The sequence below is a fragment of the Flavobacterium movens genome, assembly GCF_039581425.1.
Lineage (GTDB): Bacteria > Bacteroidota > Bacteroidia > Flavobacteriales > Flavobacteriaceae > Flavobacterium > Flavobacterium luteolum.
The window spans coordinates 113,087-170,757 of the sequence record NZ_JBCPXY010000011.1; the positions used below are offsets into that span (position 1 = coordinate 113,087).

Sequence of the window (57,671 nt, forward strand, 5' to 3'; positions counted from 1 at the left end):
GGAGAATAATAATTCTACAGTTACACTTTGGGGAGATGGCTCTCCTCTAAGAGAGTTTTTGTTTGTTAATGATATGGCAGAAGCAGTTGTTTTTGCGTTAGAAAATACACTTCCAGATTATCTGTATAATGTCGGTACAGGACAAGATTTGACTATAAAAGACTTAGCTCGAATTATTCAAAAAACTGTTGGTCATCAAGGAGATATTGTTTGGGATTCAACCAAACCTAATGGAACTCCCAGAAAATTAATGAACGTTTCTAAAATGCACGATTTAGGGTGGAAGCACAATGTGAATTTGGAAGAAGGAATTAAAGCAACTTATGATTGGTTTTTGGAAAATGTTAATGAAATTAAAGAAGTAAAAATATAAAAAGTAGAGTTCGTTTTGCTCGAAATTAACAATGATAATTTAAATATGAATACATCTCAAAAAACTGCATTTATCACAGGAGTAACAGGACAAGATGGAGCTTATCTAAGCGAGTTTTTATTAAAAAAAGGATACATAGTACATGGATTAAAAAGACGTTCTTCTTTGTTTAATACAGATAGAATTGATCATTTATATCAAGATCCTCATGTCAATCATCGTAATTTCTTTTTACATTATGGTGATATGACAGATAGTACAAATTTAATTCGATTAATCCAAGAAATTCAGCCAGATGAGATTTATAATTTGGCAGCTATGAGCCATGTTGCAGTTTCTTTTGAAACACCAGAGTATACTGGAAATGCAGATGGCTTAGGAACTTTACGAATTTTAGACGCTGTTCGCTTGCTAGGATTAGAGAAAAAAATTCGAATATACCAGGCGTCCACTTCAGAATTATATGGTAAAGTCCAAGAGGTTCCCCAATCAGAAACAACACCATTCTATCCTCGTTCCCCTTATGCTGTAGCTAAAATGTATGCTTTTTGGATTACTGTAAATTATCGCGAAGCATATGGAATGTATGCTTGTAATGGAATTTTGTTTAATCATGAATCACCAATTCGTGGAGAAACTTTTGTAACTCGTAAAATTACAAGAGCAACTGCAAAAATTGCTTTAGGATTACAAGATAAATTATATTTGGGAAATTTAGATGCAAAACGAGATTGGGGACATGCTAAGGACTATGTAAGGATGATGTGGATGATTTTGCAGGCTGATGAACCTGAAGATTGGGTAATTGCTACAGGAAAAACTACGTCAGTTAGAGATTTTGTTAAAATGAGTTTTGCTGAAGTCGGAATCGAATTGGAATTTGTAGGAGAGGGGATTGATGAAAAAGGGTTTGTTAAATCTTGTTCAAATCCTGAATTTCAAATTGAAAGAGGCAAAGAAGTATTGGCTGTTGATCCAAAATATTTTAGAGCTACAGAGGTTGACTTATTAATTGGGGATCCAACAAAAGCCCAAACTAAATTAGGGTGGGAATGTAAGTATGATTTATTGGCTTTAGTTAAAGATATGATGCAATCTGATTTGAAATTGATGAAAAAAGATCAATATTTAAAAGATGGAGGCTACACTACTTTAAACTATTTTGAATAAGATAGATTAAAAATAAAAACAGAAATACTGATTGTTTTAGATAAATTTTATAATTATATAGAAAAGAATAATTGTGATAAAAAATATAATTGTGTTTGGAACTCGTCCTGAGGCTATAAAGATGGCTCCTTTAGTAAGAGAGTTTAGAAAATATAGTGAATTATTTGATACAAAGGTTTGTGTTACAGCTCAACATCGAGAAATGTTAGATCAAGTATTAGATTTTTTTGAAATTGTTCCAGATTTTGATTTGGATTTAATGAAACCAAATCAAAATTTATATTCTTTGACTACAGATATTATTTTAGGTTTGAAGCCGTTATTTGAAGAATTTAAGCCGGACTATGTATATGTTCACGGAGATACAACTACTACGATGGCCACAAGTATAGCTGCATTTTATTCTGGAGCAAAAGTATGTCACGTGGAAGCAGGTTTAAGGACCCATAATAAACTATCTCCTTTTCCAGAAGAAATAAATAGACAAGTGACAGGTAGAATTGCCGATATTCATTTTGCGCCTACAATAGTTTCTAAGAATAATTTATTACAAGAGAATATTGCCGAACATGATATATTGATAACTGGTAATACAGTTATTGATGCTCTTTTAGATAGTACTGCTAGGGTACAAGAAATAAAAAATGAAGAAATTGATTTTTTAAAAGAGCAAATTGATTTTTCAAAAAGAATTATTTTAGTTACTGGCCATAGAAGAGAAAATCATGGTGATGGATTTATAAATATTTGTGCTGCGTTAAAAGAAATTGCTAAGCAGAACTTAGATGTTCAAATTATCTATCCTGTACATTTAAATCCTAATGTTAAGAAACCGGTATATGAGATTTTGGGCAATATAAGCAATATTAAACTTATTAAGCCTCTAGCATATCCTGCTTTTGTTTGGCTTATGAATCAATCAACACTAATCATTACCGATAGTGGTGGAGTTCAGGAAGAGGCACCTAGTCTTGGAAAACCAGTTTTGGTGATGCGTGATACTACTGAACGTCCTGAAGCTGTAGAAGCAGGGACAGTTATATTAGTTGGGACAGACAAAAATAAAATTATTGATCAATGCAACAATTTATTAAAAAATAAAGAGGAATATGAAAAAATGAGTGCTTTGCATAACCCTTATGGTGATGGAAGAGCATGTGAGCGCATTGTTAACTATATAAAAGAAGTTTCAAAATAAAGAAAATGAATACACAAAAAGTTGTTACAATAGGTTTAGGCTATATTGGATTGCCAACATCGGCTCTTATGGCCAATAATAATATATCTGTCCACGGAGTTGATATTAATCAGAATGTAGTGGACACTATAAATGCTGGAAAAATTCATATTGTGGAGCCCGATCTAGATCAGGCCGTTGCAAATGCTGTTAAAGCAGGATTTTTTAGAGCAGATATAAAACCTGTAATTGCTGATACTTACTTAGTGGTAGTGCCAACTCCTTTTAAAGAAAAAAATGAACCGGACATTTCTTTCGTTCAAGCTGCTACAAAAGAAATTATACCTTTATTAAAAGAGGGAGATTTATACATAATTGAATCTACTTCTCCAATTGGGACTACTGAAAAAATGATGCGATATATTTTTTCAAAAAGGCCAGAATTAAAAGATAAAATATATTTAGCTTATTGCCCTGAAAGAGTACTACCGGGGAATGTAATGTATGAATTAGTGCATAATGACCGTGTAATTGGTGGAATTGATGAAGCTTCTACACAAAAGGCAATTTCTTTCTATAGTCAATTTGTAAAAGGGGAATTACACCCAACTAATGCTCGTACAGCTGAGATGTGTAAGTTAACTGAAAACTCTTCACGAGACGTTCAAATAGCATTTGCAAATGAACTTTCATTGATCTGTGCTAAAGCTGATATCAATGTTTGGGATTTAATCACGTTGGCAAATAAACATCCCAGAGTAAATATTTTACTGCCTGGATGTGGAGTCGGAGGACATTGCATTGCAGTTGATCCATATTTTATAGTAGCAGATTATCCAATGGAATCTAAGATAATAGCTTCTGCTAGAGAAATAAATAATTATAAATCTTTTTGGTGTGCTGAACAAGTAAAAACTGCTAAATTGGAATTTCAAATTAAAAATAACAGAAAACCAAGTGTTGCTTTAATGGGGTTGGCTTTTAAACCAAATATTGATGATTTAAGAGAGTCTCCAGCGAAGTACATCGCTCAGAAAGTATTGCAGGATGCACAGGATGAGGAATATTATATTGTCGAACCAAATATTGAAGATCATAAGGTATTTAAAATTTCGCATTATGAAGAGGCAGCAGAAAAGGCAGATATTATAGTTTTTTTAGTTGCACATGATGAATTTAGAAAGCTTAGCAGTTTGAAAAATAAAATAGTACTTGATTTCTGTGGAGTAACTAATAGTAGTTTGTATTAATAAAAATTATCTTGGGATAATTTTTATTGTTAATCCATCATTATTAGTTTTAGTAGAATGAAAATTTTTAAGAATTTATTATTTATAAATATTGCGAAAGGTTTTGTTTGGCAAGGTTTAGGAATTGTGGCTACATTGATTTCTTTGCCTATTAGTATAAAATTTTTAGGTAAGCATGATTATGGACTATGGATAACTATTTATGGAACTGTATTATGGATGAGTAGCTTCGATTTTGGTATCGGAAATGGATTCAGAAATGAATTAACTATTTCTTTTACAAGAGAAGATAACCTCAAATCAACTAAAATAGTGACAAATGCATTCATTGCAATCTCTATCTTATCATTAGGGCTTGTATTAATAGGCTTAATATTAAATTTTATACTTTACAATCGGTTAATATTTAATTTTGACTATATAGAAAATTCTTTTAGTTTGATAAATATTTTACTTATCCTTTTTGGTTTTGAAATGATTTTAAGATTGACAAGTACTATATATACAGCAGATCAACGTTCATCTATTGCTCCTTTGATTACTGGAATAAATAATATTTTAATTCTTATAGCTGTTTACGTTTTTTATTGTATTAAAGATGTTTTTTCTCATGATAAGTTATTTTATTATGGAATAACTATTGGAAGTATTCCAGTAATATCTAATGGAACACTTACGTTAATTGGGTTTGCAGGGAAATATAAATACCTTTTGCCAAAATTTGATTATTTTGACAAGGAATGGATTAGGGCAATTCTGAAAACAGGAATCAAATTTTTTGGGATACAAATATCAATGATATTTTTATTGCAATTATCTAATATTTTAGTTTCAACTTGGAGTAATCCGGAATTTGTTACTGTAATTAATATTGCAGACAAATATTTTGGGATTATTTCAATCATTGGCACAATTATTCTTTTTCCTTTTTGGTCAGCTTTTACTGCTGCCAACGAAAGAGGAGATACTATTTGGATAAAAAAAACAATTAGAAAATTGGAGTTAATATTTGGAGGGTTAACTTTTGTGAGTTTAATACTGTTACTGTTGTTTCCACTTGCTGTAAAGTTTTGGTTTAAAGAAAGTATTGAAGTACCACAGATTTATGCATTAATAATAATGTTAAAAAATCTTTTTATAATTTTGAATAGTATTTACTCATATTACTTAAATGGTATAGGACGAATTAAGTTACAATTAATTATGTATGTTGTTTTAGCTATTCTTAATGTGCCAATCAGTTGGATTTTATTTATAAATTTTGGAACTGTTGGTATAATTCTTTTTATGCCACTAGCTATGTTGATTATGGCTCTTTCTCAAAAAAAATACATATTAAATATTTTAGGCAAAGAAAATGTTTAAAAAATGGAATGTTAGTTTTTCAATTTGCTTATTTGCTTTTTTCTTTTTTGTAGATCCAACGGTCTTTTTTAGAGTTATAGTCGGCAATGATGTTGTATCAATTATGTTTGTTTTAATCTTTTTGATATTAATTTCTATAAAATGCTATAGCATTGCAAAAAAAAAATTGCTATCAAATCGTTACTTGAAAGAGTGCTATTTAGTATTGGCATATATAATTATTAGTACCTTAGTTCATGTTTTGCTAGGGCAGGACTTCAATTATCTTATTCAACATGAAATAGTATTGATTCAATGTCTATTTCTTTTCATATTACTTATTGAACCAAAATATCAAAAAAGTTTGTTAGATGCTTATTTTTTTGCCAGTTTTATTCATTTATTAACGTTGCTTCCAATCTTTAGTTTCTTGACAGATAGTCTATCTGAGAATACATCATACGGTGACGGCGAATATTCAATAGGAATTTTTAGCAGAAGAGCTACGGGTTTTTTTAATTCTCCAGGTCAATTATCACTATTTGCTATAGGAGCATTTTCATTAGCATTGTTTTATATAAAGAGTAAAAAAAATTTAAGAGGAACATTACTTTTGATTTGTTCAATTGTTTTGGGGATAGCGGCTTTAAGTAGAAGCTTTTTTGTGACAAGTATATTCGTTCTTTTAATATTTATATTTAAAAGTTCATTTAAGATTAAACTAAAGTTTACAGTTTTCGTAGCTGTTTTAATTTTTTTTCTCTTGAGTAATGAAACTTTTTTAAGTTATTATGATTTGATTACTGAAAGATTATCAACTGTTTTTTCTTCTAGTGACAATGATAGATTAACAGGAGAGACAGGTCTTTACGAAGTATTGAAAGTAATTGAGCGAAATCCCTTTTTTGGTAATCCAATTTTAATAGATGGTAAAGCTTTATTCGCTTGGAATGGTGAAATCGCTGTTCGTCCTCATGTTGGATTATTATGTGTTTTATGTTATTATGGATTTATATTGGGATTCCCGATTTATTATTTAGTTTTGAAAGGTACCAAAATTTCATTTAAAGAATTATTCTTAGTACGTTCAAAAAAGATTAAAGGTATTGTAATAAATGAGAATCCATTTTTATATGGTTTTATAGCAGTGTCTGTAGTAACCCTTGTTGAACCTTTGTTAGAGCATCCTATATTTTTTCTTTTTCTATTTGGTATGATGCATCATTATAAACAAAGATCAGATTACAAATTTAATAGTCAAAAAATAGGTTAATTAATAAAAGTTATATTTAAGTTGGAGAAAAAAATAATTTTTGTTGGAAGTTTTGTATCTTCCTCAGATTCATTATCGCATTTTGGTTTTTCACAAGCAGCAAATTTGTATCAAGAAAAGTTTATAAATTTTACGAATCCAGAGCTCATAATATCAGTTTTGCCTATTTTTTTTAATGAAAAAAAGAAATTTACTTATCAGAAGAATGTTCGTTTTATAAATAATCAATCTGGTCTAAAAAATAAATTTAATTACCTCTATAGATTATTGGTAGATACTTTAGAAATTTTCAATACTATTCGTAAAAGCAATGTAAAAGATGTATTTTTTTACAATCTAGACTATCAAAATTTTATAGTAGTTAGTTTAGTTAAATTTATTTTGAATAAAAATGTATTTGTTATAATTGCCGATTATGATAATTATAAAGGGAGATTAATTGATAAAATATATATCAAGATATTTAAAAAAATTAATGGAGTTATTGCTTTGAACTCTAATATTAAATCTAACATCAATTCGAAATTGCTTCTTGGACTCCTCTATAGAAGCGAAATAGAAGTAAATAATTCAAAACTTTTGAATAGAAATGTTATATTGTCAGGCTCGTTAGGAAAAACTACTGGCTTAGAATTTGCTTTGGAATTTTTTAGTAAAAATCAGCAGTATAATTTGTTTATTACAGGAAGACCATTTCGATACGACGAAAAAGATTTTAATTCATTGATTCAGAGATATCAAAGTAATTTTAATAACATTAAATATTTAGGTTTATTGGACTATAAAGAGTATGTTCAGTTATTAAAGGATTGTGATGTAGCCTTAAGTTTTAGAAATCCTTCTGATGATGAGCATAATTATAATTTTCCTTCGAAAATTTTAGAATATTTATCAAAGTCTAAAATTGTTATCTCGACGAAGGAATATCCAGATCTAGAAGATGGACTTTTATTTTATACCGATTACACTATTGATTCATTGTCTCAAATATTTGAACGTATATATTCTTTAGATGGCGACGAAGTTTTAAATGTTAGAAATAATATTTATCAGTATTTAAGAGCTAATTTTACGGAAGAGCATACTGTAGAAATTGTAAATGAATTAATAAAATGATTAGAGGAATTTTAAAGGTTTTTGCGAGATTTCTATTAAGATTTTTACCGCTAATTAAAATGCCAAAATTAAATGTTTATTTATTTAGAACTCTTGGCTATCAAATAGATAAAAGTGCGAGAATATATTCCTCAGTTCAAATTTTAGGAAATATTGAAGTAAAAATTGGAGCAAAAACATTTATTGGTCATGAATCAATAATAACTGGAGGGCTTGCAAAAATTGAAATTGGATCAGATTGTGATATTTCAGATCGAGTCTCTATATTTTGTGGGACTCATGAAATTGATTGTCAAGGAATTCGAGTTGCAGGGAAAGGTATTGGAAAAAATATTAAGATTGGTAATGGTGTTTGGATAGGTTATGGAGCGTTGATACTTCCTGGCGTTACAATTGGTAATAAAGCTATAATTGCAGCTGGATCAGTAGTTCATAAAGATGTAGAAGAAAATACTATTGTAGGAGGTAATCCTGTTAAAATAATTCGAAAAATCCATGATAGATAAAATTAAAATTCTGTACTTGTATTCAGAATTAGTTGGTTATCAAATACCAATTTTAAAAGAATATGTTTCTCAATATAATGCAGAGGTTCATGTAATGAGCTGGGATAAAAAGAAAATTAAACCTTATGTGCCAGAACTAATTGAGGGTGTCACTTATTATAAGAGGTCAGAGTACAATAATGAACAAATTTTGTCTTTAACGCTAGATATTAATCCAGATATTATCTATATATCAGGATGGATGGATAAAGGTTATTTGTATGTTACAAAAAGAATGAAAAAGCAAAATGTTCCTATTGTTACCGCATTTGACGATATTTGGAAAGGAACTTTAAGACAAAAAGTTGGCGCATTTATTTTTCCATTTTATTTTAAAAAGTTTTTTACACATGCTTGGGTTGCTGGAGCATACCAATTTGAATTCGCAAAAAAAATGGGGTTTAAAAATAGGGAAATTGTATTTGATATGCTTTCGGCTGATACTTCTCAATTTAAATATGATGCTAACTCATTGAGAAAAGAAAATACGCAGAAATCTTTTTTATATGTAGGTAATTTTAGAAAAGTTAAAGGTGTAGATATTTTAATAAATGCATTTGAAATTTATAAAAGTAAGTACAATGGAACTTGGAATTTAATTTGTGTTGGAAATGGAGAATTAGAGCCATCTTTAAAGGAATGTTCAAGAGTAAAATTGTTTCCATTTTCAACCAGTAAAGAAATTATTGAAATTTCAAAAAACGCTAATGTTTTCATTTTACCCAGTAGAAATGATCAATGGGGAGTTGTTGTGCACGAATTTGCTTGTCTTGGGATGCCATTATTACTAGCTGAAAATGTTGGAGCAAAAGCATCTTTCTTTATTAATGGTTTTAATGGTTATGGGTTTAATAATGATTCTGCTGAAGAATTAGCTAAACAAATGTACCGTTTTGAAAAATTGGATAATAACGAACTATTAAGTATGGGGGAAAATAGCTACGCTTTATCCAAAAAAATTAATGTTGCTACATCTGCAGCAAATTTCATTTCAATCTTAAAACAATACAATGGCTAAAATATTAATTAATGCTTTGAATTTAAGTATTGGAGGAGGAAAAAACATACTTGATAATTATATAAGAGAATTGAGTAATGCAGATTTAACAGATACTTATTATGTACTTACACCAAATTTTAAAATGTATAGTTCATATAGTAAAGATAAATTGAATGTTATTGATATTGAATCAATTTTTAAAGCTAATGTTTTTTTTATTGGGCTATACTTTTTCAAATTTCCAATACTCTTAAAGAAATATAAAATTGACTTAGTTTTTAATTTTGGCGATATAGTTATTCCAACATCTATCCCTCAAATATATTTTTTTGATTGGCCTTATGCAGTTTATTCTGAGGAATATGTTTGGAGAAAAATGAGTTTAAAAGACTATGTTATTAGAAAGACTAAAATTTTTCTAATAAATAAATATGCCGATAAAGCTGTTTTAACAATAGCTCAAACGAAAAATATTGCTACTCGTTTAATAAAAAAATTCAAAAATCAAAATGTTACTATAATTCCAACACCTGTTGGGATTGATTTATCTTGTAATAAAGAATTTTACGGTTTAGATTTAGATAAAAATAAAAAATACTTTTTTTATCCGGCTAGTTATTCAACACATAAAAACTTTGATGTTGTGTTGGATTTGCTAAAGTTGATCAAGAAAGAAAAGATGCCTTTTGTGTTAATTTTAACTTTAGATTTTGATGTGGCATCAGAATTTTTAGAAAAAATTAAATCAGCCAATTTGAATAATGTAATTAATTTGGGAAAAGTGGACTTAAAATTAATGCCATCATTGTATAAACAAGTGGATGCCTTATTTTTTCCATCACTTTTAGAAACTTATGGATTACCATACATTGAAGCAATGGCTTTTGAAAAGCCGATTCTTGCCTCAAATTTAGATTTTGCCCATGCAATTTGTGATGATATGGCATTTTATTTTGATCCTTTTGATGCAGAGTCAATACTAAATGTTATGATGCATTATGATGACGATAAAGAAGATTTAGAAACACGTATTAGTAAAGGTAAATTAAAGGTAAATACAATTCCTAATTGGGAAGAAGTATTTACTAGGTTTAACAAAGAAATAGAGATTGTATTAAATAAAAAATAGTTATGCAACAGCAATATCAAATATGTACGAATTGTGTTATGGACACGTCAGATTCAAAAATAGTTTTTGATGATAAAGGAATGTGTGATCATTGTAATGATTTTTATACGAATGTACAGCCAAATTGGCATACCGATGAAAAAGGAAGAGCTGAGATGCTGGAAGTAGTGGCTAAAATTAAAAAAGAGGGAGAAGGGAAAGATTTTGATTGCATTTTAGGAATGAGTGGTGGTGTAGATAGTTCTTACCTTTTACATTTAGCTGTAAAGGAACTTGGATTAAGGCCATTAGTTTTTCATGTTGATGGAGGATGGAATTCTGAGTTGGCAGTTAACAATATTCAAGTAATGATTGATAAATTGGGACTTGATTTATATACAGAAGTAATTAATTGGGAAGAAATGAAAGATTTTCAACTAGCTTTCTTCAAATCAGGAGTTCCACATTTAGACATTCCTCAAGATCATGCATTTGTGGCTACGTTGTATAATTTTGCTAATAAATATAATATTAAGTATATTCTAAACGGTGGAAATATCTCTACGGAATGTGTAAGAAATCCTATGGAGTATCTCTACTACGGAACAGACATGGCGCAAATTAGAGATATAAGAAAAAAGTTTGGAAAAAATAAAATGCTTACTTATCCATTTAGTCCCGTGCTGAAACATAAATTTTATTTGAGATATATTAAAGGTGTTCAGGTTGTGAAGCCATTAAATTATATGCCTTATGTTAAAGAAGAGGCTTTGAAATTATTGGCTGATGAATATGGATGGACACCATATCCTCAAAAACATTTCGAATCTAGATTTACTAAATTTTATGAAGGATATTGGTTGCCTGAAAGATTTGGTTTTGATACTCGTCGAGTGCAATATTCAAGTTTGATTTTAACAGGTCAAATGACTAGAGAAAAAGCATTAGAAAACTTACAGAAGACAGCTTATAATCCTGAATTAATAGAAGAAGAGTTTAAATATATTGCTACAAAACTAGGTATTTCTGTAGAAGAGTTGCAAAGCTATTTTACCTCAGAGAAAAAATTCTTTTGGGACTATAAAAATCAGTTGTCTATGTTTAAAACTGGAGCTAAAGTTTTAAAATTTTTAGGAATAGAAAGATCAATTAAGAGATGATAACAATAATTGATTACGGATCAGGAAATATAAAGGCAATTGCTAACATTTATGAAAAATTAAATGTTAAATATTTAATAGCAACTAAGCCTGAAGAAGTAATTGGGGCAAAAAAAATTTTCCTTCCAGGAGTTGGCGCTTTTGATGAGACCATTGCAAAATTAGATAGCACTGGCTTTAGAGAGGTTTTAGATTTAGAGGTATTGCAAAACAAAGTACCTATAATAGGAATTTGTGTTGGAATGCAAATCCTTGCTGAATCTAGTGAAGAAGGAACATTAAAAGGCCTTGGTTATATAAAAGGGAAAGTCAAAAAAATTGATAAAAGTTATTTGGAACATAAACCTAAATTACCTCATTTAGGTTGGAATACTGTTACTTTTAATAAAGAGAATTTTTTACTAAAAGATATTGATCCAGATTTTGGCTTTTACTTTTTGCATTCTTTTTATTTTGAATGTGAGGACAATAACGATATTTTAACAACAACAATTTACGGAAAAGCATTTGCTTCATCTGTTGTTCATGAAAACGTATACGGCATCCAATTTCATCCTGAAAAAAGCCATCAAAACGGAATTACTTTACTTCATAATTTTGCTAAATTATAATGTTACGATCAAGAATTACACCCTGTCTTCTAGTACATAATAAAGGATTAGTTAAGACGACAAATTTTAAGGATCCAAAGTATGTTGGAGACCCATTAAACGCGGTCAAAATTTTTAACGAAAAAGAAGTTGATGAACTTATTGTTCTAGACATTGATGCTACAGTTGAAGGTAGAGGTCCAGATTTTGAATTAATTCAAAATTTGGCAATTGAATGTAGAATGCCGTTTTGTTATGGAGGTGGGGTAACCACTGTTGAACAAGCAAAAAAAATAATCAGTTTGGGAGCTGAGAAAGTAGCTTTAAGCACGGCAGCTATTTATGATACAGAAGTTCTAAGGAAAATAGCCAATGCTGTAGGCTCGCAAAGTGTTGTTGTTGTAATTGACATAAAAAAGAAAAAACTTTTTGGAGGTTATGAAATAGTCACTCATAATGCTACGAAAAATTCAAGTGTTAAACTCACTGATTTTTTAGAGACATTAAATGAAATTGGTATTGGAGAACTAGTGGTTAATTCTGTTGACAACGATGGAAAAATGCAAGGCCTGGATTTTAAATTATTTGATTTTGTTCGAGATAAAACTGAAATGCCAATGACTATCTTGGGTGGAGTTGGAACATTAGAGCATATTAAAGAAGCAATATCAAGATATAAAACTATTGGTGTTTCGGCAGGAAGCTTTTTTGTCTTTAAAGGAAAATATAGAGCTGTATTAATTAGTTATCCAAAATTTGAAGAACGAAAGCTTCTTTATCAATTATAAAAAAAAAAATTAAATGAAACAAATTATACAATCTTTTAAGAGTGGTGAAACTATACTTGAAGAGGTTCCAGCTCCTTTAGTTGCAAAAGGACATATATTAATTCGATCAACACGTTCTTTAGTGTCTTTAGGAACTGAACGTATGCTTGTAGAATTTGGTAAATCAAATTTAATATCTAAGGCTCGGCAACAACCAGATAAAGTAAAACAAGTTTTAGATAAAATTAAAACAGAAGGCCTTTTGCCAACACTTGAGGCTGTATTTAATAAATTAGGAGAACCTTTACCACTAGGATATTGTAACGTAGGTGTTGTCATTGGTGTCGGTGAGGGAGTTAGTGAATTTAAAGTTGGTGATAGAGTTGCTTCCAATGGACAACATGCTGAATATGTTTGCGTTCCTAAAAATTTAGCGGCTAACATACCTGACAATATTAGTGATGAGCAAGCAACTTTTACAGTCATAGGTTCAATTGGATTACAAGGCATTAGATTATTAAATCCAACTTTAGGGGAAACAATTGTTGTTGTTGGCTTAGGATTGATAGGACTGCTAACTGCCCAATTGTTAATAGCAAATGGATGTAAAGTAGTTGGTGTTGATATTGATGAAAGTAAATTAAGTTTAGCGAAAGAATGGGGAATAATTCCATTTAATCCAAAGAATGGAGATGTTGTAAAATTTGTTCAAGAATGTACTGGAGATACTGGAGCAGATGGCGTAATTATTACAGCATCCGCTAAAAATAATGAGATAATTTCTCAAGCAGCAAGAATGTCCAGAAAAAGAGGGCGTATTATTTTGGTTGGCGTTATAGGATTAGATCTTAGTAGAGCTGAATTTTATGAAAAAGAACTTAGTTTTCAGGTTTCATGCTCTTATGGACCAGGTAGATATGATGAGAATTATGAAAATAGAGGAGTAGATTATCCTTTGCCATTTGTAAGATGGACGGAAAAAAGAAATTTTGAAGCAATCTTACAGTCAATTTCTTCAGGAAAATTACAAGTAGATAAAATGATTTCTCAAGTAGTTGCGCTAACAGATTATATGCAAATATACAAAGAGATTGGAGCCAGTAAATCAATAGCCTCTATCTTGAAATATGATGATAATATAAATAATCCTAGAAACACTATTGAGCTAAAATCAGCAAATTATGAAGGTCAGAAAGGAGTAATTGGCGTAATAGGTTCTGGTAATTTTACAAAAATGACAATGCTTCCAGCTTTAAAAGGAAGTGGAGCTATTTATAAATATATTGCAAGCAAAGGAGGGGTAAGTGGAACTGCAATGGCTCAGAAATATCTTTTTTCTCATTCAACTACAAATACAGACGATATCCTTAGGGATAATGAAGTTGATTTAGTATTAATTACAACTAGACATAACCTTCATGCTCCAATGGTTGTTAAATGTTTAGAGGCAAATAAACATGTCTTTGTAGAAAAACCTTTAGCTTTAAATAATGAAGAACTAGTTCAAGTTATTAGCGCACAAAAGAAATCTGGAAAAACTATAATGGTTGGTTTCAATAGACGATTTTCTCCTCATGCCATCAAGATGAAATCTCTTTTAGGAAATTCTCAAATGAATGTGATTGCCACAATGAATGCAGGTGCAATACCAAAAAATGTATGGGTGCACGATATGCAAGTTGGAGGCGGAAGGATTATTGGAGAAGCTTGCCACTTTATAGATTTAATTACCTATTTAACAGGAAGTAAAGTGAAATCTATTTGTATGAATGCAATGGGAGTGAATCCAGAAGAGAACACTGATAACGCAAGCATTTTATTGAAGTATGAAAATGGTTCGACTGGAGTCATAAATTATTTTTCAAATGGTTCAAAAGCGTATTCAAAAGAAAGAATTGAAGTATACTCTCAAGAGAGAACATTAATAATGGATAACTTTATAAAAACAGAAGGATTTGGTTTTAAAGGTTTTTCAAAATTGAAAACGAGATTAGACAAAGGTCATAAAAACCAATTTCATAAGTTAATTGAGCAAACAAAAAATGGAGGTGAATCATTAATACCTTTGGAAGAATTAATAAATACTTCCAAAGCAAGTTTTGCTGCTATTGAAAGTCTAAAAACAAATAGTTGGATCTCTATTTAAAAAAAATGAATATAAAATTAGGAATTCAACTTTTTCGTAATATGGGATTACGGTATACCTCATACCGTATTTTCCATGAATTAGAAAAAAGAAGTGGAATTTTAAAAAAAAGACATCCATTTTCTTTTAAAAATCAAATTTTTTTTTCGTTGGAAAATTGGCGCTTAAATACGCCAGATTTTGTAATAGAAGAAAGAGAAAAGTTAACATTTTTTAAAAGACCTTCAACTTCACTTAAAGAAAAAGTTAATCTTATAAAATCTGGTTCATTATTGTTTTTTAATAGAGAATGGATTGAAATAGGAAAAGACTACGATTGGCTGACAAATCCTATAACAAATTATAAATACGATAGTTCCCTGCATTGGTCTAAAATTGAAGATTTTAGTAAAAAAAATGGAGACATAAAGTATGTGTGGGAAAAATCTCGGTTTTCTTACCTATTGACGATTATTTGTAATGATTACCATAATGATGAAGATAATTCATCTTTTGTGTTTGATGAGATTGAAGATTGGATAAAAGAAAATCCTATAAATAAAGGACCAAACTGGAAATGTAGTCAAGAAATTTCTCTGAGAATTTTTAATTGGTGTTATGCTTTATATTTTTATAAAAATAGTGAATCATTAACGGAAAAACGCTGGGCTAAAATTCAGGAAGTTATCTATGCATCATTACATCACGTATTTAATCATATAGATTTTTCTAGAATAGCAGTCCGTAATAATCATGCTATAACTGAAACATTATTTTTAGCACTTAGTGAATTATTATTTCCTTTTATTTCGGAAACAAAAAAATGGGCGAAAAAAGGTAGGAATTGGTTTGAGCAGGAAATTGAATATCAAATTTATCCTGATGGTACTTTTTTACAATTTTCAATGAATTACCACAGAGTTGTAATTCAATTGTTTTCGTTAGGTCTCTCAATGACCGAAAAGCATAAAAAAAAATTTAGCCCTATTGTCTATAACAGAGCCGAATTGTCTTTAAATTTTTTGTTTCAATGTTTGCAAAGTCAAAATGGATATTTACCTAATTATGGTAATAATGATGGAGCACTTTTTTTCCCATTAACAGAAGCCGATTATCGCGATTATCGTCCACAATTAAATACTTTGCACCATATTCTAAAAGGGACGCCTCTTTTTGAGGATATTGAAGCTTGTCAAGATTTAAATTGGTTATCTAATATTTCAAAAGTACATTCAAGTCCTAAGTTAGAACAAAAAGATGGGATTATTAGCTTCCCTGACGGAGGATATTATTTAATTAGAGACGGTGAGACATTTACTTTTATAAGATGCGGAAAACATAAAGATCGTCCTGCACATGCGGATAACTTACATATAGACATTTGGTATAAAGGCATCAATTATTTGAGAGATTCAGGAACTTATAAATATAATACAACTAATGAAATGTTGCAATATTTTACAGGTACTCAGGCACATAATACTGTAATTGTTGATGATAAGGCTCAAATGCTAAAAGGGAATAGATTTATCTGGTTTTATTGGTCTCAAGCAATAAAAACAAAATTGATAGAAACAGAATCAGCTTATGTATTTGAAGGTAGTATAAGTGCTTTTAAATATCTGAATCCAAAAGCAGTACATTCAAGAACATTGATAAAGAGTAAAAGTAAATTAGGATGGGAAGTTAAAGATAGAGTCGATAGCTTAAAAAATAAAAATAAAAAGCAAATTTGGCACTCTGATGAGAATAACATTACTTTTCAAGCTGCAATTAATGATCTGGAAGTACAATCAAATGATGTAAAATCTTTTAATTCTTTATATTATGGAGAATGTAAAGAAGGAAAGGCGATTTCTTTTTCATTTGAAAAAGAAATAATTACAAAAATTAATATATATTAAATGAATATTTTACTATTACATCAATATTTTCTTGAAGAAGATGATCCTGGGGGGTCTAGATGGAATGAAATGACAAAAACCTGGATCGAAGAAGGACATAGTATTACTGTAATAGCTGGAATGATGCATTATAACGGTAATTCTAAACGTGATGAGTATAAAAAAAAATATTTTGTAAAAAAACAACAAGGGAATGTCACAGTATACAGAACACACGTTTCAGAAGTCTACAATTCAGGTTTTTTAGGACGCTTATGGGGATATTTTTCATTTATGTTTTCCTCTATGTGGGCTGGTTTTTTTAAGGTGAGTGGTAAATTTGATGTTGTTGTTGTTACTTCTCCGCCATTATTTGTGGGATTAAGTGGTTATTTAATTTCAAGAATTAAAAGAATTCCGATGGTATTTGAAATAAGGGATTTGTGGCCGGAGTCGGCAATCGATACTGGAGTATTGACAAACAAATGGATTATTAAAGGTGCATATTGGTTTGAAAAGTTTATATATAAAAAAGCAAAACTAATAAATGTACTTACTCCAGCTTTTTATAATACTTTGCGTGATTTTAAAAATGTTCCTGAAAGCAAGTTGATTATGATTCCGAATGCTGCCGATTTCAGCCTTTCAGAAGAATTACAAGAAATATTTGACAGAGATAGTTTTAGAAAAAAACATAATCTTGAAAATCATTTTGTCATTACATATGTAGGAGCACATGGAGTAGCAAATCATTTGGAACAGCTTCTAGAAACGGGAAAAGTTTTAGAAGATACTAATGTTCTTTTTTTATTAATTGGACAAGGGATGGAGAAGGAGAGATTGATGAAATTAGCCTCTGAGCAAAATGTAATTAATGTAAGATTTATTGATCCTGTTCCTAAAAAAGAAGTTTTTAAATATATTTTGGCTTCTGAGATGGGGGCGTCAGTTTTGAAAAAAGTTGATACATTTAAAACAGTTTATTCCAATAAAACATTTGATTATTTTTCATGTAAAAAACCTATAATTATGGCTATAGATGGAGTTTCGAGAGAACTAGTAGAACAGGCAAGTGCAGGCACATATGTTGAACCTGAGAATATTATAGAATATGAAAGAGTAATTAGACATTATTTAAGTAATCCTTCTCAATTAATTAAGGAAGGGAATAGTGGTTTTCAATATGCTAAATTGAATTTTGATAGAAAAGTCCTGGCTACAAGATATGTTAAGTTAATTGAAGAAATTATTTAAGATGTATAAAAATTTCATTAAAAGAATTCTTGATTTTTCAATTGCATTAATGGGCTTAGTTATTCTTGCCCCTGTTTTTACTGTAATCACTATATTTTTGTTTGCCGCTAATCAGGGTAAACCTTTTTTTGTTCAAGTCCGTCCAGGTAAAGGAGAAAAGGAATTTAAAATTATTAAATTCAAAACAATGAACGATAAGAAAGATTTAGAAGGAAATTTATTGGCAGATGAGTTTCGTTTAACAGCGATAGGAGCTTTTGTTAGAAAGACTTCTCTAGATGAGATTCCTCAGTTATTAAATGTTTTAAAAGGTGACATGAGTTTAATTGGACCAAGACCTCTTCTTCCTGAATATATTAGAATATATAGTGATTTTCAAAAGCAAAGGCATGATGTTAAACCTGGCATAACTGGTTGGGCTCAAATAAACGGAAGAAATGCAATTTCTTGGCAACAAAAGTTTGAATACGACGTATGGTATGTGAAAAATTTATCATTTGCTTTAGATCTTAAAGTAATTTTTAAGACTTTTCAAAAAGTGTTTAAAAGTGAGGGTGTAAATGCAACAGGAGTTGCGACTACAGAAAAATTTAATGGAAAAAATTAAATACTTATATGGCGCAAGCGGGCACGGTAAAGTCGTTGTTGACATATTAAAAAGTAAAAATATAGTCATTAATGGAATTTTAGACGATAACCCTAAAATTGACTTTATATCAAATATTCCTGTCTTAAAAGCTGTCGAAGCAAAAATTTCTTTTGATAATGAAATCATTATTTCAATAGGAGATAATGGAATTAGAAAAAAAATAGCATCAAATTTAAAAACTTCTTTTTTTACAGCTTTACATGCAAATGCGGTAGTTTCTGAATATGCTAGAATCAAAAAAGGTTCGGTAGTTATGGCTGGGGTAATAATAAATTCGAGCGTAAAAATCGGAAAACATTGTATTATTAATTCAGGTGCTATTATTGAACATGATTGCGAAATAGGAGACTTTTGTCATATATCTCCAAATGTTTCTTTAGCAGGAAATATTAATGTTGGAGAAGGGACACATATCGGTATTGGTGCTTGTGTTATTCAAGGAATAAAAATTGGAAAGTGGGCTATTATTGGAGCAGGATCAGTAATAATTAATGATGTGCCAGATTTTGCAGTTATTGTAGGAAATCCAGGTAAAATTATAAAATTTAATAAAACAAATGAATAATTCAAAAATATGGTTATCATCTCCTCACATGGGAGGAAATGAACAAAAGTATGTTCAGGAAGCATTTGATACAAATTGGGTAGCACCACTTGGACCAAATGTAAATGGGTTCGAAAAAGATTTAGAAGATTATCTAAATGGTAATGTTTTTGTAGGTGCTTTAAGTTCGGGGACTGCTGCGATACATTTAGGCCTTATTTTATTAGGGATAAAACCTGGGGACGAAGTTATTTGTCAAAGTATGACATTTTCTGCGTCAGCAAATCCAATATTATATTTAGGCGCCACTCCTGTTTTTATAGATAGTGAATCAGAAACTTGGAATCTTTGCCCCGTAGCCTTAGAAAATGCTATTATTGACAGAATTTCAAATGGTAAAAAGCCAAAAGCAATTATTGCTGTACATCTTTACGGAATGCCTTACAAGAAAGATAGTATTCATGACATTGCAAAAAAATATGAAATTCCTATTTTAGAAGATAGTGCAGAAGCATTAGGAAGTAAATATAAAAATAAGAATTGTGGAACTTTTGGAGACATTGGTGTTCTTTCTTTTAATGGGAATAAAATAATTACGACTTCGGGTGGAGGAGCTATTGTAACTCATGATAAGGAAATAAGGGAAAAAGCCGTTTTTCTCTCAACTCAAGCCAGAGATAATGCTCCCCATTACCAACATAGTCAAGTTGGTTACAATTATAGAATGAGTAATATCTGCGCAGGAATAGGTAGAGGACAAATGGAAGTTTTAGATAAACATATTGGTCTAAGGAGAAAAATGCACGATTTTTATGTTAATTATTTTAATGATATTGATGGGGTGACTGTTTTAACCGAACCAAATGAAGATTATTACTCAAATCATTGGTTGTCGGCTATAATTATTGATCCTGCTAAGACTAATAAGAAAACAAGTGAGGATTTAAGACTAGCACTTGAAGAGGAAAATATTGAAAGTAGGCCACTTTGGAAGCCAATGCATTTACAACCAATATTCAAAAACTATCCTTATTATGGCGAAAGCATATCTGAAAATTTGTTTAAAAAAGGATTATGTCTACCATCAGGATCAAATCTTTTGCAAGAAGACCAGAAAAGAATAAAGAATGTATTGGATATTTTTTTTGAAATAAAATAAGAATTTTAGTTGACATGAAAATCGAACAAACATTTATAAAAGATTTAGTAATTATAGAGCCAACAGTTTATGGAGATGAACGAGGCTATTTTTTTGAATGTTATAGCAAAACTAAATTTGAAGATTTGGGAATTAATATTGATTTTGTTCAGGATAATCAATCCTTTTCTAAAAAAGGAACACTAAGAGGGCTTCATTACCAGAATCCTCCTTTTGCCCAAACAAAGTTAGTTCGTGTTTTAGATGGAGAAATTATTGATGTTGCGGTAGATTTAAGAAAAGACTCTCCTACATATGGAAAATCTTTTAGTATTTTGTTATCAGCAGAAAATAAGAAGCAATTGTTAGTCCCGCAAGGATTTGCTCATGGTTTTTCCGTCATTAGTGACACTGCTTCAGTAATGTATAAGTGTGATCAATTCTATAATAAAACCTCAGAAGGCGGAATTAAATTTAATGATCCGTCTTTAAATATTGATTGGGCAATGGATTTAAATGATGCAATTGTGTCAGAGAAAGATCAAGTTTTGCCATTTATTGAAAATTGTAATAGTTTGTTTTAAGTGAAAAAAGTGCTTGTAACAGGAGCAAAGGGGCAATTAGGTTCAGAACTAAGGGTTTTGTCTGAAAATTATAATAATTATAAATGGATTTTTGCAGATCGAACTAAAATAACTTTAGATGATCTAGATTTGCTTAAAACTCAATTAAATGATATTCAGCCGATGGTGATTTTTAATTGTGGTGCCTACACAGCAGTTGATAAAGCAGAAAATGAGAGAGAATTAGCGTTTATAGTAAATCATTTAGCTGTCGAAATAATTGCAAAATTTGCTTCAGAAAATAAAGCTAAATTAATTCACGTTTCAACTGATTATGTTTTTGATGGTACTTCTTCCGTAGCTTTAAATGAAGAAGCAAATACAAATCCTGTAAATGTTTATGGAGAGAGCAAATTGGCTGGAGAAATTGCGTGTTTAAAAGAAAATCCAGATTCTATTATTATTAGAACTTCATGGGTCTATAGTAAATTTGGGAACAATTTTGTAAAAACCATGCAGCGATTAATGCAGGAAAGAGACACTATCAATGTTGTTAATGACCAAATTGGCTCACCAACTTATGCGGCTGATTTGGCGCAAGTAATGATTGATATTCTTGAATCTTCAAAATGGATTCCAGGGGTATATAATTATTCAAACGAAGGCGAAATAAGTTGGTATGATTTTGCACTGAGTATTAAAGAGTTTGGAGGATACAATTGTAATATTGGAGGTATTCCTTCTGCTTCTTATCCAACTCCTGCAAAACGTCCAGAATTTTCATTATTAGACAAGAAAAAAATTAAAGAGCTTTATAATTTAGATATTCCTCATTACAAGGAAAGTTTAAAAAAAATGATTGCTAAATTTTGATTTTGGCTTGATTTTAAAGAAGTCTAAAATTCAAAATCTAAGATCTAAAATCAAAATATATGAAAGGAATTATACTAGCAGGAGGTTCAGGTACTCGTTTGCATCCTTTAACTCTTGCAATGAGTAAGCAAATGATGCCTGTTTATGATAAACCAATGATTTATTATCCATTATCAACGTTAATGATGTCTGGTATTAATGAAGTATTAATTATTTCTACTCCTCATGATTTGCCAAATTTTAAAAAATTATTAGGTGATGGCTCAAGTTTAGGATGTAAATTCAGTTATGCTGAACAAGTAGTTCCTAATGGCTTAGCACAAGCGTTTGTAATAGGTGAAGAATTTATAGGCAATGATAACGTAGCTTTAATTCTTGGTGATAATATATTTTTTGGTTCTAATATGCAGGAACTTTTAAAATCTAATACAAAACCAAAAGGTGGAGTTGTTTTTGCTTATCATGTGTCAGATCCTGAACGATATGGCGTAGTTGAGTTTGATCTAAATTTTAAAGCCATTTCAATTGAAGAAAAACCATTAGAGCCCAAATCCAATTATGCAGTTCCAGGGTTATATTTTTATGATAATTCGGTGATTGAAATAGCTAAAAACATTCAACCAAGTGCAAGAGGGGAATATGAAATTACTGATGTTAATAAAGTTTATCTCGAAAAAGGTAAGCTTAAAGTCGGTATACTAAGTAGAGGTACAGCTTGGTTGGATACAGGAACTTTTAATAGTTTAATGCAAGCTGGACAGTTTGTTCAGGTTTTAGAAGAAAGACAAGGCTTAAAAGTTGGATGCATTGAAGAAATTGCTTGGAGACAAGGTTTTATTGATGATGCTCAACTTGAACAAATAGCCCAACCATTACTTAAATCAGGATACGGAACATATTTGTTGGAATTTCTAAAACAAAAGAAAAAAGGTGTTAAAGTTTAATTTGTACCTTTAAGTAATTATTTAAAACCTTTAATTTGTATTTTTGTATAAAGTTCAAATTTTACTGACTTAAAAAATGCTAAATTGAATACAGAAAAACCAAATAACATAACCTCTTTGTTGTACAAAACCTTTTCTCCAAGAAATCTTAGGGCAAATATCAATAATTTGAGTTATCTGCCTAGGTGGATTATCATTACCATTGATGTAATGGTTCTGTTTTTTTCTTTTTCATTTACTTATTTGCTTTTTGACGGAACTGCAATAGGATACATCATAACGTCCCATGATTTTTATTTTGTAGCAAGTTTAATAATAGTTAATATATTTTTCTTTTGGCTTTTTAGAACCTATTCAGGAATTATCAGACACTCTTCGTATATAGATGCAATAAAACTGCTTTTTTCACAAATGTCAGTTTTGGTTTTCTTCTTATTTATAAATTTAATTTTTGAATTGTATACAGGTCATAAAGCTTTTTTAAATACTGCGCTTTTTATCAATTTAGTTTTATCATTTTGTGGACTGTTTCTATATCGTGTAGTTGTAAAGCAGACATTTGAAATGTATTTTTCTGAAAAAGCGACGACTAAGCTTGTTAGAACAGTTATTTATGGTACTGATGCAAATGCAATTTCTGTTGCAAATGCTTTAAAATTTGAAACACCTTCACGATTTAAAATTGTTGGATTTGTAGATAAGAATAATCAGAATGCATCTAAGCGTATGCTGGATCTTCCGATTTTAATCTTAAGAAAAAAGCTTCCGGCTTTAATGCGATCCGTTGCAGCGGAAGGAGTGATTATTGCTGATAAAAGCTTGACAAAAGATGAACAGCTTATTATTGTAGATCAATGTTTAGAGTTTAACTATAGAGTATATACGGTTCCTTTGATTTCAGATTGGGAAAATCAAAAAGAGATTTCTCAAAAAGTAAAGAATATTCAGATCGAAGATTTATTAGAAAGAAAACCTATAGTTCTAGATAGTAAATCAATTTCTAAACAATTAAAAGATAAAACAATTTTAATTACTGGAGCTGCTGGTTCAATTGGAAGCGAGATTGTAAGACAGGTCTTGAATTTTGGACCAAAAAATGTTATAGTTCTAGATCATGCTGAGACACCATTGCATAATTTGTGTTTAGAAACTCAAACAATGAGTTTTAACACTAAGATTGTAGCCGTAATTGCAGATGTCAGAAGTAAAAAAGCATTAGAAAAAGTCTTTAAAAATTACAATCCACATGTTGTTTTCCATGCTGCTGCATATAAACATGTGCCTTTGATGGAAGAAAATCCTGCTCAGGCAATTCAAACCAACATAAAAGGAACCAAAAACTTAGCTGATTTAGCTTGTAAATATCAGGTAAAGAAATTTGTAATGGTTTCTACAGATAAAGCTGTTAATCCAAGTAATGTAATGGGGGCTAGTAAACGTATTGCTGAGAAATATGTTCAATCCTTATTCTTGAAAAACCAACAAGAAAATGTTGAAGGGGGTACAAAATTCATTACAACTCGTTTTGGAAATGTTTTAGGTTCAAATGGTTCTGTTGTGCCATTGTTTACCAAGCAAATTGCCGAGGGTGGACCAGTAACTATTACTCATCAAGATATTATTCGTTATTTCATGACAATTCCAGAGGCTTGCCAACTTGTATTAGAGGCAGGAGCTATGGGGAATGGTGGTGAAATATATATTTTTGACATGGGTAAACCAGTTAGAATTATTGATTTAGCCAGAAAAATGATTAAGTTAGCAGGTTTTATACCAGATAAAGAAATTAAAATTAAAATTGTTGGTTTAAGACCGGGGGAAAAGCTTTACGAAGAATTGTTAAACGATACCTCTAAAACTCTCCCAACATATCATAATAAGATTATGATTGCTCAAGAAATTCAAGACGAATATGAAAATCTTCATAATGATGTTGATGAATTAATCGGTATCGCTGATTTTTATGAAAATGATGATATCGTTGCCAAGATGAAAAAAATTGTTCCAGAATTTAAAAGTATGAATTCTACTTTTGAAGTTTTAGATAAATAAGAATAAATAAAATATTAAGTCAGATAATCAAAAGGTGTTTTTTAAAACACCTTTTGACATTTTTAAACAAATTCTAAAATGTTAAAAATCTTGTTAATTTTAAGGCAAGATTTTTTAGTTCTTTTAAATGGATTCTAAAAACACAAATGACTGGCTGTTTGAAATAACACCCAAGAATAAATTTTTCTCTCTGAATTTTAAAGAAATTTGGCAGTATAGAGATTTATTGATGCTTTTTGTAAAAAGAGACATAATTACAGTTTATAAGCAAACGGTTTTGGGGCCACTCTGGTATCTAATTCAACCCTTATTTACTTCTATAACCTTTACAATAATATTTAATAATGTTGCTGGAATTAAGACTGGGACAATTCCACCATTTTTATTTAATTTGGCAGGAATCATGGTTTGGAATTATTTTACAGCTTGTTTAAATGGAACTTCAGATACATTTAAATCTAACGCATCTATATTTGGCAAAGTATATTTCCCAAGAATTATTACACCTCTATCTATAGTAATCTCAAATTTGGTCAAATTCGGAATTCAATTTTGCATATTTATAGTCTTTTATATAATCTTTTTTTTGCAGGGTGCTGATCTAAGCTTAAATATATCATTATTGCTTTTTCCTATTTTAATTGTATTCATGGGAATTTTGGGATTGGGATTGGGAATGATAATTTCCTCAATGGTGACAAAATATAGAGATTTGAATAATTTAGTCGCATTTGGAGTTCAATTACTAATGTATGTGTCGGCGGTAATGTACCCAATGGAATTAATAAAAGAAAAACTTCCGAAATTTGGATGGATAGTGCAGTATAATCCTTTAGCATATATAATAGAAACTTCTCGTTATATGCTTTTAAATATTGGTAGTATTTCAATTTTTGGTCTATTATATACAGTAGTAGTTACATTGGTTGTTTTCTTTGCTGGATTATTGGTTTTTAATAAAACAGAGAAAAGCTTTATAGATACCGTATAGATGAAAGATATAATATTAAAAGCCGAAAATATTTCAAAACAATATCGTTTAGGAGAAGTTGGCACAGGAACTTTAAGTCACGATTTAAATAGATGGTGGCATATAATTAGAGGAAAAGAAGATCCATATTTAAAGATTGGGGACACAAATGATCGTTCAAAAAAAGGAACTTCAGATTATGTTTGGGCCTTACAAGATATTAATTTTGAAGTTGAAAGAGGTGAAGTTTTAGGTATTATCGGGAAAAATGGTGCAGGAAAATCTACACTTTTAAAAATACTTTCTAAAGTAACAGCTCCTACAACAGGAAGTATAAAATCTCGAGGCCGTATTGCTTCATTATTAGAGGTAGGGACAGGCTTTAATGGAGAAATGACTGGACGAGAAAATATATTTCTAAACGGAGCCATTTTAGGAATGACCAAAAAAGAAATTACATCAAAACTAGATGAAATTATTGAATTTTCAGGTTGCGAACGTTATATAGATACTCCTGTAAAAAGATATAGCTCTGGAATGACAGTTCGTTTGGCATTTGCCGTTGCCGCTTTTCTTGAACCTGAAATTTTAGTTATTGATGAAGTTCTTGCTGTTGGTGATGCTGAATTTCAGAAAAAGGCTATTGGTAAAATGCAAGATATTTCTAAAGGTGAGGGAAGAACAGTTCTTTTTGTAAGCCATAATATGGCGGCGGTGAAAAGTTTATGTACAAAAGGAATTGTTTTGGAGCATGGAAAAGTTGTTTTTGAAGGAAGCATTGATAATTGCATGCAAAAGTATCTTGAAAATGAGAATTCAACTGCTCATCGTATTTGGGAGAAATCAAACGGCAATATTCCTAAAGGCGATTTTATAGAATTAATCGAGGTAAAAGTTCTGAATAAAGAAGAAGAAATTAAAGTAAACCATAATATTTTTGAAGATATAACTATTGAGTTTACTTATGAAATTTTGAAAGAAGGAGAGTTATTTACTCACGGATTTAATTTATTCAATGCAGAAAATATTCACATATTAAGTTCACACGATAAAGAGTCACAGACATTAATTATGCCGCATTCGAAAGGAATACATAAAAAATCAGTTGTTATTCCTGGTAATTTTTTGGCAGAGGGGAATTATTTGTGCAGTTTCGCAATAATGAGATATAATCCGTTTTGTGTAGAGTTTCATGAATTAGAAGTAGTTGGTTTTAATGTCGTTGACGAAATTAGTGGTAAAACTGTGAGAGGAAATTATTCAGGTAAATTCCCTGGTGTTGTTCGTCCATTATTAAATTGGAAATAAAGAGATTAAATGAAAAAGTGGACAGGAGAAAGATTAGAAACTTTTATACAAACAAGAGACTCAATCGAGCATTTGCATAGGTATGCTATTGTAAGTGATTACATAACAGGTAAAGTGGTTTTAGATATAGCTTGTGGAGAAGGCTATGGAAGTAATTTAATGGCTAAAAATGCTTCATTTGTTTATGGAGTTGATATAGATGTTGATACAATTGATAAGGCAAAATCAAAATATCAAAAAGAAAATTTAGAATTTAGAATTGGTAGAGCAGATAAGATACCTCTTGAGAGCAATAGCATTGATGTGGTTGTAAGCTTTGAAACCTTGGAACACCATGATAAACATCAGGAAATGATGGTTGAGGTAAAAAGAGTTTTAAGAAAGGATGGATTATTGATTATTTCGACTCCTGACAAATTACATTATTCAGATGGTAGAAATTTTAAAAATGAATTCCATGTAAAGGAGTTGTATAAAGAAGACTTTAAGAAATTGATAATGACGTATTTTGATAAAATGCAAGTGCTAACTCAAGTATACTGCGGAGGAATGTCTATTATTCAAGATGAAACTGATCAAGATGATATGAGAATATTTTCTGGGAATTTCTTAACAATTAAAAACGAATTTATCAATCCTTTATATCTTATTATAATAGCTTCTGATACAAATTTTATAGAATATAAAAGATCTTTTTTTAATGGAGAAAAGATACAGGAAATAGGTGTAGTGGCTAAGGTTAAAAACAGTAACTCATATAAGCTAGGACATTTTATATTAATTCCATTTAAAGCTTTAAAAAGAAGATTAAGATAAATGTCAGCTATATATTCCATTTTAGAAGCTATTTTTTTTGAGGAAATATTTCTTATTAATCCAATTAGCAAATTTCATTTTATCTTTTTTTAGGTTCTTTCTTTTAATTTATCCTTTTTATAATTATTTTAATATGATCAATTACTGTTTTTTGAAAGAGCATTTACAACTATATAAAAAATCAAAGTAATTAGAAATTTAAAGTATACATTATAAATGATGCCTTTCAATACCTATTGATAGATAGAAAAGAATAACCGTTAATTTGCTTTTGTTCAATTGTATTTATGCTGATTCTTAATCTATACTCATTAAAATAGAATTTTCGATGTTAGGAAATTTAATAAGATAAATTTAGACTGAAAATGCAATGAGATGAGATTGTTGTCAAATCATTAGAAGATTTAAAACGATATGCAGATCTGGCATCCGTAGATTAAAATTCAAAAAATAACTTTGATATCTAAACGTCGAATTAATTATAAAACACCGGTCCATATAATGAAAATTCTCTTCATTTCAATGCCTTGCATTTACACTATTCGATGGATAGAAAATTTAAAAGATACATCTTACGATTTATATTGGTTCGATGTTTTGGAACGAGGAAAGCTAGATACTTTGGGTTCCGTTTATCAATTTACCAATTGGGGGTAAAGAAAAGTTGCTCATGTAAGAGGCGAATATTTTTTAAGTAAAAAATGCCTTTTGTTTATGAAAAAATAAGCCCATTTTTGAGAGTAACTGCAAATGAGGCCTTGGATGAGATAATAAAAGAAATTTGTCCTGAAGTTATTCACAGTTTTGAATTGCAAAGCTGTTCTTAGCCTATCTTAAAAACGATGAAAAAATATCCTAATATAAAATGGATAAATTAATGTTGGGGAAATGATATACATTATTACCAAAAATTTCCTCATCATTTAAAAAAAATAAAACAGGTTTTAAATCGTATTGATTTTTTACATACTGATTGTGAGAGAGATTATGTTTTGGCAAAGCAGTTGGGATTTAAGGGTAAATATACAGGATTAATACCTGGAGGTACTGGATATAAATTGGAAGAGTTATGCCTTTATAAACAGCCAATAGCAGAAAGAAAAATAATACTTGTTAAAGGATATGAGCAGGGTTTTGGTCGAGGTTTATATTGTATTAAGGCATTGCATTCGATCGAACATATTACTCAAAACTATGAAGTAATAGTTTTTGGAGCCCACAAAAAAGTTATTGATTATATTAAAAACAACCAGCTTAATTTTAAATTTTTTGAAAGACATGGGCTTTCTCATGAAGAAGTGATGCATCTAATGGGGAAAGCAATAGTATATATTAGAAATAGTATTTCTGATGGGATGCCAAATGCACTTCTTGAAGCCTTAGTAATGGGGGCATTCCCTATACAATCTAACCCTAGCGGTGTAACTGAAGAAATTATTGAAGATGGAGTTAATGGGTTTTTAATTCAAAATCCAGAAAATGTACAAGAGATTAAAAGTCATTTAGAAAGATCCCTGAGTAATATAGCGCGAATCCAAAAAGCAGAGAAGTTAAATGCAATTATTGCTAAAGAACAGCTAGATTATACTTTTAATCAGGCTAAAGTAATTAATATATATAATAATTTATTTTAAAGGTTATCGAGAATTGTACAAATTATAAATTAAGTTTTCTCGTAGAGACATTGTAAACATGATGATGTATGTAAATTGGCGTCACAAGAAATATTTTGATTTATCTAAATCGAGTAATACATTTTGCATCAAAAAAAAGGAAATTTAAATTAACACACTGTACTAATCAATTCATTTTAATGTCAAATAATTTAGTTTCGATAATAGTTCCTACATATAACCGTGCAGATTTAATTGGTGAAACTTTAAATAGTTTAATTCAACAAACTCATTCGAACTGGGAATGTATTATAGTCGATGATGGTTCCTTAGATCAGACAGTAAACGTAGTTAAAGAATTTGTAAAGAAAGATTCTCGATTCTCGCTTTATTGTTTAGAACATAAAGGCGTGAGTTTTGCTCGGAACTATGCTTTAAGTAAAATTTCAGGAGAGTTTATTCAATTTTTGGATTCTGATGATTTATTACATGAAAATAAACTTGCAAAATCATTGGAAATAATAACTACCGATCAAGAATTGAATAATAAAATGGTTATTTCCAATTTTATGATGTTTCGTAGTAATTTACAAAATATTGAGGTTCCTTTTTGCAAACTTTCTTTGTCAAAATTTACTTTTAAAAAAGTTCTTTACGATTGGGATTTTGATTTTAATATACCAATTCATTGCGGTTTTTTTCATAAAAGTATTTTTAAAGATTTCAAATTTTCAGCAGAACTGGGAGCAAAAGAAGATTGGATTATGTGGTTGAAAATTTTCAAAAATAATCCAGAAGTTGTTTTTTTAGATCTCCCTTTGGCATATTACAGATATCACGAAAAAAATATGACCAAAGATTTTATACATATGAAAAGTAATTTCTTTTATTCTTTTCCAATTCTAAAAGCATTATTGACAGAAAATGATTTTGAGAAATTTTTAATTTTTTTAATTGAGAAATATTATCAGCAGTCAAGAGAAAGAGGAATTGAAGTAAAGAAATATAAAAATTCTGGGTCATATAGATTAGGAAATAAGGCTAGAAAAATTCTAATCAATTTACATTTGCTTTCATTTGCAAATTGGATACTTAAAAAGTTTAAAAAGTGATAGCTATAGTAATACCGTATTATAAACTTGAGTTTTTTGATAAGACTTTAGAATCCTTAAAAAAACAAATTGATAAAAGATTTAAGGTTTACATAGGAAATGATTCAAGTCCAGAAAATCCAGTCTTATTATTAGAAAAATATAAAAACGACTTTAGTTTTAAATATCATCATTTTGAGCAGAATTTAGGTGGGATTTCATTGGTAAAACAATGGGAGAGATGTTTAAATTTAGTAGAAAACGAAGAATGGATCATGATTCTCGGAGATGACGATGTTCTTAATGAAAATGTGGTAGCCTCTTTTTATAGAAATTTAGAAGATATAAACAAGAACGAAATAAATGTAGTTCGTTTTGCAACGACAGTTATAAATGAAAAAGAAGAGACTATTTCCCAAAAATATAAGCATCCAGTTTTAGAATCTGGACAGGACTTTTTGACTAGAAAATTTTCAAAAAGAACAAGGAGCTCGTTAAGTGAATATGTTTTTAAAAGAAATAGAATAGAAAATATAAAATTTAAGGAATTGCCATTGGCTTGGCATTCAGATGATTTGGCGGTTTTAGAATTCTCTATTCCAAATTTTATTTATTCAATCAATGAAGCTCAAGTATTAGTCCGAGTTTCAAATTTAAGTATCACTGGCGACTCTAGTTCAAAAAATCAAAAGAACTGGGCAACTTTCGAATTTTGCGAAATTTTGTTCAAGGATCATACTTTACTTTTTACAAAACTTCAAAAGAAAATAATTTTAAAAAAACTCGAAGTTGCTTTTTTAAACATTCCGTCTTTTAATGCATATCAAAAAATAACAAGCTATTATTTTGAACAAATCGGATTTTGGTCTGCGATAAACTTTCAGTTGCTTTTAATAAAATATCGTATAATTTTGATCTTGCGAAAACTTAAGATTTTTAATGGCATTTATGCGATATATGCCAAATTACTAAATAAATGAAAAACTTTTTTTTAGTTATTCCAACAAGAGACAGACTATCCTATTTGTCTAATTTACTTATTGACTTAAATGCATTCGAAAAACATATTTCTCAAGTTGTCATTGTAGATCAAAGTCAACAGGATATCGAGGCAGATGTAAATAAATTACCGCTGAATTATAAATTTACTTTTGTAAAGAACGCACGAGAAAATTCAGTAAATCATTCCAGAAATCAGGCTTTAAAGTTTTATGAAGAAGAGGAATGGTTATTTTTTCTAGATGATGATTTAAGAATCTCAAGTGTTGCATTTGAGCAAATTGTTGAAACATTACAACCTAATATTATTGATGTTCTAATACCTGGAATTCAATTTGAGGGAATGGAAACTACAGAATTTAAATATCATACAATTTTAGATACAATCTCTAAACCTAGTAATTTTTCAAAGCCTCGATTTAGACTTCAAGTCTGTTCAGGTTTAAATGTTGTAAAAAGAGAAGTTTTTAAGGAAGCAGGTTTTTTATTTGATGAAAATTTTACAATTTGGGGGGATGATTGGGATTATGGAATGCGCTTACTGCAAGCGGGGGCAAATATTTATTTTCAGCCTAAAATTTTAGTTGAACATTTGTCAGCTTCAGTTGGAGGGCAAAGAGATAAATGGACATTGTTAAATACGAAATTAGAAAAAGAGACATTATATTTTTATTTTTTAAAAAAACATTTTTCCAAAACTGTAGTCAAACAACAATTTTTTGTAAAGTTTATTCAGGCTATTAAACGTCTTTTTTCTGCAGGAGAATTATCAAACATTAGAATTTTACTGAAAGCTCATAAAGCCGCATTAAAAATGCCAATTTTGTAATCAGATTGATGCTATAAAATAACTAAATTTTGGCGTAAGATAGATTTAAAAGTAGAAATATCCCTGAAGTTCTGGATTATTGTAACGTAGAAAATTCGTTGAGAAATCTAATTTATAGAAAAGTTATGTAATGATATAAAATCATTTTAGAATGTAATGAAACGGATCATGACAAACATTTATATTTGATGAAAAACGAGAGCGATGAAATGAATAGAATGATTGAAAAGCAAAGAAAAAACTTAATTAACTTTATGGACACTTTTTTGAAAACAGCTGATAAAAAAAATGAATCAAATTTGCCATTTATTATTGCCGAAATTGGTCAGGCACATGATGGTAGTCTTGGGGTTTTGTATTCATATATTGATGCTCTAGCCCAAACTGGTGTCGATGCTGTGAAGTTTCAAATGCATATTGCCGAAGCCGAAAGCAGTATACATGAACCTTTTCGTGTAAAATTTTCATTGGAGGACAAAACAAGATTTGATTATTGGAAACGAATGGGATTTTCTTTAGAGCAATGGAAAGCTATAAAAAAGCATTGCGATGAGGTAGGTTTAAGATTTATTTGCTCTCCGTTTAGCAATTTGGCAGTTGATTGGCTAGAAGAATTAGGAGTAGAACAATATAAAATAGGTTCTGGAGAAGTTAATAATTTTTTAATTTTAGAAAAAATAGCTCGAACTGGAAAGCCAGTGATTTTGTCATCAGGAATGAGTTCTTACGAGGAATTAAATAAAACAGTTGAATTTTTAAAAGAAAGAAATGTTGAATTCTCTATTTTGCAATGTACAACAGCTTACCCGACACAGCCAGAGCAGTATGGTTTAAACGTTATTCAAGAATTAAAAGATCGTTATAATGTTAAAGTAGGGTTTTCTGATCATTCTGCAAAGATCGAAACTTGCATAGCAGCAACAGCTTTAGGTGCTGATATTTTAGAATTTCATGTGGTATTTGATAGACAAATGTTTGGGCCAGATTCAAAATCTTCATTGACCATTTTAGAAACCAAAGAGCTTGTAAAAGCGGTTAGAAATATTAAAACTTCATTATCCAGCCCCGTAGATAAAAATAATAATGAAGCGTTTTCTTCACTAAAGCAAATTTTTGAAAAATCGTTGGCAATTAATAAAGATTTATCAAAAAATCATGTTCTGACTTTCGATGACTTAGAATCTAAAAAACCAAAAGGTTTTGGAATTGATGCGTTTCGATTTCATGAGATTATTGGAAAGACTTTAAACAAAGATTTGAAAAAGTGGGATTTTTTAAATGAGACAGATTTGATATAAATCTAGTTTCGACAGTTTAAAAAGAAAGTTAAAATTAATCTTTTTTCAGCATGTTTTTTTTTGACTACTTTTAGCCCAAGTTTAATATAATTAAAATGCCAAAAAGAAAAATAGCTGTAGTAATAACAGCTCGTCCTTCATATAGTCGAGTAAAGACGGTATTATCAGCCATTCAGGAACATCAAGATTTAGAATTGCAATTAATTATTGCTGCTTCTGCTTTATTGGATCGTTATGGTTCAGCTGTAAATTATATTGAAAAAGATGGTTTTCATATTGCAGCAAAGGTTTTTAACGTATTAGAAGGAGAAAATCTAACTGCAGCTGCAAAAACTACTGGAATTGGTATTCTTGAATTATCTACTGTTTTTGATAATTTGAAACCAGATATTGTGGTAACTGTTGCAGATAGGTTCGAGACAATGGCAACCGCTATTGCCGCTTCATATATGAATATTCCTTTGGCGCATATTCAAGGTGGAGAAGTAACTGGTAATATTGATGAAAAGGTTCGTCATGCAATTACAAAGTTGGCAGATTACCATTTTGTTGCTTCAGAAAATGCAAAAGAAAGAGTAATAAAACTAGGAGAAGATTCTAAAATGGTTTTCAATACAGGATGTCCTTCTATCGATTTGGCATTAGAAATATTAGAGACTGAAAAACTTCCTTTTGACCCTTATCAAAAATATGGAGGTGTAGGAACAAAACCAGATTTATCTAAAGGTTATCTGGTTGTAATGCAGCATCCGGTTACAACAGAATATCAAGACTCAAGAAAACATATCGAAGTTACACTTGAAGCAATCTATAAATTAAATAAGCCAACACTTTGGTTTTGGCCAAATGTAGATGCTGGAGCAGATGGAACTTCTACAGGGATACGTGCTTTTAGAGAGCAACATTTATTACCAAATGTTCATTTTTTCAAGAACATGGAAGGCAAAGATTTTCTGCAATTGTTGAAACATAGCGATTGTTTAATTGGGAATTCAAGTGTAGGTATACGTGAATGTGCTTTTCTGGGTGTTCCAGTTGTTAACATTGGTTCCCGCCAGAATAGAAGAGACCGAGGAGGAAATAGCATAGATACAGATTATTCAGAAGAAGAAATTGGTTTGGCAATTAATAAAATGATGAAAAAAGGAAAAGTTGATTCATCTTCTATCTATGGTGATGGAAAAGCGGGAGTAAAAATAGCTAAATTGTTGACAGAACTGCCTTTACAATTTCATAAAACAATTGTTTATTAATATGAAAGTACTGGCTATAGTTCCTGCCCGTGGTGGTTCCAAAGGAGTACCAGGTAAGAATATTAAAGATTTGGGAGGAAAGCCTTTAATATCGCATGCAATAGAATGTGCTTTAGAGTCTAATTTGGTATCTAAAATTGTTGTATCAACGGATGATGATGATATTGCTGCGGTAGCCAATCGATACAATATAGACGTTTTAAAAAGACCAGATTATTTGGCAGATGATAAGAGCAATGTTGTTGATACTGTTGAGCTTGTCATTGAACAATGTCAGGAAGATTTTGATATTGTTATTCTATTGCAACCAACATCGCCATTGCGTACATATCATGACCTAAATAATATTATCAATCTATTAGCTGAGAAAACCGAAATTGATGGCGTGATTAGTGTCGTGCCAATGAACGATATTAATCCGGCAAGAATGTATAATTTAATGGATGATAATAAATTGATTCCGTTAGATCATAGTGGTGAGACTTCAAGAAGACAGGACATAAAACCTGTATATTATAGAAATGGATGTTTTTATGCTGTAAGAGTTAAAGCTTTTTTGGACCAAAAAACGTTTATGGTCCAAAAAAAAATGGCCTATATAATGAACCCCGACTGGTTGGTGAACATTGATACAATGAGAGATTTTAAATTAGCAACACTTTTATATGACGATTGGCAAAAAGAAGTTATTAATAACTGAATCTAATAATTTTAGTGAAAATGCTTTGACGACTTTGAACGATTTTTTTCAGGTAAAACAGGGAAGAATAGAGAGTCGAGATGAGTTGAAGATAGAAATTGCTGATATAGATATAATTTTTGTCAGATTAGGATTTGTAATTGATAAAGAAATTATTGAAAAAGCACCCAATTTAAAATTCATTTTAACAGCTACAACTGGTCTAGACCATATAGATGTAACTTATTTTGAAAGCATTGGCGGGAAAGTTATTTCACTTAGAAACGAAGTAGATTTTCTTAAAAGTATTCCTTCTACTGCAGAGCATACATGGGCATTATTGTTAGCATTGCTAAAAAAAATCCCAAGTTCATTTGATCACGTAAAAAAGGGCGAATGGAATAGGAATTTATACATTAATACGAATCTTAAATGTAAAAAAATCGGTATTTTAGGTTTAGGCAGAGTAGGGATGCAAGTAGCAAATTTTGCAAAAACCTTTGATATGGAGGTTGGTTTTTTTGATGTAAAAGATATTGAAAGTCAGTTTAATAAATTCAAAACTTCGCAAGAATTGTTTGCTTGGGCAGACATAATTAGTATACATATTCCTTACACTGAGACAAATAAAAATTTTGTTAATAAAGAATTGCTTTCATATTTGAAAAGTAATTCGGTACTTATTAATACTTCGAGAGGTGGCATTTGGGATGAGGAAGAAGTCGCTTTTTTAATTGAAAAAGGCATCATTAGTGGTGTTGCGACAGACGTTTTGAAGAATGAATTAAATTTAAAATCTATTTCATCAAATCCATTAGTGCTTCTGGCAAATCAAGATTTTAATGTGATTATTACTCCTCACGTTGCCGGAGCATCTAAAGAATCTATGGAAATGACAGAAGAATTCATTGTGCAAAAATTTTTAGATCAGATCTAAAAGTAGGATATTATATAATTAATTAAAAAAATAAGAATGTGTGGGATTGCAGGGATTGTAGGAGATTATAAAGAGCATCAACTAGATGCAATGCTTATAAGTCAGCATCATCGCGGTCCAGATACTACGAAAAAATATAATGACGATTGCTTTGCAACCTTAGGGCATAACCGTTTGGCAATTATTGATTTATCTTCACAATCCAATCAGCCATTCATAGATAATTCAGGACGATATGTTTTGGTATTTAATGGAGAAATTTATAACTATATTGAAATTAGAGAGACTCTAAAAAATCAGTATAAATTTAAGACAGAGTCTGATACTGAGGTCTTGTTAGCAGCATTTATTATTTACGGAGAATCTTGTTTGGAAAAATTCAACGGGATGTTTGCCTTTGCTATTTGGGATAATCAAGAAAAGAAGCTTTTTGCTGCACGAGATCGATTTGGAGTGAAACCTTTTTATTATAGTGTATTGAATAATTCTTTATTTTTTTCTTCAGAAATAAAAGCACTGCATGCTGCTGAAATTCCCAAAAAACCTAATGAAAAAGTTTGGGCTTCTTATTTTGCTTTTGGCTCTTACGGAATGCCAAATGAAACTTTTTGGGAGGATATCATACAACTACCAGGAGGTCATTTTTTGAAATATGAAAACCAGAATATAACTATAAAAAAATGGTACTTTTTTGAAGAAGAAGTTGCTAAACAGCAAAAAAAAATAACTTTAAAAGAAGCTAAGGAATATTACATATCCCTTTTAAAGGATAGTATTAATTTACGTTTTAGGTCAGATGTTTCGGTTGGTTTTAATGTGAGTGGCGGATTGGACAGTTCTGTTTTATTAGCTTTGGTTAATCTTCAAGAGAATAATTCCAGAATTAATGCCTATACTTTTTACACAAATAATTCTGATTATGATGAATTATCCTGGGTTGAAAAAATGATTGCAATTACTAATAATCCATTAGCAGAAGTATTGCTTCAGGCAAATGAAATTCCTGCTTTTACAAAAAAAATGGCTTTGCAACAAGACGAACCATTTGGAGGGATTCCAACCTTAGCCTATGCTAAAATTTTCGAAAAAGCTAGAAAAGATGGCGTTTTAGTTCTTTTGGATGGACAAGGAATGGATGAACAATGGGCTGGATATGATTATTATACTCAAAAAAATGATGCTACAATTCAAGGAGTTGAGAATTCGCCATATAAAATAAAAATGCTTTCAGATTCTTTTTTGTCTAAAGCTGAAAAACCTTTATACCCTAAGATTTTCGATGATGAGATTTTAAATAAGCAATATCGAGATTTATTTTATACTAAAATTCCTCGAGCATTACGATTTAACGATCGTGTTTCAATGATGTATTCTACTGAACTGCGAGAACCTTTTCTAGATCATCGATTGGTTGAATTTGCTTTTTCTTTGCCTTTGGAGTTTAAAATTAAAGATGGGGTTTCTAAATATATTTTAAGAGAAATTGCTTCAGAATTTCTTAGCAACGATGTAGCTTTTGCACCTAAAAGACCTTTACAGACCCCACAGCGTGAGTGGTTGGCAGACGATCTAAAAGAATGGGTTAATGGATGTTTAAAGACTATCGAAAATTCCTGTTTTTCGGAGTGGTTCGTAAAAGCTGAATTAGAAAAAGAATTTGATTTTTACTTTAGTGGTAATATTCAATCCAGTTTTCATATTTGGCAATGTATAAGTTTGTGCCAAATGGAATTGTCTGTTCCAATAAGTAATTAAAATTGTAATATGATATCAATAGTTATTAGAAATAAAAACGAGGGTCGAGCCCTTGAAAATACGTTGTCAATCTTAACCAAATTGTATTCAAATGACTTTGAAGAAATAATAATTGTTGATAATAATTCTACAGATAACAGTATTGAAGTTGCAAAAAAATATAATTGCAAAATAATAACCATCGATAATTTTAGTTATGGGCGAGCAATAAATTTTGGTGTTGAAAAAGCCGCTTGCAAGTATATTTTATTATTAAGTTCTCACTCAATTCCTATTGGTAATAATTTCTTTAAGAATACATTGTTAGCATTGGGCAAATCTGATAATATTGCAGGAGTTAGATATATTAATAGTATTGAAAATTACAATAGAGCCATTCAAAATAATTTTAAAATTCAGAATCCTATCAATTGTGGTTTGCTAGCAAGCTGCTGCATTATTAATAAAGAAATATGGAAAGAAAATAAATTTGATGAAACTCTATTAGCAGTAGAAGATAAAGAATGGTCAGTTAGAGTAATGGAGAAAGGATATGATATTATAGATTTAAACGAAACCTTTTTTTACTTTATTAATAGAGATACCAATGCAAGTTTAAAAAAATATAGAATTGAGACAATCGCTTCATCTCGATTGACAAATAAAAAAGCTCCTTCACTAGCTCGTATATTTGGATCATTTTTAAAAAAAATTATTTTTTTTAATACAATCAATTATTTTAAAACCATTGGATACGCAGTTAAGGTTTTGAGAACTAATTTAGAAATTAGAAAGGGAATAAAAAGTAATGATTAAAACCAACAAGATTTCCAATTTAAAAAGATTGAATTTTAAGAATAAAAGTATTGTATTACTTTATTTGATTAAAACCGCTTTAAAAATAAAGCCGACACAAAATGAAAGGAATGTCTATTTCTACTACAATAATTTGATAAATTCAGACGGTTATTTTCATAAAGAAACAAAAAATGAATATGTGTCAAAATTTACGCATAGTTATTATAAATGTATAAAAACTAGAAAAAAACCAAAATCAAGTGATTTCGATGTTTTTAGAATGATTTATGTTTCTAAAGAATACCTCCCTGTAATTGAAGCTTACCAAGAAAATTTCAGCAATGATAAAGAGTATGTTATAAATATTATTGATGCAGGAAGTAATATAGGTTTGACAGCATTGTTTTTTATAGACCATTTCAAGAAAGCAAATATGATTTGTATTGAACCTGAAATGGAGAATTTTAAAGTGTTAGAATTTAATCTGTTGAATGCAAATGGAAATTCTATTAATAAAATTAATGGAGCAATTTGGAGTTCAAATACAAACTTAAAAATCGTAAATGATTTTGGCGATAGGTTAGATTGGTCTTTCAGAGTTGAGGAAACCGATGATTTAAATTGCGTTCAGGCATTTTCAATTAATCAACTAATTCATGATTATAAGTTTAATTATATTGATATATTGAAAATTGATATTGAAGGTTCAGAAAAAGAAATTTTTGATCCATCAAAATCAAACCTAGATTTTTTAAAATTAACAAAATGTCTTGTAATTGAAATTCATGATTTTTTTGATTGTAGAGAAGCGATCTATAAAATTCTTGATGATTATGACTTTTCTTATTTCAACAAAGGTGAATTGACAATTTGCATCAATCAAAAATTATTAAAAAGAGTTAATAAAATAAATTTTTAAGAATATAATGTCTAAGAATAAAATATTTATATTATTGCCAGATGGAATTGGCTTACGTAATTTCGCCTATTCTGGTTTTTATAATCATGCAAGTGAGCAAGGACTTGATGTGGTTTTCTGGAATAATACTCCCTTTCCTGTAGCGGATTTGGGATTTAGTGAAATTCCAATGAAAAATGCCAAAATAAATCCTTGGACAGACATCTATAAAAATGTAAAGATTCAAACGGAAATAAAATTAAATATTAAGAAAACGAAAGATAATGTGTATAATTCCTATCGTTTTCCTTTTTCTTATTCTACTATTAAAAAGACGGCAAAAAGCCTATTGGTTCAAACTTTGAGCCTTTTTTATTTTTCAGATAATGGATTGCTCAAAATTCGAAAAAAGATGAATAAGGCAGAAAGAAAAACTGCCTACTATCAAGATTGTATTGAAACACTCGAAAAAGAAAAACCCGAGTTTGTTTTCTGTACTAATCAGCGTCCTGTTCTAGCAATTGCCCCAATTTTAGCAGCTCAGGATTTAGGGATTCCAACAGCAACATTTATTTTTTCTTGGGATAATTTACCTAAGGCTACTATGGTAATAGAAACTGATTATTATTTTGTATGGAGTGATTTTATGAAAAAAGAATTACTTTTTTATTATCCAAATATTAAAGAAGCACAGGTTTTTGTTACTGGAACTCCACAATTTGAATCCCATTTTGATAAAAGTAAAATACTTTCGAAAGAAGTATTTTTTGAACAGTATGGCTTAGATATAAATAAAAAATACATCTGTTATTCAGGTGACGATGTGACTACATGTCCAGATGATCCGAAATATTTGGAGGATGTTGCCATTGCGGTAAGAGAGTTGAATAAAAAAGGAGATTCACTGGGAATTATTTTCCGTCGTTGTCCTGTCGATTTTTCGGGTCGTTTTGACAAAGTGATTGACAATTATAAAGATGTTATTAAAGCGATTAATCCTCTTTGGGAAAAGATTAAAGAAGAATGGAATACAATATTGCCAACTCAGGAAGATGTTCATTTGCAAATGAATACAATTGCACATACAGAGTTAGTGGTTAATCTAGGCTCTTCAATGATTTTTGATTATGCGTCTTTTAAAAAACCATGTGTATATCTTAATTATGATGTGACAAATAAGATAGATAAGAATTGGTCTGTTAGTAAGATTTACAATTTTGTTCATTTTCGTTCGATGCCAAATAAAAAGACCGTTATTTGGTTGAACAATGCAAAGGAAATAGAAGATAAAATTAAGTTAGGATTGCAGGAATCTTTTGAAACAGTTGAAAACGCGAAAAATTGGTTTGAAATTATTAATCAACATCCGCCAGAAGATTCTTCGAAAAGAATATGCAAGACAATTCAAACCATTCTTGCAAATTAGGTCTATTCTATTATAAAATTAAATTAATCTAATGTTTTTTAACTCTTTGGCTTTTGCCGTATTTCTACCAATCGTTTTTTTCTTGTATTGGTTTGTCTTCAATAAAACTAAAAGCACGCAAAATGCTTTGTTAATTGTTGCCAGTTATTATTTTTATTCTTGCTGGGATTGGCGATTTCTATTTTTATTGGTTTTTTCTACATTTTTAGATTATTTCACTGGAATACAAATTGAAAAAAGTAATTCAGATAAAAGACGAAAATTCTGGTTCTGGCTTAGCATTTTAGTGAATCTAGGATTTTTAGGGATTTTTAAATACTATAATTTCTTTGCAACTTCATTTGCAGAAATGTTTTCTTCTTTTGGCTTTAAGGTAAGTCCAATGTTATTGAATGTTATTCTTCCTGTTGGAATTTCATTTTACACTTTTCATGGCTTATCTTATGTGATTGATATTTATTATAAAAGAATTAAAGCAGAATACAATTTTATAGATTATTCCTTATTTGTGAGCTACTTTCCACTTTTAGTTGCTGGACCAATTGAAAGGGCAACACATTTATTGCCGGAGTTAAAAGAAAAACGTGAATTTAATATTGAAAAAGCAAAAGAAGGAGTCTATCAAATCGTTTGGGGATTGGTAAAAAAAGTAGTGATTGCAGATACTTGTGCCGTTTATGCAAATGCAATTTTTGACCATTATCATTCAATGAACTCTCTTTCATTGATTTTAGGAGCAGTTTATTTCGCATTTCAGATTTATGGAGATTTTTCGGGATATTCAGATATTGCGCTTGGGGTTTCCAAATTATTTGGTCTAGATTTGTTGAGAAACTTCAACTATCCTTATTTTTCGAGGGACATAGCAGAGTTTTGGCGTCGCTGGCATATCTCGTTGTCATCTTGGTTTAGAGATTATTTATACATTCCGTTAGGAGGAAGTAAAGGAGGACTAATGATGAAAATTAGAAATACTTTCATCATTTTTATTGTAAGTGGTTTTTGGCATGGTGCCAATTGGACCTACATTGTTTGGGGATTTATAAATGCCGTTTATTTTCTTCCTTTATTATTGTCCAATAGTAATAGAAATAACATGGATTCTATTATTTTAAAATGGAATTGGGATTCTGTTAGGGTGCTATTTAGTATTTTAACAACGTTCTTATTGACTTGCGTAGCTTGGGTATTTTTCAGAGCGCGTACAATCACCGATGCTCTTTTATATTTAAAAAGAATATTTACCAGCGGAGAATTTAATTCGCAGTATTTAGATAACGAAAGATATAATTATGAACTGTTATTGATGATTGGCTTATTTGTATTGGTTGAATGGAATAATAAAACCAAAGTTGAACCAATTTCAGGAAAAAGAAGCATGCTAAAAATGGCACTGGCTATTATGGCTATTATTGCTTTTGGGACTTATTCAGATTACAAAGAATTTATTTATTTCCAATTTTAATGAAGAAGTTTTTATTATACATCTTAGGGATTTTTCTTTTAACAGTTTTGATAGCAGTTATTCTAGATGGTTCGTATACTTACGCTTTTATGCAGTCTAGAAACCGTGGAAAAATCGAGACAGTTTTTAATTCTACAGCAAAAAAGTATGACGTAGTTATTTTAGGTTCTTCTAGAGCTAACAATCATTTTGTATCGCAAATGTTTGAGGATAAAGGCTTAAAAACGTTTAATTACGGAATGAGTGGCGGCCATTTGTTTGAAGCTTCACTGCTATTAAAATTAATGATTGAAAGAAAATACGAAATCAAAAATGTAATCCTTGAGGCAGATTTGAATCTTTCAAACGATCAAGAATCCGAAGGAGTTGCAGCTAAGTTTTTGCCGTATATTCATTGTTCAAAAGTTGTAAAAGACCATTTTTCTACTGAAGAAAATTTTAAGGAGTTGTATTACATTCCTTTTTATAGATACATAAAGTTTGATTCGAAAATAGGTTTTCGAGAAGTTGATAAAATAATTGCAGGAGAAAAAACAAATGCATTGGATAACTTGGGATTTTATCCTTTGAAAAAACATAAAAATGGCAATATGAAAAATAACATTGTCAATTTAAATCCACTGCCACACAATAAATATTACGAAGAAATTAAAGACATATGCAAAAAGAATAACATCAATTTTATTGCTGTTATGACGCCAATGTGTGAGAATGTTGTGGGAATGAATTATTTTGATAAAGTAAAAAAGGCATATCCAGAAATTCATAATTATGAAAATACAGTTATTGAAAATAAATACTTTTCTTCTTGCGGGCATATGACAAACGATGGCGCGAGATTATTTACGGCTAGAATTATTAAAGATTTTTTTAATAAGTAATTATGCATATTGCGTTTCTAACCCCAGAATACTCTCATCGTGATATTTTGCAATCTGCAGGAATAGGCTCGAGTATTAAAAACCTGGCAACCTCTTTGTATGAGCATGGAAATGCGATAACAATTTTTATTTATGATCAGCCTGTACAAGAAATAATACATGATAATGGAATTATAATTCATCGTATAAAAAAGAAAAGTTATAAATTTTTGGGATGGTATTTACATCGAAAACACATTGAAAAATATTGTAATCAAATAATACGGCAAGAGAATATTACAATAATTGAAGCGCCAGACTGGACAGGAATTACGGCTTTCATGCATTTTAAAATCCCTTTAATAATTAGATTTCATGGGAGTGATGCTTATTTTTGTCATTTAGAAAACAGAAAACAAAAACTAAAAAATTTCTGGTTTGAAAAACTAGCAATAAATCAAGCAGATGCATTTATTGCGCCAACATCATTCGCAGGAAAAGTTTCAAAAAAACTTTTTAAGATAAAGAAAAAAGAAATCTTAACAATTCATAATGGTCTAGATCTTGAAAAATTTGAAAATAATTCTCCAGAAAAGTTCGCAAAAAATACAATTCTTTACATAGGAACTTTAATTAGAAAAAAAGGAGTTTTAGAACTGCCAGGAATTTTTAATAAAGTCCGTAATGATTTTTCGGATGCCAAATTGATTTTAATAGGAGGCGATACATCAGATTTGAAAACCAAATCCAAATCGACTTGGGAGTTAATGAAAACGTTATTTGACGTAGATGATTTGAAAAATGTAAATTATCTAGGTAAGATTCCATATAGTGAAATCCAAAATTATATAAAGAAAGCTAATGTCTGTGTTTTTCCAACCTATGCAGAAACTTTCGGAATGGTAACAACAGAAGCTATGGCGATGCAAAAAGCTGTCGTGAATAGTAATATAGGTTGGGCTCAAGAGTTGATTATTGATGGAGAAAGTGGCTATCTGGTTTATCCTTCAAATCATGATGAATATGCTGATAGAATTCGTAATATTTTTAAAAGTAATGATTTTAGTTTGGAAATTGGAAAAAATGCCAGACAAAGAGTTGAGAATAAGTTTGATATTAACAAACTTGCAAAAGAAAATATAGCATTTTATTTAAAAGTAATAAACTCAAAATCAATTTAATGCCAGTAATAGTTTATCATCAAAACAATAAAGTTGTTGAAGTTGACTTTGATGGAAATAGTATTCTATTTTCCCAAAAAAGTATAGCAGACAATTTATTTCAGATTGCTGAGCAATATCCTGAATGCCTTATTATTTGGTGTCATTTAGATTTAAAATCAAATTTAAATTGTACCAAACTTGCCGAAATTTTTCACCATAAAAAAATAATGGCATCTTATAATTTGTCGTCAAATTCTTTTTTTTCAGAAGCGATTGGATATTCAGATCTATCTCTATTTTTAAATATTAAAAAAGGAGTTAGTTATCCAACTTGGATGATGAGTAGCCATGTTGGCGGAATTCACGCAGAGGTTTTAAATACTTTAAATAATGAAATTTTTAAAGATTCAAACTTTGATTATTTTTTACATTCAATAGCAAAATTGGCTATGCCATTAGGGTTGTATTGTTACTCTGAACCTAGTTTACTTGAAAAAACGGATGTAATATTTCCAAAATTCAAAGATGATAATTTTCTTTTATTTCGATTTATTAAGCAACATTATAAAGTAAGTTGGATATTTTTGTTATTTATCAATTTATTCCTTTATGAAAGAAATTTTGCTTTTTTGCCTCTCTTTTTCTCGCTATTCTACCGTAAACGATATTTAAAAGATGACTTACTGCAAGTTATAGAAAACCAGTCGCAAAAAAAAATAATAGTAGAGGGGACTCTAGATGTCATAATTCCGACAATTGGGCGTAAAAAATACTTGTACGATTTCTTAAAAGATTTAGCGTTGCAAACGTATTTGCCAAAAAATGTAATAGTAGTAGAGCAAAACCCTTCTGTTGGTTCTGTTTCAGAGCTTGATTTTATTGAAAGTGATAACTGGCCATTTTACATACAGCATATTTTTACGCATAAAACAGGAGCGTGTAATGCGAGAAATTTAGCTCTTGAAAAAATAGAAAGTGAATGGGTATTTATGGCGGATGATGATATCCGAATTGAAAAGAATTTTTTAGAAGATGCTTTTAAAGTGATAAAAAAAGATGGAGCAGAACAAATAACATTTGGATGTTATGCACCTGATTACTCTGAAAATAAAAAAATCAAATTTAGAATTCAATCGAGTAATTTTGGCTCTGGTTGTAGTATTGTAAAATCAAAAAATATAGAATCTGTATCTTATAACACAAGTTTTGAATTTGGTTATGGTGAAGATAGTGATTATGGAGTCCAACTTAGAAACCAAGGTTCTGATGTTATATTTTCTCCCAAACCAGAAATAACCCATCTAAAAGCGCCAATTGGAGGTTTTAGAGAAAAACATATTTTAGCTTGGACCAATGATTTAATTCAGCCAAAACCATCTCCGACAGTGATGTTGTATAATCTTTTAAATGTAACCAAACAACAATTAAAAGGTTATAAAACGACTCTGTTTTTTAAATTCTACCGTGTTCAAAAAATTAAAAATCCTATTAGATATTATAACAATTACAGCATTCAATGGGATAGCAGTTTATATTGGGCGAACAAATTAAACAGCAAAAAATGAGAATTTCGTTAATAATCTGCACTTATATGAGGGCTAAGCCTTTGCAGAGACTGCTTGAGTCGGTTAAAACCCAAGAAAATTATCCAAATGAAATTTTAATTATTGACGGATCTATTAATGATGAGACTAGATTACTTTTGCAGCAATATGAATATGATAATTTAAAATATTTCAAAGTATTAGATCAAGACAGAGGTTTAACTAAACAGCGGAATTTCGGAATTTTAAAAATAGATCCAGAATCTGAAATTGTTTGTTTTTTGGATGATGATACTGTATTAACACCTTCATATTTTAAAGAAATTTGTAATTCATTTAAAAATAATGCTGATGTTGTTGGTGTTGGAGGAATTGCAATTAATGAAAATAAATGGAAGCCTCAAGAGAAGAACAGAAATTACAATAAAAAGAAGTTTTATTTGTTTGAAGGATATTTTTATAAAGAAGGTTTAAGAAACGTTGCAAGAAATTTTCTTGGTTTAGCCTCGAACTTAGGACCAGGCAGAATGCCGCTTTATTCGCATGGAAGAACTTGTGGCTTTCCTTTGACAGGTAAAACTTATGAAGTGGATTTGCTGATTGGAATGTCTATGTCTTTTAAAAAGCACATATTTGATAAAATTAAATTCTCAAAATTTTTTGAAGGATATGGTTTGTATGAAGATGCTGATTTTAGTTTAAGAGTTTTACAATTTGGCAAAAATGTGATTAATACAAATATCAAGTTGTACCATTATCATGACCCATCAGGGAGACCAAATCGATACAAGTATGGGAAAATGGTAGTTAAAAATGGCTGGTATGTTTGGAGAATTAAAAATCCAAATCCAAAATTCATTGATCGCTTTAAATGGAATGCTATTACTATTGTATTGGCTTTAATTCGGTTTGTTAATGTCTTGACTGAGAAAAATAAGAAAGTTCCATTGACAGAAGCAATTGGAAGAATGGTAGGCTATTTCAGTTTGATCTTTGCTAAACCTGCTTTGCCAACTTCTGATAATTAGAAAATAGAGAATCCTAACGACTGTAAAAAAAAACGAAGATTGAAGCCAATTAAATTCGCCATTATTACTCATGTTGTGCATATTAAAAAAGAGGGCAGGTATTTTGGATATTCACCATATGTGAAGGAAATGAATATTTGGTTAAAATACGTCGATAAATTATTTATTGTTGCGCCATTAGCATCTAACAAAGTTGTATCTGAAATTGACGATTTCTACGATTTTGAAGATATTGATTTTAAACAGATTCCTAATTTTAATATTACCAATTTACACAATATTGTAAAATCAATACTGGCATTTCCTGTAATTTTTTGGAAAATTTTCTGGGCAATGAAACGATCGGATCATATTCATTTGCGTTGTCCAGGAAACGTTGGTTTAATCGGATGTTTAGTTCAAATTGTTTTTCCTAAAAAAAGAAAAACAGCTAAATATGCAGGTAATTGGGATCCTAAAAGTATCCAGCCATTTACATATCGTTTACAAAAATGGATTTTGAATAATACTTTCTTAACTCGAAATATGCAAGTTTTAGTTTATGGAGAGTGGGAAGAAATGAGCAAGAATATAAAACCTTTCTTTACTGCATCTTATTTTGAGAGTGAAAAAGTACCTTTAAAAAAAATGGATTTCAAAGATACCATTAATTTTGTTTTTGTTGGAACATTATCCTTTGGTAAAGATCCATTATATGCAATTCAGTTAGTTGAAGGTCTGCTTAAAAAAGGATATAATGTATCTTTGGACTTATATGGAGAAGGTCCAGAGCGTAAAGTTCTAGAAGATTATATCATTACAAATCGGTTACAAAATTATGTTATATTAAAAGGGAATCAAGACAGGAAAACTATTACCAAAGCTTTTCAATATAGTTATTTTGTTATTCTGCCTTCTAAAAGTGAAGGCTGGCCAAAAGCACTAGCCGAAGGAATGTTTTGGGGATGTGTCCCAATTGCAACTTCTATTTCTTGTGTCCCATTTATGCTTGAATATGGCGAAAGAGGTCTTTTATTAGAAAAAAAAATAGAAAGAGATATTCAGCAGTTGGAGGATATTTTGAATAACACAGAGGATTTTCATTTAATGAGAGAAAAAGCATCAAACTGGTCGAGAAAATATACTTTAAATGTTTTTGAATCAGAAATAAAAAAGATAATAAACCAATAATGTATGAAGAGATTAGTTTACATACTCTTGTTTTTAGGTATTTTAACAATTTTGATTATAAATTATAGAACACCCTTCTTTCAAAATGATAGTGGAGGTTGGTCGATAGGATATGGTCAAGACAAGATTTATCCTCAAAATATAGATGTAAAAAAAAATAAAATTTATTCGATTGAAAAGTTAAAAGCAGAAAATGACAGTACATCGTTTCTTGCAGATCCTTTCTTTTTAAAAGAAAAAGATACTTTTTATTTGTTTTTTGAACATCAGAAGACAAAAATAAATGCTGATGTAGGTTTATTGACTTCGACAGATGGGAAAAATTATCAATATAGAGGAACTGTATTAACTCAAAAATTTCATTTATCTTACCCACAGGTTTTTAAGTATAAAAACAATTTTTATATGATTCCTGAAAGTAAGCAAGCTAACGCAGTTTTGTTGTATAAAGCGCAAAATTTTCCATTTAAGTGGAAAGTATGTGACACATTACTGAGTAATGTAAGGTTAAAGGATCCTACAATTTATTTGTCTGATTCTTTAAATATTATGGTAGCATCGGATGATAAATTAAATATGTTTGTTTACCAAGCTGATTCTCTCTTTGGTAAATGGAAGTTACATAAACGACCTATAGCTTTAATGGGAACTGAAGCAAGACCTGGAGGCCGTTTTTTTGCAGATAAGAAAGGTTTAATTTTACCGGTGCAAAACTGTACTAATGGATACGGGTTTGGTTTATCTTTATATCGTTTTTCTTTTAAAGGCGGAAGCTATACAACAAAAAGAATTTCCCCTTATTTTTTAAAATCGCATAAAGAAATTAAAGAATTTAGCGCAGGTATGCATCAGTTTGATATTCAAAAATTAGATGATAATAGCTACTATTATGTTTATGATGGTAATCGACTAAAGAGTCAATCAAAGAGTTTTAATATTGTTGGTCCATTAAAAGGGACTTGGATTGACTTAAAAAATTGGATTTTAAATTAATGAGAATTCTCCAAATTATCGATTCCCTCGATGCTGGGGGAGCAGAGCGTATGGCGGTAAGTTATGCGAATGCATTAGCAGAGGAAATTGAATTTTCTGGACTTATTGCCACACGCAAAGAGGGCCCGTTGCAAAAACAAATTAATCAATCTGTTTCGTATTTATTTTTGAACAAAAAAAAGCAGTTGGATAGAAAAGCTTTTTGTAAATTACGTTCTTACGTAAAAAAAAATAGGGTTAGCCATCTTCACGCCCATAGCACTTCTTTTTTTTTAGCTTTTCTTTTGAAATTGACATTACCATCTCTAAAAATTATTTGGCATGACCACTATGGCAATAATGAATTTTTGGCTGATCGGCCTCATTTTATTTTAAAGCTTAGTGCTTTTTTCTTCAACGGTATAATTGCTGTTAATCAAAATCTCAAAAATTGGTCAGAAACTAGATTAAAGGCTAAAAATGTAGTTTATTTTTCAAATTTTCCCTCAGAAGAAGTAAATGTAGAGGTTCACACAATCTTAAACGGTATTGAAGGGAAAAGAATTATATCTTTGGCTAATTTAAGGCCTCAAAAGAATCACTTTTTGCTATTGAAAGTCGCGAAAAAACTAAAACAATCTCATTCTGATTGGAGTTTTCATCTAGTGGGAAAAGATTTTGAAGATCATTATTCAAGAGAGATTAAGGAGAAAATTGATGAATATGAATTACATGGTAATGTATTTCTATACGGATCAAGGGATGATGTTTCAAATATTTTGAATCAAGCTGATATCGCAATTTTGACATCTAAATCAGAAGGATTACCTGTTACCCTTTTGGAATATGGGCAGAATAGAATGGCAGTTGTGGTAACAGATGTAGGAGAAAATCATTCCATTGTAAAACATAGAATTAATGGGATGCTTGTTCCAAGCATGAATGGAGAACTTTTTTATGAGTCGCTAATCGAGTGTATTGAAAATGTAGAACTTCGTCTGTCTTTTGGAGAGAAGTTATCTGAAACTATTTCAAAAAACTTTTCTAAAAAATTAATTATAAAGAACTATTTAAATTGGCTTCAAGCAAGTTAAAATGAAAAAAGAAGATTCTTCGTATATTTTTCTACTCATATGTCATGCTCTTTTAGGAGTGTTGATATTTGTATTGCCATTTATACCAAAACTTTATACCCTGCTAATATTTTTATTTGGTTTTTACTACATCGTTAAAACTAAAAACAGAAATAATCAAGTTTTAATTATTTCTGCATATATAGTTGGAGTGGAGGTTCTTTTAAGAATGACAAATGGAGGAACTCTGAATGAATTTGGAAAGTATTCGATGTTAATTTTTATGTTTCTTGGAATGGTTTATTCTGGATTTTCCAAAAATGGTTTTTTGTATTGGATTTTTCTGTTATTGCTTGTTCCAAGTATCATTTTGTCAACAGTTTCCTTAAATTTTGACACAGATATGCGTAAAGCAATTGCTTTTAATATTTTAGGACCTGTTTGTTTAGCAATTTCTTCAATATATTGTTATCAAAGAAAAATATCATTTGATAGGTTAAAAGAAATCATGACGTCATTTGCTTTGCCGTTAGTCACGATGGTAATTTATCTTTTTTTGTACACACCAAGTATAAGGGAAGTTATTAGGGGAACAGAATCGAATTTTAGTACATCAGGAGGATTTGGACCAAATCAAGTATCTACTGTATTAGGATTAGGAATGTTCGTTTTCTTTTTTAAAGTGCTCTTTGATTCCAAAAATAAGTTAATTAGATTGATTAATATAGGGTTTGTTTTTGTTTTTGCTTTTAGAGGAATTGTTACTTTTTCAAGAGGTGGAGTAATTACTGCAATTGTAATGATTTTAATTCTTACTACGGTACTGTATTTTCAAGCAAAGCCTAATGTTAAACCTAAAATAGGATTTATTATTTTGATGTTATTTTTAAGTGGATTGGGAGTTTGGGCATATAGTTCTTTTGAAACGAAGGGAATGATTAACAAACGTTATGCAAATGAAGATGCGTTGGGAAGGGGAAAAAAAAGTCGGTTAGGTGGAAGAGAAGTACTTATGGAAACGGAAATTCAAATGTTTTTAGATAACCCAATTTTTGGAGTGGGTGTTGGAAAGAATAAGGAGTTAAGAAGGGAGCAAACAGGTATTGATTTACCTACCCATAGTGAGATTACCCGAATGTTGGCAGAACATGGCTCAATTGGAATTATTGATTTATTGATTTTGATTTTTACTCCTTTATTTGTATTTATGAAAGATCGACAAAATATATTGGCATATTCTTTTTATATATTTTGGATTTTAACAATAAATCACGCCGCAATGAGAACAGCGGCTCCAGCTTTCGTATATGCATTGTGTCTTCTTTCGGTTCAACTAAAAAGTCCTGAAAAAAGCGAAAACTCTATTAGCTAAATTCTTTTTTTATAATACATTTGCCTCAAGTTTACGCCCCTAACAAACTGAAAAATAATGTTGTCAAAGTCTAGAATGCATTTCGAAATTTCGGAGAGGAAAATATTGCTCCTTTTTTTCGATGCTATTTTTATTTTATTTGCTTTATATCTATTAAGCGCGATATTTGATTATCATTATTTCGCTTTTAACATAAATAGCTCGTACAGTATACTTTTGTTAGTGAGCTATCTTTATGTTTTTGGTGTAATTTTCGAAATCTATAACTTGCAGGTAGCAAGCAATCATCTTCAGATTTTGCAGAATGTCATCTTTACTGCTACGGTCACTGTTTTAGCATATTTATTTACACCAGTTCTTTCTCCTATATTGCCCAAACAACGATTAGTAATTGCAATATTTTATTTTACAATATTAATTACATTGCTTTTATGGCGTCTGTTTTATTGTTATTTCTTAGCATCTCATCGGTTTTCTCAAAATGTTGTTTTGATTTGTGATCAAAGTGAAGTCGAGGATTTAGTTTTAGGATTGGAAAGTGTTGATCCGCATTATAAAATTATTGGATTTGTTAATTCTGATTCGAGTACAGATGAAGATTTAGATTTTCATTATGTGAACGAGATCCAAAAAGAAGATTTAGAGTGTTTCGTGTCTACGCATAATGTGTCAGAAATTGTAATAGCTTCTCAGAAAACAGATGGTATTACTCCCGATTTATATCAGCAATTACTTCATTTATTAGAATCTGGAAATAGTATACGTGAGTATACTCAAGTTTACGAAACCAAAACACAGCGAATTCCAGTTCATCATATAGAACGAGATTTTTATAGATTTTTTCCCTTTAGCAGAAGCAATAGCAATAAACTGTATTTGTTTTTCGTGCGTCTTATAGAACTTATGTTTTCTATTCTCGGACTTTTAATCAGTTTAGTTTTTATTCCGATAATTTTTATTTGTAATTTTTTTGCAAATAAAGGGAGTCTTTTTTACACTCAAGAACGAGTAGGAAAAAATGGCGCTATTTTTAAGATCTATAAGTTTAGAACAATGACTGAGAACTCAGAAACAAATGGGGCGGTTTTTGCCGCTCATAATGATAAAAGAGTTACTCCTTTTGGTAAATTTATGCGAAAATCTAGAATTGATGAATTTCCTCAGTTTATTAATGTTTTAAAAGGAGATATGGGCGTAATTGGACCAAGACCAGAGCGACCATTTTTTGTTGAAGAAATTGCTGCTGTAATGCCTTTTTATGAAACCCGCCATGTAATTAAGCCAGGGCTTACGGGCTGGGCGCAGGTTAACTATTCGTACGGAGAATCAATAGACGAGAGTTTGGTTAAACTTCAGTATGATTTGTATTATATCAAGCACAGAAGTATATTTCTAGATCTGATTATTACTTTTAAAACCATTACCACAGTTTTATTTTACAGAGGTCAGTAAACTTAGATTATAATAGGAATAGGTTTTTTGTTGCGAATTGCTGTTCGTACTAAAACCACTCCGCTTGTAATGATTAATGGTAAAGTAATAAAGAAATGTGCTTTGTTGATTAAAAACAAAAAGTAAATTACAAGCATTACAAAGTTGATCAACGAAAATCTATAAGTCCACAGTTTGTTTTTGAAAATTGAAAACAAAATTAAAAGTAATAAAAGCGGACTAAAAAGTAATACGTTATAATTCATTGCCAATTCTTGATGAAACGAATAAAATCCCATAATAACGAAGAATATTCCAATTAAAGATAGAATCAGAAAATAGATTTTATCGACTGTTTTGTTTTTAGCGAAGATTACAAAAAGCAAAATAAAAAGATACGTGTAAATATTATTCCACCAAGATTTAGGTGTTTCCTTTGTAAACTCTAATAGTGTTTTGCTTTTGGTGGCTAAAGGTCTGTTTTGAAAAGTAGTTTTGTCTAAACTGTTTTTTAATTCAAATGGAAGAAAAATTCTAGTTCCCATTTGGTCCACTTTAGTTCCAAAAATAATGCTGGTGCCTAACTGATCGTAAAAATGACCATCAAAGTATGGAAATAAGATAGAACGATATGTTTTGTCTGTGTCTTCTTTTTTTACAATTACATTTCCACCTAGAGTTTTATTCACTACATCAACAACCATTGAGGTACAGTTTTTATCGATGAATTTATAAGTATAATAACGCTCTTCAGAATCTAAAACAGCATTTAACTTATTGAAAAGTTTTTGTTTTAAATCTTGAGAAATCAGTAATTCCTGTTCATAAATGCTTCTTTTCTCGTAAGTGTATTCATTAAAAAAATCGGCAAACGAATGCACAGTTGCAAAATATTGCAAATCTCCTTTAGCAAACTTCAAAACAAAATTCGGAGTTCTAAAATCAAAAGTTCCGTAATTGTAAACAACGTCAAAATTGTTTACAGGATCTAAAACTCTAATTCCGGTATGTCCAAAATAAGAATAAGTTTCATTTCCAAGACCACAAGTCAAAATACTTATTTTTGCTTCTTTTGATAAAGCTAAACTTTGGCTGAAGCCAATGAAGCTTGATAAAAAGAATAAAATAAAAAGTGCTTTTTTGAAAATGACAGTTTTCATGATTTTAAAATTTTAATTGTTTTATGGTTTCTAAATTATCTAAAGATACCTAAATCTACTTTCAGCGAAAAAATATTAGAATACAATGCAGTGCTTTGATTTCCTAAATCAGTCAGTGCATAATCAATTTGTATGCCTTTATATCTAAAGCCTAAACCAATATTAGGCTGAAAATTTACTTTTTCGGTATTATCCAACTGCATTACATTCTGAAAATTCCCTGCACCTGCTCTTACGAAAACCAAATCGGTATAACCAAACTCAAACCCTAGAGCTGGGTCTATACTTATAGCTTTTGATGAGATAATATCGTTTGTTTGTTCAAATCGCATATTTAAATTTGCAGAAGTTACAAGGCTGCATTCATTATGAAAATCAAATCGTTTTGAAACTCCTAATTGCGCTTTTGGCAATGTAATTTCGGTGCTTTCTGGCAAAGTATTGTTTTCTCCTGGAATAGCGTTGGCAATTTTTTGATATTCTTCTTCATCAATATTCCAGACGTTGTAAGTTGTAGTGATGTCGCGAAGCATTAAACCAAACTTCCAGTCATTTCTTTCAAACTGAAGTCCGATGTCAAAACCAAAACCCCACGAATTGGCAAATTTTCCAATTACTCTTCGAATTACTTTGGCATTTACTCCATATTGAAATCCGTCAACAGGCAGTTTACGCGCATAAGAAAAAGTAAAACCATAATCTGCAGTAGAGAAAAGACTGATTCTATTGTAATCAATATTCCCTTGATTATCGATTAACTGCGTGGTGTCCATAATGTCGTCTACTCCAAAACGAATCATCGAAATTCCCCAAGCACTTCTGTCATCAATTGGACTTGCATAGCCTATGTAGTCGTACTGTGCAATATTGGCGAAGTAGCTGGCATGCATTAAAGCAATTTGATGATCTTCAAGATGAGTTAAACCTGCTGGATTCCAGTAACCTGCCGTTACATCATTTGTTGCAGCAGTTACAGCACTTGCCATTCCAAGAGCTGCGGCATCGACCCCAATATTCATAAATTCATTCGAGTATTTTCGAACGGTTTGTGCATACTGAAAAGTACAGCTGCAAAATAATAAAAACACTAAATATTTCTTCAACGTATATGTTTTTGCAGATCGAGGCCTGTTTTAAAATTTTTATCAAAAATATAATATTTTACTCATCTAATAAGTTCCTTTAGTTAAATATTCCCAAAGTCATACTTCGAATTAAAAAACTCTCGAAAAAACTCGTTTTGCATCGAGTTATTATACTAAATTTGTTCTCTGCCATTATCAAAATTTAAAGCTATGAATATTAAAAAACACATTCCAAATCTAATTACATTAATTAATCTTTTCTGCGGTTGTGTCGCAATTGTCTTTATTTCCGAAAACAATTATTTAATGGCTTTTTTCATGGTTTGCTTAGGAATCTTTTTTGATTTCTTCGACGGCTTTTTTGCTAGATTATTTAAAGTTTCAAGTCCGCTTGGATTGCAATTAGATTCTCTTGCAGATATGGTAACAAGCGGAGTTGCTCCAGGATATGTGATGTACAGTATGTTTGTACATAGCGGTCATGAATTAGGAACTCACCCTGCAATTCCGTTTTTAGGATTTATTATCACTTTAGGATCTTGTTATCGTTTGGCCAATTTTAATATTGACACTCGTCAGACAGATTCTTTCATCGGATTGCCAACTCCAGCAAATGCTCTTTTTATTATTAGTTTGCAAATTGTTCTAGATATGTATGCAGAATCGTCACTGCTTATTCTTGAATTATTGACCAACCAATGGGTTTTGTTGATTATAACATTATGTAGTGCTTATATTTTGAATGCTGAAATTCCATTGTTTGCTTTAAAAATTAAAAAATTCAGTTTGAAAGAAAATGCACTTCAAATTGTGTTTTTGATTATTTCTGTATTGATGATTGTTTTGCTTCAGTATATGGCAATTCCATTAATTATTGCTTTTTATGTATTGCTGTCGATCATTAATAATCTTTTTTTGAAAAAGTAATTCTGTTTAATGGCAAGAAAAACGACTTATCGTAAAACATATTCAAGAAAACCAGCAGGAAGATCTTTTCTGAGCAGACTTTTTAGAGGACTTTTATTGATTTTTTTCGGACTTTTATTCATTGGGATAATTTATCATTATCGCAAAGGACTTGCTTATTACTTAGGTTTTAAAACAGAAAAAGTTTTAGATGAAGATGAAGTAGACAAACATCTTTCTGATGTGCGAAATATTCGAGTTCTAGAAAATCATAAAGGAAAAGTAATTGGAATAGACGTATCTGAATTTCAAGGAAAAGTAGATTGGGAAGAGGTCGAAATTTTGGACGAAAAATATCCCGTTCAATTTGTTTTTATTCGAGCAACTGCAGGAAATGATCGTGTAGACAGGCAATTCAAAAAAAACTGGGAAGGCGCAAAAGAGAATAAAATAATGCGCGGTGCTTACCACTATTATCGTCCTAACGAAAATTCAATAGAGCAAGCTGATCTTTTTATCAAAACAGTAAAATTGCAGAAGGGAGATCTTCCGCCTGTTTTAGATATCGAGAAATTGCCTAAAAATCAATCTTTAGACAGTTTGAAAAAAGGACTAAAGCGTTGGCTTGTTAAAGTAGAAAAACACTATCAAGTTCGCCCAATAATTTATTCTGGAGAAAGATATTATTCTGATTTTTTAAAAGAAGAATTCGGAGATTATTTGTTCTGGATTGCCAATTACAATTTCTACAGAGAAAAAATTGAAGATGACTGGCTGTTTTGGCAGTTTACAGAAAAAGCTTCTTTGCCAGGAATCAAGCATCGTGTTGATGTTAATATCTATAATGGTGATTTAGAACAATTGCATTTTATTACAGTGGAATAAAAGTCTTCAG

52 protein-coding genes and 1 pseudogene (1 of these 53 cut by a window edge) are annotated in these 57,671 nt (G+C 30.2%); 51 read left to right on the forward strand and 2 right to left on the reverse strand.

Annotated features, from left to right (window positions below):
* The 49 genes and pseudogenes from AAYQ05_RS18470 to AAYQ05_RS18710 form a co-directional block, all read left to right on the forward strand.
* On the forward strand, positions 1-373 hold the 3' end of the coding sequence (locus tag AAYQ05_RS18470) for a GDP-L-fucose synthase family protein (protein WP_343544823.1). Its footprint begins 578 nt before the window's first position; 373 of the gene's 951 nt are visible here — the last part of the coding sequence; its start codon lies beyond the left edge, outside the window; the stop codon is at positions 371-373.
* Positions 374-418: 45 nt separating this feature from the next.
* Positions 419-1,543 (forward strand): GDP-mannose 4,6-dehydratase, encoded by a 1,125-nt coding sequence (gmd, locus tag AAYQ05_RS18475; RefSeq protein ID WP_343544824.1) that lies wholly within the window; start codon positions 419-421, stop codon positions 1,541-1,543.
* Between the two features lie 73 nt (positions 1,544-1,616).
* Entirely contained in the window at positions 1,617-2,741 is a 1,125-nt protein-coding gene (gene wecB / locus AAYQ05_RS18480; RefSeq protein ID WP_343544825.1) for a non-hydrolyzing UDP-N-acetylglucosamine 2-epimerase, read from the forward strand.
* A 5-nt stretch (positions 2,742-2,746) separates the two neighbouring features.
* A complete protein-coding gene (wecC, locus tag AAYQ05_RS18485) occupies positions 2,747-3,970 on the forward strand; it encodes a UDP-N-acetyl-D-mannosamine dehydrogenase (protein WP_343544826.1) in 1,224 nt (407 codons plus the stop codon).
* Between the two features lie 57 nt (positions 3,971-4,027).
* On the forward strand, positions 4,028-5,335 hold the full coding sequence (locus AAYQ05_RS18490) for a lipopolysaccharide biosynthesis protein (protein WP_343544827.1): 1,308 nt from the start codon (positions 4,028-4,030) through the stop codon (positions 5,333-5,335).
* Positions 5,328-6,587, forward strand: coding sequence for a hypothetical protein (locus tag AAYQ05_RS18495; protein WP_343544828.1), 1,260 nt, complete (start codon positions 5,328-5,330; stop codon positions 6,585-6,587). Before AAYQ05_RS18490 ends, AAYQ05_RS18495 begins: the two co-directional genes overlap by 8 nt.
* 21 nt (positions 6,588-6,608) lie before the next feature.
* Positions 6,609-7,703: a glycosyltransferase family protein gene (locus tag AAYQ05_RS18500; protein ID WP_343544829.1), complete on the forward strand. Its 1,095-nt coding sequence runs from the start codon at positions 6,609-6,611 to the stop codon at positions 7,701-7,703.
* A 338-nt stretch (positions 7,704-8,041) separates the two neighbouring features.
* Positions 8,042-8,191 (forward strand): annotated as a pseudogene (locus tag AAYQ05_RS21860) (DapH/DapD/GlmU-related protein); the annotation flags it as partial.
* Between the two features lie 7 nt (positions 8,192-8,198).
* Positions 8,199-9,266 carry a glycosyltransferase family 4 protein gene (locus AAYQ05_RS18510; RefSeq protein WP_343544831.1) on the forward strand — a complete coding sequence of 356 codons (1,068 nt, stop codon included), beginning with the start codon at positions 8,199-8,201 and terminating at the stop codon, positions 9,264-9,266.
* Entirely contained in the window at positions 9,259-10,377 is a 1,119-nt protein-coding gene (locus tag AAYQ05_RS18515) for a glycosyltransferase (protein ID WP_343544832.1), read from the forward strand. The genes AAYQ05_RS18510 and AAYQ05_RS18515 overlap by 8 nt, the downstream gene beginning before the upstream one ends.
* 2 nt (positions 10,378-10,379) lie before the next feature.
* Positions 10,380-11,516 carry an N-acetyl sugar amidotransferase gene (locus tag AAYQ05_RS18520; protein ID WP_343544833.1) on the forward strand — a complete coding sequence of 379 codons (1,137 nt, stop codon included), beginning with the start codon at positions 10,380-10,382 and terminating at the stop codon, positions 11,514-11,516.
* Positions 11,513-12,127, forward strand: coding sequence for an imidazole glycerol phosphate synthase subunit HisH (hisH, locus tag AAYQ05_RS18525; protein WP_343544834.1), 615 nt, complete (start codon positions 11,513-11,515; stop codon positions 12,125-12,127). Before AAYQ05_RS18520 ends, hisH begins: the two co-directional genes overlap by 4 nt.
* The gene (locus AAYQ05_RS18530) at positions 12,127-12,894 is read left to right on the forward strand and encodes an AglZ/HisF2 family acetamidino modification protein (RefSeq protein WP_343544835.1); all 768 of its coding nucleotides are present in this window, start codon (positions 12,127-12,129) and stop codon (positions 12,892-12,894) included. The genes hisH and AAYQ05_RS18530 overlap by 1 nt, the downstream gene beginning before the upstream one ends.
* Positions 12,895-12,907: 13 nt before the next feature.
* The gene (locus AAYQ05_RS18535; RefSeq protein WP_343544836.1) at positions 12,908-15,019 is read left to right on the forward strand and encodes a bi-domain-containing oxidoreductase; all 2,112 of its coding nucleotides are present in this window, start codon (positions 12,908-12,910) and stop codon (positions 15,017-15,019) included.
* 5 nt (positions 15,020-15,024) lie between these two features.
* Positions 15,025-16,902 carry an alginate lyase family protein gene (locus tag AAYQ05_RS18540; RefSeq protein WP_343544837.1) on the forward strand — a complete coding sequence of 626 codons (1,878 nt, stop codon included), beginning with the start codon at positions 15,025-15,027 and terminating at the stop codon, positions 16,900-16,902.
* Complete coding sequence (locus AAYQ05_RS18545; protein WP_343544838.1) at positions 16,903-18,135, forward strand: glycosyltransferase family 4 protein; 1,233 nt, start codon at positions 16,903-16,905, stop codon at positions 18,133-18,135. It abuts the gene before it with no gap.
* A gap of 1 nt (position 18,136) precedes the next feature.
* Positions 18,137-18,742, forward strand: coding sequence for a sugar transferase (locus AAYQ05_RS18550; protein ID WP_343544839.1), 606 nt, complete (start codon positions 18,137-18,139; stop codon positions 18,740-18,742).
* Positions 18,729-19,349 (forward strand): acetyltransferase, encoded by a 621-nt coding sequence (locus tag AAYQ05_RS18555; RefSeq protein ID WP_343544840.1) that lies wholly within the window; start codon positions 18,729-18,731, stop codon positions 19,347-19,349. The genes AAYQ05_RS18550 and AAYQ05_RS18555 overlap by 14 nt, the downstream gene beginning before the upstream one ends.
* On the forward strand, positions 19,342-20,487 hold the full coding sequence (locus AAYQ05_RS18560) for an aminotransferase class I/II-fold pyridoxal phosphate-dependent enzyme (protein ID WP_343544841.1): 1,146 nt from the start codon (positions 19,342-19,344) through the stop codon (positions 20,485-20,487). The genes AAYQ05_RS18555 and AAYQ05_RS18560 overlap by 8 nt, the downstream gene beginning before the upstream one ends.
* Before the next feature lie 14 nt (positions 20,488-20,501).
* The gene (gene rfbC, locus AAYQ05_RS18565) at positions 20,502-21,050 is read left to right on the forward strand and encodes a dTDP-4-dehydrorhamnose 3,5-epimerase (RefSeq protein ID WP_343544842.1); all 549 of its coding nucleotides are present in this window, start codon (positions 20,502-20,504) and stop codon (positions 21,048-21,050) included.
* Entirely contained in the window at positions 21,051-21,902 is an 852-nt protein-coding gene (rfbD, locus tag AAYQ05_RS18570) for a dTDP-4-dehydrorhamnose reductase (protein WP_343544843.1), read from the forward strand.
* A 59-nt stretch (positions 21,903-21,961) separates the two neighbouring features.
* Positions 21,962-22,846: a glucose-1-phosphate thymidylyltransferase RfbA gene (gene rfbA, locus AAYQ05_RS18575; protein ID WP_343544844.1), complete on the forward strand. Its 885-nt coding sequence runs from the start codon at positions 21,962-21,964 to the stop codon at positions 22,844-22,846.
* A gap of 84 nt (positions 22,847-22,930) precedes the next feature.
* Complete coding sequence (locus tag AAYQ05_RS18580) at positions 22,931-24,898, forward strand: polysaccharide biosynthesis protein (protein ID WP_343544845.1); 1,968 nt, start codon at positions 22,931-22,933, stop codon at positions 24,896-24,898.
* Positions 24,899-25,025: 127 nt separating this feature from the next.
* Complete coding sequence (locus tag AAYQ05_RS18585) at positions 25,026-25,889, forward strand: ABC transporter permease (protein ID WP_343544846.1); 864 nt, start codon at positions 25,026-25,028, stop codon at positions 25,887-25,889.
* Positions 25,890-27,176 carry an ABC transporter ATP-binding protein gene (locus AAYQ05_RS18590; RefSeq protein WP_343544847.1) on the forward strand — a complete coding sequence of 429 codons (1,287 nt, stop codon included), beginning with the start codon at positions 25,890-25,892 and terminating at the stop codon, positions 27,174-27,176.
* Positions 27,177-27,185: 9 nt separating this feature from the next.
* Positions 27,186-27,992 (forward strand): class I SAM-dependent methyltransferase, encoded by an 807-nt coding sequence (locus AAYQ05_RS18595; RefSeq protein WP_343544848.1) that lies wholly within the window; start codon positions 27,186-27,188, stop codon positions 27,990-27,992.
* 501 nt (positions 27,993-28,493) lie between these two features.
* Entirely contained in the window at positions 28,494-28,649 is a 156-nt protein-coding gene (locus AAYQ05_RS18600; RefSeq protein WP_343544849.1) for a hypothetical protein, read from the forward strand.
* A gap of 335 nt (positions 28,650-28,984) precedes the next feature.
* Positions 28,985-29,626: a glycosyltransferase gene (locus tag AAYQ05_RS18605; RefSeq protein WP_343544850.1), complete on the forward strand. Its 642-nt coding sequence runs from the start codon at positions 28,985-28,987 to the stop codon at positions 29,624-29,626.
* Between the two features lie 179 nt (positions 29,627-29,805).
* Positions 29,806-30,717 (forward strand): glycosyltransferase family 2 protein, encoded by a 912-nt coding sequence (locus tag AAYQ05_RS18610; RefSeq protein ID WP_343544851.1) that lies wholly within the window; start codon positions 29,806-29,808, stop codon positions 30,715-30,717.
* Positions 30,714-31,676, forward strand: a complete 963-nt coding sequence (locus AAYQ05_RS18615; protein WP_343544852.1) for a glycosyltransferase family 2 protein — start codon at positions 30,714-30,716, stop codon at positions 31,674-31,676. Before AAYQ05_RS18610 ends, AAYQ05_RS18615 begins: the two co-directional genes overlap by 4 nt.
* Positions 31,673-32,524 (forward strand): glycosyltransferase family 2 protein, encoded by an 852-nt coding sequence (locus AAYQ05_RS18620; protein WP_343544853.1) that lies wholly within the window; start codon positions 31,673-31,675, stop codon positions 32,522-32,524. The genes AAYQ05_RS18615 and AAYQ05_RS18620 overlap by 4 nt, the downstream gene beginning before the upstream one ends.
* 254 nt (positions 32,525-32,778) lie before the next feature.
* A complete protein-coding gene (locus AAYQ05_RS18625) occupies positions 32,779-33,822 on the forward strand; it encodes an N-acetylneuraminate synthase family protein (RefSeq protein ID WP_343544894.1) in 1,044 nt (347 codons plus the stop codon).
* 95 nt (positions 33,823-33,917) lie between these two features.
* Entirely contained in the window at positions 33,918-35,075 is a 1,158-nt protein-coding gene (gene neuC, locus AAYQ05_RS18630) for a UDP-N-acetylglucosamine 2-epimerase (RefSeq protein ID WP_343544854.1), read from the forward strand.
* Position 35,076: 1 nt separating this feature from the next.
* Entirely contained in the window at positions 35,077-35,775 is a 699-nt protein-coding gene (locus tag AAYQ05_RS18635; RefSeq protein ID WP_343544855.1) for an acylneuraminate cytidylyltransferase family protein, read from the forward strand.
* Complete coding sequence (locus tag AAYQ05_RS18640) at positions 35,741-36,691, forward strand: NAD(P)-dependent oxidoreductase (protein ID WP_343544856.1); 951 nt, start codon at positions 35,741-35,743, stop codon at positions 36,689-36,691. The genes AAYQ05_RS18635 and AAYQ05_RS18640 overlap by 35 nt, the downstream gene beginning before the upstream one ends.
* Positions 36,692-36,727: 36 nt before the next feature.
* Complete coding sequence (gene asnB, locus AAYQ05_RS18645; protein ID WP_343544857.1) at positions 36,728-38,446, forward strand: asparagine synthase (glutamine-hydrolyzing); 1,719 nt, start codon at positions 36,728-36,730, stop codon at positions 38,444-38,446.
* Positions 38,447-38,455: 9 nt separating this feature from the next.
* Positions 38,456-39,241 (forward strand): glycosyltransferase family 2 protein, encoded by a 786-nt coding sequence (locus AAYQ05_RS18650; protein ID WP_343544858.1) that lies wholly within the window; start codon positions 38,456-38,458, stop codon positions 39,239-39,241.
* The gene (locus tag AAYQ05_RS18655) at positions 39,234-40,142 is read left to right on the forward strand and encodes an FkbM family methyltransferase (RefSeq protein ID WP_343544859.1); all 909 of its coding nucleotides are present in this window, start codon (positions 39,234-39,236) and stop codon (positions 40,140-40,142) included. Before AAYQ05_RS18650 ends, AAYQ05_RS18655 begins: the two co-directional genes overlap by 8 nt.
* A gap of 7 nt (positions 40,143-40,149) precedes the next feature.
* Entirely contained in the window at positions 40,150-41,547 is a 1,398-nt protein-coding gene (locus tag AAYQ05_RS18660) for a UDP-glycosyltransferase (protein ID WP_343544860.1), read from the forward strand.
* A 31-nt stretch (positions 41,548-41,578) separates the two neighbouring features.
* Positions 41,579-43,012: an MBOAT family O-acyltransferase gene (locus tag AAYQ05_RS18665; protein ID WP_343544861.1), complete on the forward strand. Its 1,434-nt coding sequence runs from the start codon at positions 41,579-41,581 to the stop codon at positions 43,010-43,012.
* Positions 43,012-43,893, forward strand: coding sequence for a hypothetical protein (locus AAYQ05_RS18670; protein WP_343544862.1), 882 nt, complete (start codon positions 43,012-43,014; stop codon positions 43,891-43,893). Before AAYQ05_RS18665 ends, AAYQ05_RS18670 begins: the two co-directional genes overlap by 1 nt.
* 2 nt (positions 43,894-43,895) lie before the next feature.
* Positions 43,896-45,053: a glycosyltransferase family 4 protein gene (locus AAYQ05_RS18675; RefSeq protein WP_343544863.1), complete on the forward strand. Its 1,158-nt coding sequence runs from the start codon at positions 43,896-43,898 to the stop codon at positions 45,051-45,053.
* Entirely contained in the window at positions 45,053-46,600 is a 1,548-nt protein-coding gene (locus AAYQ05_RS18680; RefSeq protein ID WP_343544864.1) for a glycosyltransferase family 2 protein, read from the forward strand. The genes AAYQ05_RS18675 and AAYQ05_RS18680 overlap by 1 nt, the downstream gene beginning before the upstream one ends.
* Entirely contained in the window at positions 46,597-47,607 is a 1,011-nt protein-coding gene (locus tag AAYQ05_RS18685; RefSeq protein ID WP_343544865.1) for a glycosyltransferase family 2 protein, read from the forward strand. The genes AAYQ05_RS18680 and AAYQ05_RS18685 overlap by 4 nt, the downstream gene beginning before the upstream one ends.
* A gap of 39 nt (positions 47,608-47,646) precedes the next feature.
* Positions 47,647-48,777 (forward strand): glycosyltransferase family 4 protein, encoded by a 1,131-nt coding sequence (locus tag AAYQ05_RS18690; protein ID WP_343544866.1) that lies wholly within the window; start codon positions 47,647-47,649, stop codon positions 48,775-48,777.
* Between the two features lie 3 nt (positions 48,778-48,780).
* A complete protein-coding gene (locus AAYQ05_RS18695; protein WP_343544867.1) occupies positions 48,781-49,770 on the forward strand; it encodes a glucosamine inositolphosphorylceramide transferase family protein in 990 nt (329 codons plus the stop codon).
* Positions 49,755-50,843 carry a glycosyltransferase gene (locus tag AAYQ05_RS18700; RefSeq protein ID WP_343544868.1) on the forward strand — a complete coding sequence of 363 codons (1,089 nt, stop codon included), beginning with the start codon at positions 49,755-49,757 and terminating at the stop codon, positions 50,841-50,843. Before AAYQ05_RS18695 ends, AAYQ05_RS18700 begins: the two co-directional genes overlap by 16 nt.
* A gap of 1 nt (position 50,844) precedes the next feature.
* Positions 50,845-52,194 carry an O-antigen ligase family protein gene (locus AAYQ05_RS18705; protein WP_343544869.1) on the forward strand — a complete coding sequence of 450 codons (1,350 nt, stop codon included), beginning with the start codon at positions 50,845-50,847 and terminating at the stop codon, positions 52,192-52,194.
* A 57-nt stretch (positions 52,195-52,251) separates the two neighbouring features.
* On the forward strand, positions 52,252-53,646 hold the full coding sequence (locus AAYQ05_RS18710) for a sugar transferase (RefSeq protein ID WP_343544870.1): 1,395 nt from the start codon (positions 52,252-52,254) through the stop codon (positions 53,644-53,646).
* Between the two features lie 2 nt (positions 53,647-53,648).
* On the opposite strand, the gene AAYQ05_RS18715 is transcribed toward AAYQ05_RS18710, so the two are convergent.
* On the reverse strand, positions 53,649-54,785 hold the full coding sequence (locus tag AAYQ05_RS18715) for a lipoprotein N-acyltransferase Lnb domain-containing protein (RefSeq protein WP_343544871.1): 1,137 nt from the start codon (positions 54,783-54,785) through the stop codon (positions 53,649-53,651).
* A gap of 35 nt (positions 54,786-54,820) precedes the next feature.
* The gene (locus AAYQ05_RS18720) at positions 54,821-55,888 is read right to left on the reverse strand and encodes a putative type IX sorting system protein PorV2 (protein ID WP_445709721.1); all 1,068 of its coding nucleotides are present in this window, start codon (positions 55,886-55,888) and stop codon (positions 54,821-54,823) included.
* Between the two features lie 192 nt (positions 55,889-56,080).
* Here AAYQ05_RS18720 and AAYQ05_RS18725 point away from each other — a divergent pair, with 192 nt between their 5' ends.
* On the forward strand, positions 56,081-56,797 hold the full coding sequence (locus AAYQ05_RS18725) for a CDP-alcohol phosphatidyltransferase family protein (RefSeq protein WP_343544872.1): 717 nt from the start codon (positions 56,081-56,083) through the stop codon (positions 56,795-56,797).
* Between the two features lie 9 nt (positions 56,798-56,806).
* Positions 56,807-57,661, forward strand: a complete 855-nt coding sequence (locus tag AAYQ05_RS18730) for a glycoside hydrolase family 25 protein (RefSeq protein WP_343544873.1) — start codon at positions 56,807-56,809, stop codon at positions 57,659-57,661.
* Positions 57,662-57,671: the final 10 nt, after the last annotated feature.

What these genes read in the sequence shown, in the direction of transcription:
- AAYQ05_RS18545 (WP_343544838.1), top strand. Translation starts at nt 16,903, where the DNA reads ATGAATATTTTACTATTACATCAATATTTTCTTGAAGAAGATGATCCT.
- AAYQ05_RS18490 (WP_343544827.1), top strand. Translation starts at nt 4,028, where the DNA reads ATGAAAATTTTTAAGAATTTATTATTTATAAATATTGCGAAAGGTTTT.
- AAYQ05_RS18685 (WP_343544865.1), top strand. Translation starts at nt 46,597, where the DNA reads ATGAGAATTTCGTTAATAATCTGCACTTATATGAGGGCTAAGCCTTTG.
- AAYQ05_RS18680 (WP_343544864.1), top strand. Translation starts at nt 45,053, where the DNA reads ATGCCAGTAATAGTTTATCATCAAAACAATAAAGTTGTTGAAGTTGAC.
- AAYQ05_RS18495 (WP_343544828.1), top strand. Translation starts at nt 5,328, where the DNA reads ATGTTTAAAAAATGGAATGTTAGTTTTTCAATTTGCTTATTTGCTTTT.
- rfbC (WP_343544842.1), top strand. Translation starts at nt 20,502, where the DNA reads ATGAAAATCGAACAAACATTTATAAAAGATTTAGTAATTATAGAGCCA.
- AAYQ05_RS18515 (WP_343544832.1), top strand. Translation starts at nt 9,259, where the DNA reads ATGGCTAAAATATTAATTAATGCTTTGAATTTAAGTATTGGAGGAGGA.
- AAYQ05_RS18650 (WP_343544858.1), top strand. Translation starts at nt 38,456, where the DNA reads ATGATATCAATAGTTATTAGAAATAAAAACGAGGGTCGAGCCCTTGAA.
- AAYQ05_RS18600 (WP_343544849.1), top strand. Translation starts at nt 28,494, where the DNA reads ATGAAAATTCTCTTCATTTCAATGCCTTGCATTTACACTATTCGATGG.
- AAYQ05_RS18530 (WP_343544835.1), top strand. Translation starts at nt 12,127, where the DNA reads ATGTTACGATCAAGAATTACACCCTGTCTTCTAGTACATAATAAAGGA.
- AAYQ05_RS18715 (WP_343544871.1), bottom strand. Translation starts at nt 54,785, where the DNA reads ATGAAAACTGTCATTTTCAAAAAAGCACTTTTTATTTTATTCTTTTTA.
- AAYQ05_RS18555 (WP_343544840.1), top strand. Translation starts at nt 18,729, where the DNA reads ATGGAAAAAATTAAATACTTATATGGCGCAAGCGGGCACGGTAAAGTC.
- AAYQ05_RS18710 (WP_343544870.1), top strand. Translation starts at nt 52,252, where the DNA reads ATGTTGTCAAAGTCTAGAATGCATTTCGAAATTTCGGAGAGGAAAATA.
- AAYQ05_RS18730 (WP_343544873.1), top strand. Translation starts at nt 56,807, where the DNA reads ATGGCAAGAAAAACGACTTATCGTAAAACATATTCAAGAAAACCAGCA.
- AAYQ05_RS18670 (WP_343544862.1), top strand. Translation starts at nt 43,012, where the DNA reads ATGAAGAAGTTTTTATTATACATCTTAGGGATTTTTCTTTTAACAGTT.
- AAYQ05_RS18635 (WP_343544855.1), top strand. Translation starts at nt 35,077, where the DNA reads ATGAAAGTACTGGCTATAGTTCCTGCCCGTGGTGGTTCCAAAGGAGTA.
- AAYQ05_RS18705 (WP_343544869.1), top strand. Translation starts at nt 50,845, where the DNA reads ATGAAAAAAGAAGATTCTTCGTATATTTTTCTACTCATATGTCATGCT.
- AAYQ05_RS18590 (WP_343544847.1), top strand. Translation starts at nt 25,890, where the DNA reads ATGAAAGATATAATATTAAAAGCCGAAAATATTTCAAAACAATATCGT.
- AAYQ05_RS18540 (WP_343544837.1), top strand. Translation starts at nt 15,025, where the DNA reads ATGAATATAAAATTAGGAATTCAACTTTTTCGTAATATGGGATTACGG.
- gmd (WP_343544824.1), top strand. Translation starts at nt 419, where the DNA reads ATGAATACATCTCAAAAAACTGCATTTATCACAGGAGTAACAGGACAA.
- wecC (WP_343544826.1), top strand. Translation starts at nt 2,747, where the DNA reads ATGAATACACAAAAAGTTGTTACAATAGGTTTAGGCTATATTGGATTG.
- AAYQ05_RS18725 (WP_343544872.1), top strand. Translation starts at nt 56,081, where the DNA reads ATGAATATTAAAAAACACATTCCAAATCTAATTACATTAATTAATCTT.
- AAYQ05_RS18510 (WP_343544831.1), top strand. Translation starts at nt 8,199, where the DNA reads ATGATAGATAAAATTAAAATTCTGTACTTGTATTCAGAATTAGTTGGT.
- AAYQ05_RS18655 (WP_343544859.1), top strand. Translation starts at nt 39,234, where the DNA reads ATGATTAAAACCAACAAGATTTCCAATTTAAAAAGATTGAATTTTAAG.
- AAYQ05_RS18535 (WP_343544836.1), top strand. Translation starts at nt 12,908, where the DNA reads ATGAAACAAATTATACAATCTTTTAAGAGTGGTGAAACTATACTTGAA.
- AAYQ05_RS18665 (WP_343544861.1), top strand. Translation starts at nt 41,579, where the DNA reads ATGTTTTTTAACTCTTTGGCTTTTGCCGTATTTCTACCAATCGTTTTT.
- AAYQ05_RS18675 (WP_343544863.1), top strand. Translation starts at nt 43,896, where the DNA reads ATGCATATTGCGTTTCTAACCCCAGAATACTCTCATCGTGATATTTTG.
- AAYQ05_RS18640 (WP_343544856.1), top strand. Translation starts at nt 35,741, where the DNA reads ATGACGATTGGCAAAAAGAAGTTATTAATAACTGAATCTAATAATTTT.
- AAYQ05_RS18695 (WP_343544867.1), top strand. Translation starts at nt 48,781, where the DNA reads ATGAAGAGATTAGTTTACATACTCTTGTTTTTAGGTATTTTAACAATT.
- AAYQ05_RS18625 (WP_343544894.1), top strand. Translation starts at nt 32,779, where the DNA reads ATGGACACTTTTTTGAAAACAGCTGATAAAAAAAATGAATCAAATTTG.
- AAYQ05_RS18585 (WP_343544846.1), top strand. Translation starts at nt 25,026, where the DNA reads ATGGATTCTAAAAACACAAATGACTGGCTGTTTGAAATAACACCCAAG.
- AAYQ05_RS18595 (WP_343544848.1), top strand. Translation starts at nt 27,186, where the DNA reads ATGAAAAAGTGGACAGGAGAAAGATTAGAAACTTTTATACAAACAAGA.
- AAYQ05_RS18520 (WP_343544833.1), top strand. Translation starts at nt 10,380, where the DNA reads ATGCAACAGCAATATCAAATATGTACGAATTGTGTTATGGACACGTCA.
- AAYQ05_RS18660 (WP_343544860.1), top strand. Translation starts at nt 40,150, where the DNA reads ATGTCTAAGAATAAAATATTTATATTATTGCCAGATGGAATTGGCTTA.
- asnB (WP_343544857.1), top strand. Translation starts at nt 36,728, where the DNA reads ATGTGTGGGATTGCAGGGATTGTAGGAGATTATAAAGAGCATCAACTA.
- AAYQ05_RS18610 (WP_343544851.1), top strand. Translation starts at nt 29,806, where the DNA reads ATGTCAAATAATTTAGTTTCGATAATAGTTCCTACATATAACCGTGCA.
- AAYQ05_RS18620 (WP_343544853.1), top strand. Translation starts at nt 31,673, where the DNA reads ATGAAAAACTTTTTTTTAGTTATTCCAACAAGAGACAGACTATCCTAT.
- AAYQ05_RS18560 (WP_343544841.1), top strand. Translation starts at nt 19,342, where the DNA reads ATGAATAATTCAAAAATATGGTTATCATCTCCTCACATGGGAGGAAAT.
- neuC (WP_343544854.1), top strand. Translation starts at nt 33,918, where the DNA reads ATGCCAAAAAGAAAAATAGCTGTAGTAATAACAGCTCGTCCTTCATAT.
- hisH (WP_343544834.1), top strand. Translation starts at nt 11,513, where the DNA reads ATGATAACAATAATTGATTACGGATCAGGAAATATAAAGGCAATTGCT.
- rfbA (WP_343544844.1), top strand. Translation starts at nt 21,962, where the DNA reads ATGAAAGGAATTATACTAGCAGGAGGTTCAGGTACTCGTTTGCATCCT.
- AAYQ05_RS18550 (WP_343544839.1), top strand. Translation starts at nt 18,137, where the DNA reads ATGTATAAAAATTTCATTAAAAGAATTCTTGATTTTTCAATTGCATTA.